Genomic DNA, 57671 nt, shown 5'->3' with positions numbered 1-57671 from the left:
CCATCGTGGCACGCGGCCCTACCGATCGCGCCGCACGGCGGCGACCGTCGCCCGTAATTCATCGGCGCCGAGCGCTTCGAGGACCACGAGATACACGACGATGCCGGCGATCCCGGCCCCGATCATCGCCGCGAGCGCGTTGTGGATCGCGTGCGCGAGCAACGCGGTCGCGATCGCGAGCGCGATGGCCGCGACGACGGCCTTGACCGCAGTGCGCATGGTGCGGGCACCGTCGAAATGCTCGATCCGCGGCCGGAGCGCGACGAGCGCGACGACCGCCGCCACCGCGTACGCGAGGGAGAACGCGTACGCGAGGCCGCTGATCCCGAAATGGGGATAGAGGAGCGCGGCGAGCACGACGTTGAGCGCGTTCTCGAGGCAGTTCACGTAGAACGGCGTGCGCGTGTCGCGCAATGCGTAGAAGCCGCGCAGCGCGTAGAGGTAGACGGAGAACGGCACGAGACCGACGGAGAACGCGCGCAGCGCGTTCGCGGTGAGCGCGACCGAGCTCGGACCGAAGTCGCCGTGCTGGAGCAGCCCCGCCACGAGCTGGTGCGCGAGCACGGCGCAGCCGACCGACGCGGGCACCATGACGATGAGCAAGCTGCGCAGACCGAGGCAGAAGCGGGCGCGCAACGCGGCGATCTCGTCCCGGCGGGCCAGTGACGCGAGCTCCGGGCCGAGCGTCGTCATGAGGCTCACCGCGAGGAGTCCGTGCGGGAGCTGGAAGAACGCGTACGCGTACGTGTAGGCGGAGACGACGCCGTCGCGGCTGCGCGCGATCACGAGCACGTAGATGAGCGCGACCTGGTTGGCGATCACGTAGCCGACCGTCCAACCCGACAGCCGGACCATCGCGCGCACCGCGGGATGGCGGAACGACACGACGTAGCGCAGGCGGATCCCCGCGAGCTTGACCGCGGGCAGCAGCACGAGCCCCATGAGCACGATGCCGGCCGTCGTGCCGATGCCGAGCAACAGCACGAGCGCGGGGCTGCTCGCCGCGTGGGAGAGGGTCAGACCGTTCTTCGTGACGAGGTGCGGCAGCGCGAGGAACAGCGCGATGACGATGACGTTGTTGAGCACCGGCGCGAACGCGGCGGCGACGAAGCGCCGACGCGCGTTCAACATCGCGCTGAGCAGCGCGGTGAGCCCGTAGAACACCATCTGCGGGATGAAGAGCAGGATGAGATCGGTCGCAACGTGCTGCGCGTGCGCGCGGTCGTGCCCGTGGGCCTTGTAGCTGAACAGATGCGCGATGAGCGGCGACGCGAGCAGCGCGACCGCGGTGAGCACGATCAGCAGCGTCATCGCCGTGCCGAAGATCGCCGAGGTCGCGCCGTCGTCCTGGCGCTCGTCGGCGTCGACGAAGAGCGGGACGAGCGTGGCGGTGAGGACGCCGCCGAGGATCAACTCGAACACGATGTTCGGTGTGTTGTTCGCGACGTTGTACGTGTCGGCCAGCAGCGTGGTGCCGATCGCGTAGGCCATTGCCTGGACGCGGATCAGCCCGGTGACGCGCGAGAGCGCGGTGCCCATCGCGACGACCGCGCTCGAGCGGACGAGCGCGCGCTCGTCGGAGACCGCCTCCTCGGGCGGTGGCAGCGTCATGCGCGCGCGCTCACGCGGTGGCCGGACCGGTGACCATCGCGGCGCGCTTGGCGCGGCGCGAACGCAAGATGTGGTTGCCCCACCAGAACGCGAGGAACAGCAGCGCGCCGACGGTGAGCAGTACGCCGATGCTGCTGAAGACGGTCGACCGCACGATCACCTGCGTCGTCGAGATCGTGAACTGGTCGTCGGCGGTCGTGAGCGTGACCTGCATCGGGAACGTGCCCGACGTGCGCGCGGTGACCGGGAACCGGATCGTCGTGTTGCGCGGCGGAAGCTTCAGCAGCTCCTCGGCACCGTCGGGGAACGTCAGCTTCGTGCTGGACAGATGCAACTTCACGCGCACGGTCTGGCCGGTCTTGTTGCTGAACGAGATCGGGATGCGCGCGGTGCGCGAGGTCAACGTGATCGTGTGACCGGTCGTCTTGATCGAGCTGAGGAACGCCTGCGCGTCGCGGTCGATGGTGTCGAGCGCGTCGACGGCCTCCGCGGGATCGAGCGCCGACGACGGCGCGATGAGGATCGCGTGCGCGCCCGCGAGGACGCGCGGGTCGTCGTCGCCGACGAGCGATTTGAACGACGCGAGCGCCCGCCGCGCCGCGCCGAGCTGACCCGCCGTGACCGTCGGCGGCTTCGGCTTCGTGTCGACGAGCGAGGTGACGATCGGCTCGTCGTCGTCGTTCGTGTCCTCCGGTACGGACGAGAAGTAGCCATCGAGTGTCGTCGCGCGGATGAACGGGTTGCTGCGCAATCCCGTGAGCACCTGCTCGACGAGGCCGAGGTTCGGGCTCCAGTCCGAGGGCGTCGCCAGCACGATGCCGCGCGCACGCGACGGCGCCTCGAGCGCGATCAACGACATGCCCGCGAGGAAGCGCTGCGCGCGCTCGGCCGCCGAACCGCTGCCGTCGAGCAGACCGTCGGCGAAGTCGCTGCTCGCGGTCGCGGTGTACACGTGGTCGGCACTGCGGATGCCGAACCAACGCGCGGGCGTGAGCACGTGCGGCACGGGCACGACCGACGGCTCGCGCACGACGAAGCGCTGCGCGAAGGCCTGATCGTGCGCGATCGACAACGCGCCTGCATCGACGGGATCGAGCAAGACCGTTCGCGGGTCGGGAACCACGCCGACCACCGACTGCACCGCGTCGGTGCCGAGGCGTAGGTCGTCGACGAAGCTGCTGTCGAGCCCGGCGGCTTCGAGCGACGGCACGTTCAGGGGGACGTACGGCGTCGCGAGCACCTGGCGGCGATCTTCGTCGGCCACCGCTTCGCGCACGCGCGTGAGGCCGGCCGACGCGCCCTTGTCGTGGCGCGCGAGGTTCGCCCACGACTCGAGTGTCTCGGGACCGAGCACGAGGCTGAGCGGCACCGTGCGCGCCGCCGCGAGCGCCTGCGCGGCGCGACCGAGCCGGCCGTCCGGACCGATCATGTGCTGCACCGCGGCGCGGTTCGCCGTCGTGAGTGGCGGACCCTGCAACTGCCACACCCACGCGAACGCGAGCCGTTCCGTGAGCGGCTGCTCCGCGACGACGAGCCACGTCGAGGCCGTCGCGATGGGATCGCCACCCGCGGGGCTCAGCGACAGCGTCAGCGGATAGACGCCCGTGTGCCGCACCGACAAACGCGAGGAATCACGCGCGAGCTGCGGATCCTGGAGGCCGAGGGGAAGCACGCGATCACCGTTGTGTGCGCGCGGCACATACGAAGCGGCGACCGAGACGTCGTCGACGACGCTCGGATCACCCTTGCCGTCGAGCGTGTCGGAGAAGGCGGTGCGCGACGTCACTGCGGGATGGACCGACACGCGGAGCAGGAGCGACGACACGTCGGCGCCGGTGATGCGGAAGTGCACCGCGAACGACGAGCCCGGCGCGACCCAGGCTGGGATCGAGGTGACCACGAGCTGCGGCGCGTTCGACGCCGGGGTCGTGGTGGGCGCGGGCGCGCTCGTCGGGGCCGCGGCGAGCGCGCGGGAAGGCGCGCCGCCGAGGAGGGTCGTCGCGGTGATGACCGCGAGTGCGGCCGCGCCGGCCGCCCACCGGCGCGGGCGGGCGCGGGAAGACGTCGTCACCAGGGAGTCGAGCGTACCGTCGGGCCCTCGCCGCACCCGGGCGCAGCCGTTGCCGCGCCTACCCTCGGGTCGATGGTGCTCGTCGCGTCGGACCCTCTGTTCGCCGAGCACGACGCCGGGCGCACGCACCCCGAGCGGCCCGCGCGGCTCGATGCCGTGCACGCGGGGCTGCAGCTCGCGGGCATCGACCCGAGCGGTCACACGGTGCTCGAGCGCCGGCGCGCGACGCGCGAGGAGCTCGAACGCGTCCATCCGGCCGCTCATCTCGACCGGCTCGAGCGGATCTCGCAGGCGGGCGGCGGTCACATCGACGCCGACACTGCGATGAGCGAACGGTCCTACGACGCCGCCGTTACCGCCGCGGGCGCGGGCCTCGCGGCGATCGACGCGCTGCGTGCCGGTCGTGCCGACGCCGCGTTCCTCGCGGTGCGGCCGCCCGGCCACCACGCGGTGCCCGACCGCGCGATGGGCTTCTGCCTCGTCAACAACATCGCGGTCGCGGCGGCGGAGCTCGTGGCACGGGGCGAGCGGGTGGTGGTCGTCGACTGGGACGCGCACCACGGCAACGGCACGCAGACGATCTTCGAGGCTTCGCCCGCCGTCCTCTACGTGTCGCTCCACGAGTGGCCGCTGTATCCGGGTACCGGTCGCGCCGACGAGATCGGTACCGGCGAGGGCGCGGGCACGACGCTCAACGTGCCGGTCCCGTCGGGTACGACCGGCGACGTCTACCTCGAGGCGCTCGACACGGTCGTTGCGCCCGCGGTCGAGCGGTTTGCACCGACGTGGGTGCTGGTATCGGCGGGCTTCGACGCCCACCGGGCCGATCCGCTGACCGGCCTCGGTCTGTCGAGCGGCGACTTCGCCGATCTCACCGCACGCGTCGCGGCCTTCGCGCCGGTTCCGGGCCGGCTCGTCGTGTTCCTCGAGGGCGGCTACGACCTTCAGGCCCTGCGGGATTCGGTGGCGGCCACCGTCTCGACACTGGAAGGCCGGCCGATCCGCCCGGAGCCGGCGACCGCGGGCGGACCCGGCGGCACCGCCGTCGCAGCCGTCCGCCGCTACCGCGAAGAGGTTCTGGGCGTCGACTGACTCCACTCGGGCGTCGTCCGTGCCGATGCATGGGGACCCCGGGAGGTACGACGGTTTGCTGAATCTCGACGACATCCTTCGGTACGCGGTCGGACGCGAGGCGTCGGACGTCCACATCAAGGTGGGTTCCGCGCCCGTTGTACGCGTAGACGGCCGGCTCGAGCGCAGCGACTTCGAGCACGCGACGCCGTCGGAGACGGAGCGGGTCGCCTTCGCGATCATGCCGAAGAACCGCGCCGAGGAGTTCCTCGAGACCGGTGAGGCCGACTTCGCGCACTCGGTCGCGGGACTCGGGCGCTTCCGTGTGAACGTGCACCGTCAGCGCGGGTGCGTGGGCCTCGTGCTGCGGCGCGTGCAGTCATCGATCCCGAGCTTCGACTCGCTCGGTCTGCCGAACTCGGTGCGCAAGCTCGCGGAGAACCCGCGCGGGCTCGTGCTCGTCACCGGTCCGACGGGATCGGGCAAGACCACGACGCTCGCTGCGATGATCGACCACATCAACACGACGATGAGCAAGCACATCGTGACGGTCGAGGACCCGATCGAGGTGCTGCACGCCGACAAGCAGTCGATCGTCGTGCAGCGCGAGGTGGGGACCGACACCGCGGACTTCAACGCCGCGCTGAAGCGAGTGCTGCGGCAGGACCCCGACGTCATCCTCATCGGTGAGATGCGCGACTCGGAGACGGTCGCGACCGCGCTGTCGGCCGCCGAGACCGGTCACCTCGTGTTCTCGACGTTGCACACGATCAACGCGACCGAGTCGATCAACCGGATCATCGACTTCTTCCCACCGCACCAGCAGCGGCAGACGCGCATGGCGCTCGCGGGCGCGCTGCGCGGCATCGTGAGCCAGCGCCTCGTCGAGGTCCGCAACGGCGGTGGGCGAGCCGCGGCGATCGAGGTGCTCGTGGCGACCGGGCGGGTCTTCGACAAGATCGTCAATGCCGAGGAGACGCACGAGATCGAGGAGATCATCGCCGACGGCGAGTACTACGGCATGCAGACGTTCGACCAGAGCCTGCTGTCGCTGTACCAGCGCGGGCTGATCGAGCTGCGGGAGGCGCTCGCGGCGTCGAGCCGTCCGCACGACCTGCGCTTGATGATCGAGCAGCACACGCTTTCGCAGGCCGAGACGATGCCTGCCGGTCAGCCCCGCTGACGTTCGGCCTCGACGAAGCGGGAGGGAGCGCGCGAGGTCGCGTGCTCGCTTCGCTCACCGCCTGCCGGCTGAAGCCGCGCCTCTGAGCTCGTAGCGGCGAGACTCGCGGCGTGAGCTCGCCGCTGCCTCCGCGCCTCGCGCCGTACCTCGAGGAGTCGACGCCGCTCATGGAGCTGGCCCGGCGCTTCACCGCGGCCGGGCATTCGCTCTACCTCGTCGGCGGTTGGCTGCGCGACGCGATCTCGGGTCGCGACCTCGACGGCAACGACACCGATCTCGCGACCAGCGCACGTCCCGACGACATCACCGCGGTGCTCGACGGCTGGGCCGATCATCTCTGGCTCCAGGGCAAGCGCTTCGGCACGGTCGGCGCGCAGCACGGTGACCTCAGCATCGAGATCACGACCTTCCGCTCGGACGTGTACCACTCCGAGAGTCGCAAGCCCGAGGTCCAGTTCGGCGACGACATCGAGACCGACCTGTCGCGCCGCGACTTCACCGTGAACGCGATGGCGCTCGCGCTGCCGCAGCTCGACTTCACCGACCCCTTCGACGGTCTCGCCGACCTCGCGGCGCGCCGACTGCGCACGCCGCTCTCGGTCGACGTCTCGTTCCTCGACGACCCATTGCGCATGCTCCGGGCGGCGCGCTTCACCGCGTCGCTCGGCTTCGAGCCCGACGCCGACGTGGTCGCCGCGATGGAGCAGCACCGCGAGCGGTTGGAGATCGTCAGCGCCGAGCGCATCCGCGACGAGCTCGACAAGCTGCTGGTCGTGCCCGATCCGCAGCCCGGGCTCTGGCTGCTCGCGCGCACGGGGCTGTCGGACCAGTTCCTGCCCGAGCTCAACGCGATGCAGCTCGAACAGGATCCGATCCACCGCCACAAGGACGTCCTCGCGCACACGATCGCCGTCGTCGCCAACACGCGGCCCGAGCTGCGCGTGCGCCTCGCGGCGCTGCTGCACGACATCGGCAAGCCCCGCACGCGCGGTTTCGCGGCGGGTGGCGTGACGTTTCATCATCACGAGGTCGTCGGCGCGCGCATGGCCCGCGAGCGACTCACCGCGCTGCGCTATCCGAACGAGATGATCGACGACGTCGTCGCACTGGTCGCGCTGCACCTGCGTTTCCACACGTATCGCATGGGTTGGACCGACAGCGCGGTGCGTCGGTACGTGCGCGACGCGGGCCCCCTGCTCGACGACCTCAACCACCTCACGCGCTGCGATTGCACGACGCGCAACCAGAAGAAGGCCGCCACGCTGTCGCGGCGCATGGACGAGCTCGAGGCGCGCATCGCGGAGCTGCGGGGCCAAGAGGAGCTCGCGAGGATCAAGCCGCCGCTCGACGGCCGCGAGGTGATGGAGCTGCTCGCGATCCCGCCGAGCGCGATCGTCGGCAAGGCGCTTGCGTTCCTGCTCGAGGAGCGACTCGAGCGCGGACCGATCGCGGAGGACGACGCGCGCAAGCTCCTGTTCGCCTGGGCGCGCGAGCAGGGGATTGTTGTACCCCACGACTGATCGACGTGCGCGCCGGAGCGGGCGGTTCGCTTTGCGGGCCGTCCGAGGCTGCGGTTGAGGCGTCAGGAGCGGCGAGCGGAGCGAGCGCGGTTTGGAAGCTGCGTGCGCGCCGGAGCGGGCGGTTCGCTTTGCGGGCCGTCCGAGGCTGCGGTTGAGGCGTCAGGAGCGGCGAGCGGAGCGAGCGCGACCAGAAACTCAGAGCCCCTCTTTGCGCGCGCGCCAGATGATCGTGGTCGGGATCGCGGGGCCCGGGTCGGCGCTGCGCAGCGGCTCGGGCTCGACGATGACGTCGATGCGAAAGCCCGCGCGTCCCGCGGCCATGAACACCTCGGCGATCGTGCGCGGATGGAGCGACACCTTCTCCCCGTCGCGCTCGACGACGAACGGCGTGCGATCGAAGTACGAACGCCGTACCTCGCGCCGGCCGAGGGGGAGCGAGCCTTGCGGCGCGTCGTCGCGGGCCGCGCACAGCGCGAGCGGGTGCTCGTACGAGAACACGAACGCGCCACCCGGGCGCACGACCCGGTGGACCTGTCGGAGCACGCGGTCGAGGTCGTCGACCTGACCGACCGCGCCGAAGCTCACGGCGAGGTCGATCGAGTCGGCGCGCAGGAACGCGAGATCGGCGACGTCGCTCTCGTGCCACTCGATGCGCACCTCCTCGGCGTGGGCATTGCGGCGGCCCTCGGCGAGGCGCGCGCCGGACGCGTCGATCGCGATCGCGTGCGCGCCCTGGCGCGCAAGGGCGATCGACGCCTGCCCCGTGCCGCAGCCCAAATCGAGGACCCGCTTTCCCTTGACGTCGCCGAGGAGTCGCAGCTCGCGCTCCGCGGGCAGGTCGGCGCCGTAGCGCACGGTGTCGTACCCGCCGCCGGCCGCGGCCCCCGTCCCCGTCATCGCCGTGAGTCTGCCGCGACGGCGCGGCTCGCGCGCGGAAGACGACGCCCGCGGCCTCTCCTACACTTTTCGGCGTGAGCCGAGAGATCGACTACGCCCTCGCCCGCCGGCTCACCGTCCGCGATTTTCGCTCGGGCGCGCTCGCCCGCGTCGACGTGTGTGACGCGCACCCCGAGCTGCTGCGGGCGGCGCGCAATCTCGGCGAAGAATCGGGCGACGACTGCCCGGTCTGTTCGACACCGGGGCTGCGACGCGTGCGCTACGTCTACGGCGACACGCTCAAGGCCGCGAACGGCCGGTGCGTCGAGACCAAGAAGGAGCTCACGCGCCTGTCCCGATCGGTCGACGAGTTCGTCTGCTACGTCGTCGAGGTCTGCGTCGACTGTGGCTGGAACTACATGATCCGCTCGTCGATCCTCGGCCGCGCCCAGGCGGGGTAGCGGGCGCGCCCGGAAAGCACTTACGCTGTTCTGACCGCCGGGAGCCGAACGGCCCTGGACGGTCGGAGGTCAACATGACGCAAACGCATCACGGTCCGGTCACCGCACCGCGGATCCGGAACGCGAAGGGTTCGGGCACGCCGCTCGTGATGGTGACGGCGTACGACGCACCGTCGGCGCGGGTCGTCGACGGCTCCGGCGCCGACATGATCCTCGTCGGCGACTCGCTGGCGATGGTCGTGCTCGGCTACGACGACACGCTGCAGGTGACGACCGACGACATGGTCCACCACGTGGGTGCCGTCGCGCGCAGCCGCCCGCGACCACTGATCGTCGGTGACCTTCCCTGGCTCAGCTATCACGTGAGCCGGGACGAGACCGTGCACAACGCGGCGAAGCTCGTGCGCGCGGGCGCGGGTGCGGTGAAGCTCGAGGGCGGGCGCAAGCGGCTCGACTCGGTCGCCGCGATCCTCGACGCGGAGATCCCGGTGATGGGCCACATCGGCCTCACGCCGCAGTCGATCCACGCGCTCGGCGGCTTCAAGGTGCAGGGCAAGCAGATGGACGCGGCGCAGGTGATCGTCGACGACGCGGTCGCGCTCGCCGAGGCCGGCTGCTTCGCGATCGTGCTCGAGTGCGTTCCCGACGGCGTCGCGCGCATGGTCACCGACTCCGTCGACGTGCCGACCATCGGCATCGGCGCGGGCCGTCACTGCGACGGGCAGGTACTCGTGTTCCACGATCTGCTCGGCTTCACGAGCCCCGACCGCAACGCGCCGAAGTTCGTGCGCCGCTACGCGGAGCTCGAGATGGACGCCACGCTCGCGGTGAGTCACTTCGTCGAGGACGTACGCGACGGCCGCTACCCGTCGAGCGACGAGACGTACCACATGACCGACCAGATGGCCGAGGGTCTCGGCCTGTACGGCGGCCGCGTCGAGCGGGCCGACGCGCCCGCCCCCGAGATCCCTGTCACACCCCCTGTGTAGGGTCGCCGTCGATAGGACGTGACGAGGACGCACTGGTAACGTCTCCAGGTTCTTCCGCTCCCCCCCTTTCGGGGTGCGGCGGAGGCGACACCAACCGATTCCTGCTCCCCCGGGAGCCCGCGCAGTGCGCGGTCCACAGGAGGTACGGGCCTTTGAGGCCTTACGAGGTCATGGTCATCCTCTCCACGGATCTGGAAGAGGAGACGATCCGACCCACCGTCGAGCGGTGGATGCAGCTGCTGGAGTCGAACGGCGCCGAGCGGGGCCACGTCGACTACTGGGGCAAGCGCCGCTTCGCCTACGAGATCGGTCACCGCTGGGAGGGCTACTACGTGGTCCTCCAGGCGAGGGCCGAGCCCGCGGCGATGGACGAGCTGGGTCGGATGCTCTCTCTTGCTGACGACGTCATCCGCCACAAGGTGCTGCGCGTTCCCGAGGCCGTCTACGGACCGCCGAAGACCGCGGGCACCCCGGCGGACGCATAAGGAGGGAAACACCACCATGGCTGACAACACGATCACGATCGTCGGGAACGTCACCCGCGAGCCGGAGCTGCGGTTCACGGCCAACGGGCGCTCCCAGCTCACCATCGGGCTCGCGGTGAACCGCCGCTACCCCGACCGCGGCCGCCCGGGCGAGTGGGTGGAAGAGGTCTCGTTCTTCAACGTCGTCTGCTGGGCCGACCTCGCGGAGAACGTGAGCGCGTCGGTGCAGAAGGGTTCACGGATCATCGTGAGCGGCCGCCTGCGCCAGCGCAGCTGGGAGACGGAGAACCAAGAGAAGCGCTCCGTCGTCGAGGTGATCGCCGAGGAGGTCGGGCCCAGCCTCCGTTGGGCGACCGCCCAGATCAGCCGGACCGAGCGGAAGGGTCCGGGCGACGGCCCGGGCCCCGGCCCCCGCCCCGACAACACCGCGTCGGTGCCGGCCGGCGGCGGCTACGACGACTTCGGCGAGGAACCCTTCTGATGCCCTTCGAGAACGAGAGCTAGATGGCACACGACCGCGAACGACGGAAGGGCAAGGGCGCGGCAGCCGATCGGCGCCGCGTGCCCAAGAAGAAGACGTCGATCCTCATCACCGAGCGCGTCGACTGGATCGACTACAAGGACGTGAACCTGCTCCGCCGGTTCATGTCGGAGCGGGCCAAGATCCGCGCCCGCCGGGTCACCGGCAACACCCAACAGCAGCAGGTCGCGGTGGCGAAGGCGATTCGTATCGCCCGCGAGATGGCGTTGCTGCCCTACAGCGTGCGCCAGGTGACGCAACGCAGCAAGGGCGGGCGGCGTGACCGTGGCGACCGCGGTGATCGTGGCGACCGCGGTGAGCTGCGCGCACCGACCGAGCCGCCCCCGTCGCCGCCGGTCGAGGCGACCGCAGCGCCGTCCGAGGACGGTGCGATCGAGGCGACCGCCGACACCAACGGCGCCGGCGCGCTCGACACGGCCGTGAACGAGCATGGCGCGGCGGGCGAAGGCGGCGACGAATGAAGGTCGTGCTGCGCGACGACGTCGACAAGCTCGGTCTGAAGGGCGACCTCGTCGATGTCGCCGATGGGTACGCGCGCAACTTCCTCGTGCCGCGTGGGCTCGCGATCCGCGCCGAGTCCGGTGTCGTGCGTCAGGCCGAGGCGATGCGTCGCAACCGGTCGGCGCGCGAGCAGCGCGACCGCGAGGCCGCGCAGGCGGTCGCCGACCGACTGTCGGGGCGCACGCTCGCCATCACCGCGCGCGCGGGAGAGGGCGGCAAGCTCTTCGGCTCGATCACCGCGGGCGACATCGTCGCCGCGGTGCAGGAGCAGCTCGGCGTCGAGATCGATCGTCGCCGGCTGACGCTCGACGAGCCGCTGAAGGAGCTGGGCCCGGTCGAGTTGCCGGTGCGGTTGCACACCGACGTCGTCGCCACGTTGTCGGTCGACGTCGTCGCGCAGTAGCCCCGCCCCGGCGTTCGCAGGGTGCGCGTACGGTCGGCGGTCGCGCGCGCTCCGAAACTGTCACACCTCGAGACGACGATGACGCGCGTTCGTCCCCAGCCCTGTGGACGAACTGCCGAGTTTGGCCACAGGTCAACCACAGAGCCGGGGCACTTGTCCACAAGTTTCGGATCTACCACCCCACAGGCCGCGTCCGTCATCCTTCACGGCGGGCACAACCTGCGGGGCGACAGGCATACGAGAGGGGTGGCGTGGTCCAACCGGTCGAGGACATTCGGTCGCGCAGCAGCGCGAGGATCCCGCCGCACAACATCGAGGCCGAGGAGTCGTTGCTGGGGGCCATGCTGCTGTCCCGCGACGCGATGCTCGCCGCGATCGAGGCCCACGTCGAGACGCCGGACTTCTACAAGCCCGCGCACGGTCAGATCTTCGACGCGATGTACATGCTGCACGGGCGGGGTGAGCCGGTCGACGTCGTCACCGTCGCCGAGGAGCTGCGCCACCGCGGCCTGCTCGACGCGCTCGGCGGGCGCGGCGCGCTGCTGCGCATCCAGGCCGCGACTCCGGCGTCGGCGAACGCCGAGCACTACGCGGGCATCGTCTCGGAGCTGTCGCTGCTGCGTCGGCTGATCGGTGTCGCGCACGACATCTCGGAGATGGGCTACGCGCCCGACGACGATGTCGCCGACACCCTCGATCGCGCCGAGGCGATGGTGTTCGAGGTCGCCGAGCGCCGCGTCGCGGACTCGATGACGCAGCTCTATCCCGCGCTCGAGGCGACGATGGAGGAGCTCGAGCACCTGTACGAGCGCGACTCGCAGCTCACGGGTGTGCCGACCGGCTACACCGACATCGACTCCTTGCTGCTGGGGCTCCAGCCGTCGAGCCTCGTGGTCGTCGCGGCACGACCGGGTCAGGGCAAGACGAGCTTCGTGATGGGCGCGGCCGCGCACGTCGCGCTCGAGACGAACAAGCCGGTGCTGTTCTTCTCGCTCGAGATGGGCCACCTCGAGCTCACGCGCCGGCTGCTCGCGTCGGAGGCCCACGTCGACATGCAGGGTCTGCAGACCGGCCGCCTGTCCGATCATGAGTGGACGAAGCTCAACCACGCGGTCGGTCGGCTCGCGGAGGCGCCGATCTTCATCGACGACAACCCGCACTGCACGGTGATGGAGATGCGGGCCAAGGCGCGACGCATCAAGGCGCGCTACGGCGAGGTCGGCCTCATCGTCATCGACTACCTGCAGCTGATGACGTCGGGCAAGCGCGTGGAATCACGTCAGGTCGAGGTGTCGGAGCTGTCGCGCGGGCTGAAGATCCTCGCCCGCGAGCTCGACACGCCGGTCGTGTGCTGCGCGCAGCTCAACCGTCAGCTCGAGTACCGCCAGGACAAACGGCCGATGCTCGCCGACCTGCGAGAGAGCGGCTCGATCGAGCAGGACGCCGACGTCGTGATGTTCATCTACCGCGACGAGTACTACAACCCCGACTCGGAACGCATGGGCAGCGCGGAGATCATCATCGCGAAGCACCGGAACGGTCCGACCGGCAACGCGCACCTCGCGTTCATCGCGCGCAGCACCAAGTTCGCCAACATGGCGGTGTCCTAGTACCCGGGTCGCGCTCGCTGCGCTCGCCGCTCCGTGACGCGGGATGGGAGTCGGCGAGGTCGCGTGCTCGCTTCGCTCGCCGCTACCGGGCGTAGGAGGCTTGGGCGGCGTCGACGCGGTTGAGCTCGGGAGTGACGGACGCGACGCGACGGGCGTGGCGGCGCACGACGAGGATGCCGAAGAGCGCGGCGCCGAGCGCGGCGACGCCCCCGACGACGAGACCGGCACGCGCGCCGTAGACGTCGCAGATCACGCCGAGGAGCGGACCGCCGATCGGTGTGCTCCCGAGGAACACGATCGCCTGGAGCGCGAGCACGCGCCCGCGCATCTCGGGCGCCGACCGCAGATTCACGATCGCGGTCGACGCGGTCATGAAGGAGATGCTCGTCCAGCCGAGCGCGATGCCGAGCGGGAACGCGATGGCGAGATCGGGTGACGCGGCGAGGACGAACATCGCGATCCCGAACGCCAGCGCGGCGACGATCACATCGCGCGTCTCGATCGTCTTACGACGCGCCGTGGACAGCGCGCCCATCAGCGATCCGACCGCGGTCGTCGAGAACAGGAGCGTGAACATGCCGGTGCCGCCGTGGAACGTCTTCTCGACGAACAACGAGAGCACGACCTGGAAGTTGAACGAGAGCGTGCCGACGACGGCCATCATCAGCAGCGGGATCCACAGGTCGGGCACGGTGCGCACGTAGCTCAGACCGGCGCGGATCTGCTTGCGAGCGCGTTCGGTGACCGGCGGCATCCGCAGCTCGGCCGGGTTCATCTTGAGGAACGCGACGATGACGGCGATGTAGGAGAGCGCGTCGAGCGTGAAGCACCAGCCGTAGCCGGCGACGATCACGAGCAGTCCGGCGAACGCGGGGCCGATGATGCGGGCGCTCGTCATGAGCGCGCTGTTGAGGCTGACCGCGTTGCTGACGTCCTCGCCTTCGACCATCTCGACGACGAAGGCGCGCCGGGCGGGGTTGTCGAACGCCACGGTGCAGCCGCCGACGACGGCGACGAGGTCGATCGACCACACCGGCGGGTGGCCGCTGAACGCGAGCGCGGCGAGGACGAACGACTGCGCCATCGCGATGAACTGGACGACGACGAGGAGCTTGCGCTTGTCGGATCGGTCGGCGACGAGGCCGGCCCACGCCCCGAGGACGAGCACCGGCGCGAACTGGCACGCGGAGAGCACGCCGACCGCGACGCCGCTCTTGTTCGTGAGGTGGAGGACGAGCAGCGTCTGCGCGATGAGGGTCAGCCAATTGCCGACCTGCGAGATCAGCTGGCCGAAGAAGAACTTCCGGAAGTTCGGAACGTGCAGCGACCGGAAGGTGGCATCGGTGAAGCCGTGGATCCTGCTCTTCACGGGCGACACCTCGTTGGCATGCCGTCATTGTGCCAGATAGTTAGTTAGCCTGGCAAACTAAATTCTGACCCCTCGGGAAAGTCCTGGTCCGAGGCGTGAAGGCCGTTCGGCCGGTGGGTCAGAAGAGGCGGAGTGTGCTCGAGGGCAGCCCCCGGAGCTCGTCGAGGTCGACCTCGACACATTCCACGCCCCGAGACTCCGCCAGGGTCCGTGCCTGCTTGGCGATCGTCTGGCCGACGAGCATGCCCCGGACCGGCCGGTCCAGGCGCGGCCCGAGGAACTCGAGGTACCGGCACACCTGCTCGACGGCGTCGATGTTCGCGTGGCGCTTGATCTCGACCGCGACGTAGGCGTCGACCAGATCGACGGCGAGCCCGTCCGTGCAGAGGAGGTCGACCGGACCGATGTCGGTCGGGTACTCACGCCGGACGAGCTGGTAGGTGTGCTTCAGCGCCTCGACGCGCGCCGCGATGAGCTCCTGCAGCTCCGCCTCGACGCCGTCCTTCTCGAGACCGGGATCGGTGCCGAGCTCGACGGTCACGTCCGACAGCACCTCGTGCAGCTCGATACGGAGCTCCTCGCCCTTCGGGTTCGTCGCCGTGAACCCGGTCTCCGTCGTCTCGATGCGACAGGGCGGGCTCATCCAGTTCAGCGGCTTGTAGGCGCGGCTGTCGGAGTGGATCGCGAGCGAGCCGTCGGCCTTCATGACGATGAGCCGGCGCGCCGGCGCGAGGCGCGCGCCGAGCCGGCCGCGGTATTCGACGGTGCAGTTGGCGACGAGCAGGCGCACGGCCGGAGTCTCGCACGGCGGTGTCACGCGGCTCCGACCTCCGGCGCTCGATCCCTGATGGTTCAGGGCCACAGCACGTTGACCGCGACTTCCGTATGGGTCTGGCCCGCGTGCGAGGCGACCGGGCCTGCCGCGTCCGGCGGCCGCGGCCGCCGTACCGTGGCCCGTCATGTCGAGGCACGGTCGGCGGGTCGGCGCGGCGCTCGCCGGCGCGGCCCTGATCCTCACGATGACGAGCTGCGGATCGTCGGGTTCGACGGCGTCGCCGTCGAAGTCGGAGGCGTTGGCGCAGGAGCTCGCGGCGCTCGCCAACCGCGGATCGCGCTCGACGTGGCTCGTGACGTACGCGTTCACCCGCACGACGAATGCCGGCGCGAAGTTGAACGAGTCGCTCGTCGCCGCGCACGTCACCGCGCGCGCGGGTCGGGCTGCGCTCGACATCAGCGGCGGCCTCGGCTCGCTCGTCGTCACCGCGGGCGCGCAGACGGCGTCCTGCACGATCGTCGGTTCGAAGCCCGAGTGCCTGCGGTCGAAGGCGTCCGGCACGAACCAGCCGGGCGCGGTGTACGGCGGCGCAGTGGTGAGCGGCCGGTACTCGATCACGCGCGGCGACGACAGCACGCTCGCCGGTGTCGGCGCGCGCTGCTTCTTCCTCGCCCTGCGCCACGGCGCCCCGCTCGCGGGGCTCGGCTTCTCGTCGGAGCAGTGTTACTCGAGCGCGGGCATCCCACTGCGCTCGCGCATTCAGCGCAGCGGCTCGCTGGACGAACGCACGGCATCCAACGTGCAGACGGCGGTGGGCCGCGCCGAGCTCCTCCCGATCCTCACCCCCTACGGACTCCAAAGCCTCGCGCCGGCATGAACGGCCGGGCCGCTCGGCGGCTCGCCCGACTTGGAGACCGCGGCGTCAGGCGCGCCGAGCGACGCGAGTGCGACCTGAGATGAGAACGCGATCGGGCCGGTCGATCGTGTGCTCGGTACGCTTCGGTCCGCCGTGAACTTCTACGACGAGGTGCTCAAGGAGCTGGTGGTCGCGCTGGGCGCGGCCCTCTTCGTCGCCAACGCACGCGCGCTCGTCCGCCGCCCCGTCGATGCGGACAATGCGAACCGCCGCACGGTCTCGCGCTCGCGGGCCGGCAGCCCGGTGAAGGGCTACAAGCATCGCGGCGAGCAGACCGACCTCGTGCAGGCACCGGTGATGCGATCCGTGCTCTACCTGGCGATCGGTCTCGTCGTGATGATCTGGGGCATCGCGTCGCTCGTGAGTCACTGACCGCCCGGCGGTACCCTGACCGCCGATGGCCGAGATGCACGACACGACCGAGGAGTACCTCGAGACGATCTTCGAGATCGAGGAAGAGGGCATCGTGCCGATCCGCGCTCGCCTCGTCGAGCGCCTGCGGCTCTCGGCACCGGCGGTCTCGGAGACCGTGAACCGGCTCGTCGAGCAGGGCAACGTCGAGCTCCTCGACGACCGCCGCCTGCGGCTCACGCCGAAGGGCCGCGCGATCGCGCGTTCGATCGTGCGCCGCCACCGGCTCGCGGAACGACTCCTTGTCGACGTGATCGGGCTCGAGTGGGAGAAGGCACATCGCGAAGCCGACCGCTGGGAACACGCGATCTCGGCCGACGTCGAGGAGAAGCTCGTCGCGTTGCTCGGTGACCCCGCGACCTGCCCGCACGGCAACCCGATTCCGGGCTCGGCGCGCACGATCGACCGGACGGGCTCGGTCGTGCTGTCCGAGGCGGCCGAAGGTGCGGTGGTCGTCTCGCGCATCAGCGAACGGCTCGAGCTCGACGACGACGCGCTCCGACTGATCGCGTCCGCCCGGCTCACGCCGGGGTCGCCGGCGACGATCACCGAGCGCGACGCGGCCGGTGCGGTCACCCTGCGCACCGACGCGGGAGACCACGTGGTGCCGCTCGCGGTCGCGCGGTTGATGGAGGTCATGCCCGGCGGTGGTGCGCCGGACGTGGCCGCAGTCGCGGCCGGCGCCCGCGCGTCCTAGCGCGCGACCGCGCGGCGGATCTGCGTCAGCAACGAGCGTTGCCCGCGCGCCGTGGTGCAACGGAAGCGCTCGAAGTCGTCGGTGACGCGGACGTCCGCGTCGATGCCCGTCGGATCGTCGTGGAAGTGCAGGAACGCGCGTGAGCCGCGCGAGAACGCGCCGGGACGCTTCTCGATCAATCCGTCGACGTCCCGCAGCTCGGCGATGAAGCCCGCGAGGGTTGCGAGCGTCTCGGGCGTTGCGTGCCGCATCAAGTCGTCCCCTCGACGTGCAGCACCGCGGCGCCTGCGACCTGGTGGGTCGCGAGCGCGCGCAGCGCTTCGTCGGCGCGATCGAGCGGAAACGGCGTCGTCGTCACCTGGATCGGAATCTGCGCGGCGAGCGCGAGGAACTCCTCGCCGTCGCGACGCGTGTTCGCGGTGACACTGCGCAGCTCGCGCTCGCGGAACAGGTCGCGTTCGTAGGACAGCGACGGGATGTCACTGAGGTGGATGCCCGCGATCGCGGCGACACCGCCCGCGTCGAGCGCGTCGAGCGCGCGCGGCACCGACGTGCCCACGGGCGTGAAGACGATCGCCGATTGCAACGGCTCGGGACTCGGAGCCGACTCGTCCTGCGCCGACGCGCAGCCGAGCTCGAGGGCGCGCCGTTGCGCGGCGCGTGAGCGCGTGAAGACGTGCACGGTCGCGCCCTCGTGGAGCGCGACCTGCGCCGCGAGGTGCGCGGAGCCGCCGAACCCGTAGACGCCGAGCGCGCCGCCGGGTGGGAGCGCGCTGCGCCGCAACGCGCGGTAGCCGATGATGCCCGCGCAGAGGAGCGGCGCCGCGTGCTCGTCGTCGAAGACGGAGGGGATCGCGTACGCGTACTGCTCGTCGACGACCGCGGCCTCCGCGTAGCCGCCGTGCGCGTCCCAGCCGGTGAAGCGCGGATCGACGCACAGGTTCTCGTCACCGCGCGCGCAGAAGCGGCACACGCCGCATGTGTGCCGTAGCCACGCGATGCCGACGCGATCGCCGATCGCGAACCGCGGCGCGCCGTCGCCGCACGCGTCGACGACTCCGACGACCTCGTGTCCGGGCGTGATGCGTGCGTGGTGCGGCGCGAGGTCGCCCTCGGCGAGATGGAGGTCGGTGCGGCACACGCCGCAGGTCGAGACGCGCACGCGGATCTCGCCCGGGCCGGGTTCCGGTTCGTCGCGGTCGAGCCGCACGAGCGGAGCCGTGCTCGTCACGGGACCGGGGTGGTCGACGACCCAGCTGCGCATCGGTGCCAGCTTGCCCGGCGACTACGTTCGCTTCCAGGCGGCGAGGCGGGAGCGTGTGGCGTGCTGATCAGGCGGGCCGTCCTCGACGGCATCGTGGAGGGCCGGATCGACCTGGCGTTTCGCCGCCAGCGCCGGCCGACGGTGAAGACGGGCGGCGCGCTGAGGACGGTCGTCGGACAGCTCGCGATCGGACGGGTCGACGCGGTGAACGCGCGTCAGATCACGGCCGACGACGCGCGCCGCGCCGGGTATTCGTCGCGCGCGGAGCTGCTGCGCGAGCTCGCGCGCAAGGAAGACGGTCGGATCTACCGCGTCGAGCTCTCGCTCGCGGGACCCGATCCGCGGGCGGTGTTGCGCGAGTCGTCCGAGCTCGCCGACGCCGATGTCGCCGAGATCGATCGCCGCCTGACGCGTCTCGACGCCGCGAGCACGCACGGGCCGTGGACGATGGAGACGCTGCGGCTCATCGAACGACATCCCGCGACGCTCTCGACCGACATCGCCGCACTGGTCGGCCGTGAGCGCAAGCCGTTCAAGACCGACGTGCGCAAGCTGAAGGAGCTCGGCCTCACCGAGAGTCTGGAAGTCGGTTACCGAGTGTCGCCGCGCGGGCGCGCGTACCTTGCGCGCACCCATCGCTGACGCGCGTCAGCCGCCGGTCTTCGAGAAGTGTTGGTAGTCGGGTGAATGGAACCGACCGCCCCAATACCAACCGATCGCCGCGAACGCGTCGTTGAGCGCGGTGCCGGGCGCGGCCATGCCCGGGCGCACGTTCGTGCGGTCGACGAAGGCCGACGCCGCGGGCGGCTCGACCCGACCGTCGACGAGATACGGGTTCTCGACCGTGTTGACGTCGATGGCCTCGCCGTAGGCGTGCACGGACCACTTCGTCGTGTCCGCGACGAAGCGACAGTTGAAGCCGGATGTGTTGTCGGCCGCCATCGACACGTCGTCGCTCCCACCGAAGTCGGCGACGGGTCGCATCTGCCGAATGGGAAAGCGGGCGCGGAACAGTTGCGCGAACGCGTCGACGACGGGCGGCGCGACCGCGGCGTTCACGACCATCGTTCCGACGTGCGGCGCGCCGTCGAAGCCGATGTAGCTCAGGTGCAGCAGCCGCAACCCGTCGGGACCGACCGGGCAGCCCGCGTGGTAGGTGCTGCCGAGCTGCGCGGCGGTGACCGTGCTGATCGTGCCGGTGAAGGGCGCCGCGACGGTGGTCGACGGCGCGGCGCTGGTCGTGGTCGTGGCGGGCGTCGTCGTCGTGGTGCTCGGTGCGACGGTCGTCGCGGTCGTCGTTCGTGACCTCGACGCCGCGTGCGGTGCGCTCGACGAGTGAGCACAGCCGGCGAGCGTGAGCGTGAGCGCGGTCGCGAACACCGCGCGGAGTGGCGGTCGCCGCACCCGGCCTACGCTACCGAGCGGATGCCAGCTCGAACTCCCGCGTACTTCGGCGCGCTCGCGCTCGCCGTCGCGCTCACCGCGTGCGGCGGTTCCTCGAAGCACGCCGAGACGGCGTCGACCGCGAAGCCGCGCACGACCACGACCGCGTCGACCACCACGACGTCGGCGACGACCACGTTGCCGCCGACCACGTTGCCGCCGACCACGATGGCTCCGCCGGCGACCGCGCCGCCGACCGCGCCGGCGACCACGACGCCGCCACCGACGAGCCCCCCGACGACCGCAGCACCCCCGCGTCCGTTGATCGACCAGCTCGTCGGTGTGGGGAACGCGCAACAGATCGTTGCGGTCGACGCGTCCGGATACGGAACGTCGTACGCAACGCTCACCGCGTGGCAGCGCGGCGCGAGCGGATGGCAGGAGGTCTTCGGCCCGTGGACCGCGCGCGTCGGTCGCAACGGCTTCGCGCCGATCGGTGCGAAGCGCGAGGGCGACGGCCGGACGCCGTCGGGCGCGTACGGGTTCTCGTTCTTCTTCGGCCGGCTCGCCAACCCCGGCGTGCACTACGAGTACCGGTCGATCCCCGGCTCGTGGATCGTGTGGGACGACGACTCCGCGAGCCCCAACTACAACCTCTGGATCGACACCCACGCACAGTCGGCCGGCGCGAATCCTGAGCCGATGTACGTGTCGGCGTACGACTACGGCGCCGTGATCGCGTACAACACCGCGCGCACGCCGGGGCTCGGCAGCGCGATCTTCTTCCACGTGTCCGACGGCTCGTCGACCGCGGGCTGCGTCGCGCTCCCGGTGTCGGAGCTCGTGTCGGTGTTGCGGTGGCTCGATCCCGCGCGGTCGCCGCGCATCATCATGGGGACGACCGCGACGATCACGTCCTAGCGACGCGCCGCGTCGCGCTGTGTCATCACGCGTCCGAGCATCGCTTCGAGCCGCGCGCCGTCGCGCGTGTCGAGATGTCGTCCGAAGTGCTCGTGCACCGCGGCTTCGTACACGCGGTTCGCGCGCTCGTACGCGCGCCGCCCGCGCGCGGTCGTGACGAGGATCGCGGCGCGCCCGTCGTCGGGATCGGCGCGGCGTTCGACGATGCCGTCGGTCTCCATCCGCTGCACGAGCCGGCTCAGGCCCGGCTGGCTGTAGCGCGGGTGCATGAGCCGTTGCAGCTCGGAAAGCCGGATCCGGTGTGCCGGTTCCGAGCGCTCGAGATAGGCCAGCGCGGAGAACACCCCGGAGTCGATGCCCGCCTCGTCGCCGAGCCGGCCCACGACGTCGTGCAGCACGCTCTGATACACCGCGACCAGCGCGCTCCAGGCGCCGATCGGGTCGGCGTCGGTCACCCGGTGACGGTGCGGGGATCGTCGAGCAGCAGCTCGAACTCGCCCGCGACGCGGCGGTGCAGCGACTGCTCGATCGTGTCGAACAGCATCGGGGGTGGCAGCACGCAGTCCTCGCACGACACCGAGTCGAGCACCAACGCGAGCCTCACCCGCGCGGTGCGCGGGTCGGCGTCGACGATCGTGAGGTCGGCGCCGTCGGCGCGCAGGATGCGCGCGACCTCGTCGACCGCGCTCGTGACCTCGGCCTCGAAGCGTGCGTGCGCGGCGGTCGTCATCGCACGACGGCGCGCGACTGCATGAAGCTCTCGCCGAAGCTCGGCAGTGCGATCGCGTGCAGGCTGCCGAGGCCGCCGCACACCATCGGCACGATCTGGTCCGGTCGCTCCACGAGGTGCACGCGGCCCTGCGCGTCGACGCGCCCGCGGTCGCGCAGCATCTTCGCGTTCCCTTCGGGCCACAGGTCGACGGGCTGGCACGCGTGCTCGCGCAGGTACGCCTGCAGGTCGTCGACATCGGGGAACGCAGCGCCGAAGCGCTCCGCCCACATGGGGTTGAACGCGACCACGACCTCGCCGTTCTGGGGGTTGCCGAGGTACATGTTGGCGAGCGGATAGGCGATGCTCTTGGCGATGAGGTAGAGCAGGTCGCGCGGGTCGTCGTTGTGGATGTCGGCCATCGGGAACGTGCCCTTGCCGCCGTGCACCGTGACGACGTCCTGCTCGGCGCGAAAGCCACGCCGCACCGCGAGTGACGGCCACGGCGAGCGCTCTTCCCACTCCCCGATGCAGAAGCCGAGCCGCGCGGGCTGGCCGAACACCGATTTCGTGGTCTCGCCCGCGCGCTGCCCGCCGATGTTGCGCAGGCAGAGCGCGACCGCGCGCCCGATGGTCATCGACCCGCGACCTGCGGCACCGCCCATGCAGCTCGCGCGGTAGTCGATCGCGAGCTCGTCGCGGCACGGGCCGTTCACGATGAGCATCGGGAACACGCTCGAGGTCGTGGTGGTGAGACCGAAGGCGTTCCACTCCGGTTCCGACAGCGCTTCGAGCGCGGCGAGGACGACCGCGAACGCCGCGGGCTCGACACCGGCCATCGCGGCGTTGATCGCGACGAGCTCGACGGTCGCGACGCCGTTGACGGGCGGGAGCACGCACAGCACGTGATCCGCCGGGTACGGCGACGCCGCGAGCAACGCGTCGACCGCGTCGTCGGTCGCGGGGAGCAGAGGAACGCCGTCGCCCCAGTGCTCGTCGAGCGCACGCGTGTACTGCGCGCGCGGATCGGCCGCGATCTCGACCCGTTCGCTCGTGAGCGTCACACCGACACCCCGAGCAGCTCGAGCACCTTCGGGTAGTACTCGTCGGCGATCGCGCGCAGCTCGTCCTCCGGTCGTGCCTCGAGCGGATACGGCAGTACGAGGATCTTCAGGTCGCGATGACCGAGGTGCGTCGCGACGTTGCGCCCGTGCACGAGGAACTCCTCGCAGACGATCGCGACGACGGGTTTCGAGTGCGCTTCGACGACGACCGCGTCCTTGATCGTGAACGTCGTGCAGGAGCCGCACGTGCCGAGGCCGATGATCGCGGCGTCGGTCGTGTTCGCGAGCTCTTCGATCTCCTTGCGGTCCTCGGCGCCGGGCTGCCCCATCTGCGCGCCGGTCTCGACCTCGATCGTCGATGCGCCCTCGCCCTGCAATCGCTCGGACCAGATGCTCGAGATGAGCTGCCACGAGCGCCAGGCGCGGTCGGCGCGCACTCCGATCGTCAGCCCCCCGACGGGGCGGTCGAGCGTGAAGGCCGGTGCGCTCTCGTCTCCGGCCGGTTCGGCCGTCGGTCGACGCACCCAGATCGTGTCGGTGTCGGTCATGCCGGGAGGATACCGGTTGTATGCGGCCGCATACAACGTGCCAGCCGGAGAAAGCGAAGGAGCCCCGGCCATGGCGACCGGGGCTCCTCGCAGGATCGGGTGCTGATCTACTTGCAGAGACCCGGGGTGGTCCCGCAGTGGTTGAGCCGCACGCTCGTGCCGACGTCGGTCCCGTCCGAGGCCACGTCGCTCGAGTTGTTGTTGAACGTGTTCTTGCTGATCACGTCGTTCGTCGGCGGGGTCGGCCCGAAGCTGACGAGCACCACACCACCGGTGAACGCGGTGTCGCCGCCGGGCTGGTTGCCGCTGATCACGTTCGACTGGATGTTCGTGTCGTTCGCACCCGCGAGCGCGACGCCGATCCCCGACAGCGCCGGCCCCTCGTCGGCCGGGCACGCCCGAGTGTTCGACAGGATCGTGTTGTGACGGGCGGTCACGTTGCCGGCCGGCCCCGGGTTGTCGGCGAGCACCAAGATCCCGGCGCAGTTGCCGCGGATGTCGTTGTCCTGCACGGTCACGCCTTCGGAGTCACGCACGAAGACGCCGAAGCCGCCGTTGTGCGCGACGTTGGCGCGGATCAGGCCGTTCGCGTTCGGCGAGTCGCCGAGGTAGAAGTCGGCCTCGCCGCCACCGGTCGACGTGTTGTGCAGCATGCGCGTGTTCACCGTCTGGAACGCGGCCATGCCGTACTCGTCGTTGTCGCGCGCGGTGTTGCGCAGGTACGTGAGGTTGGTCTGGTTGATCGCGAAGATGCCCGTGTCGGGGAACCCGACGACGGTCATTCCTTGCACGGTCACTCCGTCGAGCACCGGAGCTTCGGGATCGCCGGGGTCACCACCGAAGATGCAGATGCCGTCGCCGACCGCTCCACCTTCCCTGCAGTCCATCCCCTTCGCGTCGGCCGGCGGCACGAGCTTCGCGCCCTGACCGACGAGCTTGATTCCCGACACGTGGATGCCGACGCTCTGCGCGTACGTGCCGGCCGCGACCACCACGGTGTCGCCCGGTGCGGACGCGTTCACCGCGGCCTGGATCGACTCACCGGGATGCACCACGCGCGTCGTCGCGGCTTGCGCGCCGGTCGCGAACGCGACGGGAGCGAGCAGTCCGACGACGAACATTGCCGAAAGAGAACCCACCATTTTTCGCATCATTGCGTATCCCCCTCCGTAGGCTGGTCCTACCGGGGCGGACACTTATCACGCGCTTCGTCACCCGCTCGTCGCGCGACGCGTGTGACGTGAGTGCGATCGCGATGATCGCGATGTTCAGGATGCGGCGGGCATGTCCTGCGCGTCGGTGTGCGCGCCGACTGCGGACGGGACCGCGCGCAGCTGGCGACCTTTCGTGCGCAGGTAGTCGTGCACCTGTGTCACCGCGAGCGGCCGGCAGAAGTAGTAGCCCTGCGCGAGGCGGCAACCCGCGCCGGTGAGGAAGCCCGCCTGCTCGGGCGTCTCGATGCCTTCCGCGATCGTCGTGAGCTGCAGACGCTGACCGAGATCGATGATCGCGCGCACGAGATCCGCGCCCGCGAGCTCCGCGTCGAGCCCCTCGATGAACGAGCGGTCGATCTTGAGGAAGTCGACCGGCAGCTGCCGCAGATAGCTGAGCGACGAGTAGCCCGTGCCGAAGTCGTCGATGGCGAGGCGCACACCGAGTCGCTTCAGCGCCTGCAATTGCTCGGTCGACGTGTCGATGTCGTCGAGCAGCATGCTCTCGGTGAGCTCGAGCGTGAGCCGCGCCGGCTCGACGCCGGTCTCGCGCAACACGCGCTCGACCGTCGCGACGAGGTCGGGCGCGATGAGCTGCCGCCCCGACACGTTGACGCTCACGGTGAGTCCCTCGCCCGCGATGCCCATGTCGTCCCACTCGACGAGCTGCCGGCACGACTCCTCGAGCACGTACTCGCCGATCGCGACGATCAGGCCGGTCTGCTCGGCGAGGTTGATGAACTCGATCGGGTCGATCGTCCCCCGTTCGGGGTGGTTCCATCGCACGAGGGCCTCGAACCCGTGCGCGTCGAGCGACGCGAGCTCGATGATCGGCTGGAAGCACACGTCCATCTCGCGGCGTTCGAGGGCGTGGCGCAGGTCGGCGATCAACGCGCTGCGCTCGACGACACGGCTGTGCATCGACGACTCGAACAACTTGTAGCGCGCCTTGCCGTCGGTCTTCGCGCTGTACATCGCGATGTCGGCGTTGCGCATGAGCTCGCTGCTCTCGCCGACGATCTCGTCGGTCGCGGCGACGCCGACGCTTGCCGACACGACGATCTCCGAACCCTGCACCATGATCGGGCGGTTGAGCCGGTGCTGGATACGGTCGGCGGCCTCGAGCGCCTCGGCGACGCTCGCGTCCTCCATGAGCACCGCGAACTCGTCACCGCCGAGCCGCGCGACGGTGTCCGAGAGCCGCACGCACATCGCGAGGTCTGCCGCGACGTGCCGCAGGAGCTCGTCGCCTTCGCGATGCCCGAGCGTGTCGTTCACGGCCTTGAAATCGTCGAGGTCGATGAAGAGCACCGCGAGCGGGTTGCCGATGCGCGTCGCACGCGACACCGCGTGCTCGAGCCGGTCGCCGAAGAGCGCACGGTTGGGAAGCCCGGTGAGCGAGTCGTGGAACGCCTGGTCGGTGAGCTGCTCCTCGAGCTGGCGGCGCTGCGTGACGTCGCGCGTCGTGAGGACGATGCCCTGGAGCACGCGGTCCTCGGTGAGGTCGGCGCCCGCGGTCTCGGTGTAGCGCCACGTGCCGCTGCGATGGCGCATGCGCACCTCGAGGTGCGCGGTCGGCTTCGTCGCGGTGGCCATGTCGACGAGGAACGTCTCGATGAGTGCGATCTCGTCGGGATGCACGAAGCTCAGGATGTTCACGCCACTCAGCTCGTCGGGTCGGTAGCCGAGCACTTCGCGCACGGACGAGCTCACGGACAGGATCTCGCCCGACCGGTTCACGACGCTGATCACGTCGGACACGTGCTGGATCACGGTCTGCAGTCGTTCCTCGCTGCTGCGGAGCTCCGCGGTGCGCCGTTCGACCGTCTCCTCGAGGCCGCGGGTGAGGCTGTGGTTCTCGCGCAGCACGACGAGCTGACGCACGGTGATCGCGAGGAACAGCACGATCGCGGTCCACAACAGCAGACCGCGCAGCGCGATGCCCCCGATGGCGTCGGCGAGGATGAACGTGCCGCACAGGAGGACCGCCGGGTACGGCAGCCAGCCCCGCCACCACGGGGCGTCCTCGAACTCCTCTTCGGCGGGTGCCTCGGACTCCGCCGCGGGACTGAAGGCAGCGAGTGCGAGGAGCAAGAAGCCGAGCACCCAACCGGTGTCGATGAGGTTGCCCGACGCGTGGTGCTCCTGATTCATGAAGTACGCGTAGGTGCCGTCGGAGACGGCGATCGCGACGAGCGCGATTCCGACGAGGCCGAACGGCACACGCCGGGTCGCGAAGTGACTCGCGGCGATGATGACGAGCGCGAGGATCGCGAAATCGCCCATCGGGAACGCGACCCCGACGACCTGTTGCAGCGCGGAGTGCCCGTGACCCGCGGCGTAGAGGCGGTCGCGCAGCAGGAACCAGCCGACGAACAGCATCGACGAGGCGACGATCACCGAATCGACCGCGATGCGGGCCTGCGCGACCGGCCGGACGTCCTGCGGGACGAGCGACACGATCGCGCACGCGATCGCCGGTACCGCGAGGAAGAACCCGAGGTCGGCGAACGACGGGAACGGCGCGCGGTGGCCGAGCAGCTCGTAACCCGACCAGACGAGCTCGCCGCCGGCCCACACGAACGCGGACGCGCTGAGCCACCACCAGAAGTAGCGGACGCGGTCGGTGATCCGCCGCGAGCGGTAGCGGCCGGCGAAGCCCGCGAGCAGCGCGGCGCCGGCCTGGCCGAGGTCGTCGAAGAGCCGCGTGCCGTGGCTGACGGGACCCGCGACGAGCATCACGAAGAAGGCCGTCACCGTCACCGCGGCGAGCACGCCGAGCGCACAGAACCGGCGCGAGGTCTTCCAGGTCGCGCGGGTTCGATCCCACACGCCGTGACCGTCGAGTTGCACGTACACCCATCGGTCCGCGGGCCCGGGGGCTTGATGCGAACGGGTGGGCCCGCCGGCTCAGGCGAGCGTGCCCGAGGCTGCGAGCCGGGAGAAGGCCAGGGCGGCGGCCACGGCCAGGTTGAGGGAGTCGACGCCGGGGGCCATCGGGATCCGGATCCGCTCGTCGGCCGCGGAGAGGGCCTCGCTGCTGAGGCCGGGTCCTTCGGCGCCGATGAGCACCGCGATCCGGTCGCCCGTGCCGGCCTCGACGGCGTCGAGGGGGCGCGCCGGTGGCTGCGGCGTGAGCGCCAGGCGGCGGAAGCCGAGGGTGCGCAGCCGGTCGAGCGCGCCCGGCCACGGGGTCGCGCGGGTCCACGGCACGTGCAGCACGTGCCCGATCGAGACCCGCACCGTGCGCCGGTAGAGCGGGTCGCTGCACTGCGGGCAGAGGAGCACCGCGTCGAAGCCGAAGGCGGCCGCGTTGCGGAACAGCGCGCCGAGGTTCTCGTGGTCGTTCACGCGTTCGAGCACGGCGACGCGGCTCGCGCCCGCGAGCACGGTCTCGAGGTCGGGGAGCGGCGCGCGGTCGGCGGACGCGAGCGCGCCGCGGTGCAGGTCGAAGCCGACGGTCTCGCGCATCACCGCGGGCGTCACGACGTGCACCGGCGCGTCGAGCCCATCGAGGACGTCGGCGAGCGCATCGTGTTGCGCGGGGGTCACGAGAACCGAACGCACGCGATACGAGGAGGCGAGCAACGCGCGCACCGCGAGCGGTCCCTCGGCGACGAAGAAGCCGACGTCGGCTTCGACGCGCTTGCGCAGCTCGGGATCGTTGAGGAGAACGAAGTCGGCGAGGTGCTCGCCGGTCACCCGGGGAGCTGGCCGTACGCGCTCGTCGCGCGGAGGCGGACGACGAGCCGACGTTCCGCGACCATCGCGGCGCGGTACTCGTCCCAGTTCGGGTGCTCGCCCGACAGCGCGCGGTAGACGTCGACCAGCTCGTCGGCCGTCGCGTCGTCGGGCCGCTCGGCGACCGGCGACAGCTCGGCTTCGCCGTCGAGCACGGCGTAGATCCAGTGGCTCTCGCCGTGCACGTAGAGCAGCGCGCGCGGGTCGCGGCGCAGGTTCTTGGTCTTGGCGCGCCCGTCGGTGACGGAGATGCGTGCGACGCCGTCGGTACCGATGGCGTACACGATGTTCGAGATCTGCGCGCGGCCGTCGCGCCGCAGGGTCGTCAACGCGCCTTGGTGACGGGCGCGGGCGAAGTCGAGGGCGGCGGCGAGCTCCATGCCGCCGACACTACGCCCGGGCGTCGACGCGATCGGCGGGCGCGTTCGTGCTTCGTTGGGTCGCGAGCACACCCGCCGTCGCGACCACGACGGCGGTGCCGAGACCGATCGCCCAGCCCGCGAGCACGTCGGTCGGCCAGTGCACCCCGAGCACGAGCCGGCCCACGCCCGCGGCGATCGAGACCGCGACCGCGGCCGCGCCGACGACCACGCGTTGCGCGGGCCGGTGCACGAGCACCGCGCCCACGACGATCGCAACACCCACCGCGAGCGCGGTCGCGTCCGCGGCGTGGCCCGACGGGAACGACGAACCGATCCCGCGCTCCACACCCCAGCGGAAGTACGTGTTCGGACTCGCACGCGGGATCGCGAGCTTCGTCATCTCGACCAGCGCGCCCGTGAGCAGGAGCGAGGCGAGCGGCACCGCGCAGAGGACGGGATGCACTCGCAGGATCCGCAGTGCCACCGCGGCGAGGAGCGCCAGGACGACGAGCACTTGCAGCGTGCCGAGGTCGGCGAGCGCGCGTGACGCGTCGACGAGCATCGGCGTGTCGTGCGTGCGCACGAGGTGCAGGCCGCGACGGTCGAAGCGCACGAAGCCGACGCCGTGGTGCACGAGGAGCGCAAGGACCGCGGCGACGATCACCGACGCGGCGACGACGAGCGCGGCCGCGACGAGGGGTGCGGCGGGCTCGCCCGGCGGGCCCGGGGCGTGGTCGGTCGCGGTGCTCACGTGCCGACCCGGCGCACGCTCAGGACCGAGCACTTCAGGCGCGTCGGCGGCGTGTGATTCGGCGCGAGGCCGAATCCGCCCATGCGCAGTGAGTGATAACCGGGAACCCGCTTCGAGTGCAGCACCGTCTCCGAGAACTTCTTCGCCCCGCTCACCCATTGCACGTCGACGTAATACGTCCACGCGATCGGGGAGTGGTTCAGCACGCTCAGCGTGACGCCGCCCGCATAGAGGCTCTTCCAGTAGTTGCAGCCGGTGATCTTCACGTCCTGCATCGGCGGGTACCTGGCGTCGACTGAGCCCGGTGCCGCGCTGCTGGTGGGCGATCCCTTCCCGCCGCCCCCGCCGTGTGCGCGCTGCAGGCCGAAGACGATCGCGACGATGGCCAACGCGATCAGCGCGACGTCACCGGCGCGCCGGAGGACCCGGCGCAGTCGGCTACGCCGCTTGCGCCATCTCCGCGCGGTCTCTTCGCGCGCGCGGTTGGGACCCAGAGTTGGGACGGGCGTTTCGGACATGCTCGGGAGATTCCGTCCTCCGGCCGTCGGGCCGACCGTGAGGGAAGGGACGGTAGTGGAAGCGACGACCATGGTTCCCGCGCGCGCGTGCATCCGCAATCCGGCGCCGGGGCGGCGATACCGTCACCGCGAGCGGCGCGACCGCCTTCGCGACCCGGTCGACCCGCCCGCCCGTGACCCGTTCTGCCCCGCACGCTCCCGACGCTTCTCGGCTCCGGATGCTGTGGGCGCGCGTGCGCGGACGCTCCGGCGACGACGGTCGTGACGCCTGCGGCGAGCCGTGGATGCTCGGCTTCGACGTCGTGGGCTCCGAGGTCTTCGGGTCGTCCGGCGGTCGGTCCGGGTCCGAGACGTTCGAGCGTCCCGAGGTCCACGACCCGGAGCGGGCCCACGTGCTCGTGGGTCGCGACGTCGACGACCATGCCGCCCCGGCGCTCCATCCCGAACCCGAGCCGTCCCTCGACGCGGTCGAGCCGGCCCCGCCGCCGCCCGTCGAACCGGTCGACGACGACCGGGCGCTCGTCGACGCGCTCCATCGCGTTGCCGACTCGTTCGAGCGGGTGGCCGAGAGCCTCGACGCGGACCGCCGCGCCCGCCGCGAGACGCTCGACGACGTCGACACAGTCCTCCGGGCGCTCGTCGGCGAGCTGCGCTCACCCGCGGCGGTGCCGCCCGTCGTCCTCGCGGGCACGATCGACGCGACCGACGCGGCGCGCCCGCTGGAGCCGGGCGCCGACACCATCGATCTCACGGCCGACGCCGACCGCCGCCCGTTCGAGCGCGCCCGCCGCCGCTGACGAGCGCGGTCGCTCGCGTCTGAGCGCGCGACCGGAGCGAGCGGCACGACCTTGCTGGTCGGCGGAGGCGTTGGTCGCGGCGGGCGCAGCGGGCGCAGCGGGCGCGACGAAGACGATCCCGCGCGAGGGTGGCGGCGTGGCGGAGCCCGGACTGCTCGACGAGCTGCGTGCGCTCGGCATCGAGCGGGGCGATCTCGTCGCGCTCGCGGTCGCGCCCGGTGTCGGGTACGCGTGCGCGACCGAGACCGCGTCGGCGGCGCGCGCGGGGGAGGCGGCCGACGACGTGGCGCGCATCGAAGCGGAGCTGCGGCCGCGCTGGGTGATGTGGTCGAACGGGACCGCGCGCGTCCTCGTCGAGGCGGGCGTGCGGGTCGCGACCGCGTGGGACCTCGCGGCAGTGCATCGCATCCTGCGCGGCGGGTGGAACGCCGAGCCCGATCGCATCTGGGTCGACGCGCACCGGCTCGCACCGGACGGCATCCCGACCGACCGGCCTCCGGATCTGTTCAGCGAGCTCGACACCGACGCCGGCGACCCCGAGGAGCCGGTCCGACGCGACGGCTACCTGCGCGCCGACTGGGCGCGCGGCGAGTGGGCCGTGTCCCTCGCGCGGGTCGCGCGCTGGGCGCAGCTCGCGGCGCGCCTCGCCGAGCACCAGCAGCGCGACCTCGCGACGATCGATCGACCCGCGGCCGCGTCGCTCGCGCGGTCGGAGTCGGCGGCCGAGCTGCTCTGCGCGGAGCTCTCGGTCGACGGGCTGCCGGTCGACCTCGCGGTCGCGCAGGAGCTCATCGCCGGCGCGGTGGGTCCGCGCCCGCGTTCGGAAGCCGATGCGCAGCGCACCCGGGACGCGCGCGACGCCGCGGTGCTGCGCCATCTGCCCGCGGGCGCGGCGTTCGACCTCCGAAGTCCCGGTCAGGTGAAGTCGATGCTCGGTGCGGTCGGCATCGAGGTTCCCGACACGCGCGCCGCGCGATTGGAGAGCGTGCGCGCCGCGCATCCCGTCGTCGACGCGCTGCTCACGTGGCGCAAGGGCGAACGGATCGCGACGACCTACGGCTATGCCTGGCTCGACGAGAACGTGCACGACGGCCGCTTGCGCGGCGCGTGGACGGGATGCGACGGCGCCGCGGGCCGGATGACGGCATCGGCCGGGCTCCACAACCTGCCGGCCGACATGCGCGCCGCCGTCGTCGCCGAGGCCGGGCACGTGTTCGTGCGCGCCGACCTCGGACAGATCGAGCCGCGCGTACTCGCCGCGGTCTCCGGTGACGCCGCGTTGGCACGCGCGACGCAGGCCGACGACCTCTACGCGCCGGTCGCGGCGGCGCTCGACGTCGACCGCGCGACGGCGAAGGTCGCGGTCCTCGGCGCGATGTACGGGCAGACGACCGGCCACGGCGCGCGGGCGCTGCGCCGGCTCGACGACGCGTATCCGGTCGCGATGGCGTACCTGCAGGAGGCGGACCGCGCCGCGCAGGCCGCGCAGGCGTTGCGGACCTACGGCGGCCGGCTCATCCCGATGGGTTCGCTCGCGGCCGACGCCGAGCTCGATCCCCACGACGCGCGTGCGCGCGTGAGCGCGCGTGGTCGCTACGGACGCAACGCAATGGTGCAGGGCGCGGCCGCGGAGCTGTTCAAAGCGTGGGCGGCGACCGTGCGGGCGCGTGGCGCGGAGCTCGACGCGCGCATCGTGCTCTGCCTGCACGACGAGCTGCTCGTACACGTCCCGGCCACGAACGGCGCCGACGCGGCGCAGCTCGTCACGGATTGTCTCCAGGAGGCCGCGAGCCGGTGGGCCCCGGACGGCTCGGTGCGCTTCATCGCCGAGGTATCCGTGATCGCGCGCTGGTCCGACGCCAAGGGTTGAGGAGCAACGCTCACGGTGTCGCCGGGAGCGCGAAGCGTTCGAAGAAGCGCCACATCACTTCGTTCGCGTCGAGCAGCGTCGTGCCGCGACCGACGCCGTCGAGCAGCCAGGTGTTCCGCGGTCCGGTGTTGAAGGGTGCGCCCGGCCACACGTGTCCCGAGCCGCGCAGCTTCCAGAGCGCGACCTCGCTGCCGCCGCGGCAACCCGAATAGGTCACGAGCGTCGCGCCGAGGCCGGCCGACGCGCCGGTGCCGACGATGGGCGTCCCGACGCGCGGGGTCGCGTCGCAGTGGTCGGCGCGCACCCACGCGTGGATCCCGTCCATCACCGAGTAGCGGTCGGGCGGCGTTGCGCCCGATGCTCCCTCGAACCGTGCGATCGGGTCGTCGACGCTGTGGAACTCGAGCGTGGGGACCGGGCGCTGCGGATGGATGGTCGGGAGCTCGAGCTGTCCCGCGACCGACGCGATCGCCGCGATCCGCGTCGACGCCTGCGCGGCCATCGCGTACGCCATCATCCCGCCGTTCGACATGCCGGTGACGTACACGCGTCGCAGGTCGACGGGTGTGTGCGCGGCGACATCGGAGATCACACTGAGCAGGAAGTCGACGTCGTCGAGGTGGTTCGTGCTCGGATCGCCGCAGCACGCGCCCGCGTCGAACCCGTACTGCGCGTCGCCGGCGACCGGATCCGGCGTGAGCTGCTTCGCGATGCGGGTGCCGTCGGGATAGGCGACGAGATACCCGTCGCGATCCGACGACGCGTCCATGCCGGTCTGCAGCTCCTGGATCGTCGCGTTCTGCGTCGCGCCGTGCAGGTTCAGCACGAGCGGGAGCGGCGATCCCCGGCGCGCCGCGGGCGGGACGTGGAGCCGGTAGTCGCGCGTCCGGCCCCCGACCGTGATCCGGTAGACGGACGCACCGGCGCGCGACGCGAGCGGGCGGGTGGCGCGCGGCAGCGTGGTGGTGGGTGCGGCGGTCGACGGAGCCGACGACGTCGCCTTCGTCGCGGGCTTCGATCCGCTCGAGCACGCCGCGAGCGCGGTGACGACGATGACGACGATGACGACGACGAGCGCGATTCGCTTCACGGCTGGGCATCCTGCCCGCTCGACGGACCGCGCGCGGGCGACTCGGCCGCGGCGCCTTCAGATCGGGCGGCTCCGGCCGACGGGTCGAAGGTGCGACTCGTGAACCTTCGAGCCAACGTGAGCTGCGCCCGCTGCCGGCGACGCCTCTACGCGGGCGACTGCGTGGCGTGGGATCGGGCGTCGCGGACGGCATGGTGCGAGGTGTGCGCGCCGTACCTCGACGCGATGATGGAGCGGTGGCCCGTACCGACCCGCCGGCTTCGCTCGATGCAGTCCGCGCCCTCGCGCTGACGCTGCCCCGCTCGTACGAGGCAGTCGTGCGCGGTCGCGTGAAGTTCCGCGTCGGCCGCATCGTCTACCTCGCGTTCTCGCACGACGAGACGCTCATGGGCTTCGCGTTCCCGAAGGAGGAGCGAGAGGCGCTCGTCGCGTCGGAGCCCGCCAAGTTCCTCATGCCGAGCGCGTCCGATCTCCGGTATCAGTGGTGCGTCGTCCGGCTCGCGGCGATCGACGCGGTCGAGATGCGCGAGATCGTGCTCGACGCGTGGCGCATGGTCGTACCCAAGAAGGTCGCGGCCGCGCATCGGACCGACTAACCGACCGCGGCCCGCTTGCGCGCGAGCAGGTCGCGTTCGGCCGCGTTCGTCGCCAGCGCGATGGCACGGTCGTAGGCAGCATGCGCGTCGTCGACGCGCGCGAGACGCGCGAGCAGATCGGCGCGCGCGGCATGGAAGAGGTGGTACTGCTCGAGCTCCTCGAGCGCGTCCACCGCCGCGAGCGCGACTCCCGGCCCGTCGAGCTCTGCGAGCGCGACCGCGCGGTTGAGCGCGACGACCGGACTCGGCGCGAGCACCATCAGCTGGTCGTAGAGCGCGACGATCTGTGACCAGTCGGTGGTGTCCGCGGTCGCGGCGTCGCTGTGCACCGCGTTGATCGCGGCCTGGATCTGGTACGGGCCGGGCTGGTTGCGGCGCAGGCACCGACGCACGATGTCCTGACCCTCGACGACGAGCGCGCGGTCCCACGCACCGCGATCCTGATCGGCGAGCAGCACCATCGTCCCGTCGTCGGCAGTACGCGTCGCGCGCCGTGACTCGGTGAGCAGCAGCAGCGCGAGCAGACCGAAGACCTCGGGCTCGTCGGGCATCAGCTCCGCGAGCAGGCGTGCGAGGCGCACGGCTTCCGCACAGAGGTCGGCCCGGGTGAGCTGTTCGCCCGTGGTCGCGGTGTAGCCCTCGTTGAACACGAGGTAGATCACCGCCAGCACCGAGCGCAGGCGTGCCGGCAGCTCCGCGTCGCGCGGGACGCGATACGGGATCTTCGCGTCGCGGATCTTGCGCTTCGCGCGCACGAGGCGCTTCGCCATGGTCGCCTCCGGGACGAGGAACGCCCGCGCGATCTCGGGCGTCTCGAGACCGCCGAGCAACCGCAGCGTCAGCGCGATCTGCGCCGCGGGCGCGAGCGACGGGTGACAGCAGGTGAAGACGAGTCGGAGGCGGTCGTCGCTCATCTCGCCCTCCGGTTGATTCGGCTCGGCTTCCTCGTGGAGGAGCGCGGCCTGCGCGTGACGATCGTGCCGGGACGCTTCGCGGCGGAGGCGGTCGATCGCACGGTTGCGGGCGGTCGTGGTGAGCCAGCCGCCGGGATTGGGCGGCAGCCCGTCGACCGGCCAGCGCTCGGCCGCCACGACGAACGCCTCCTGGGCCGTCTCTTCGGCGATGTCGATGCTGCCGAAGAGACGGACCAGGGTGGCGACGACCCGACCCGACTCTTCACGGAAGATCCGGTCGAGGTCGATGGCGGCGAGCGGCACGGCCGGTTCAGTCCGTCGCGGGCTCGGCCTCGAACGGGCGAACCTCGACCGGGCCCTCGCACGCGGTCGCGGCCTTGACGGCCCATTCGAGCGCGGCGTCGAGGTCGGGGAGCTCGAGGATCCAGAAGCCGCCCATGAGCTCCTTCGTCTCCGCGAACGGTCCGTCGGTGATGACGGGGTCCGCGTCCTTGGTCGCGCGCACGACGGTGGCGGATTCGGGGCTCACGAGGCCGCCGCCGAACACCCACACGCCGGTCGATTGCATCTCGGCGTTCACGGCGTCGACCTGGCCGAACATGCGCTGCATGTCTTCGGGACTCTCGGGGATCGGATAACGGTCGGTGTGCCAGACGGAGAGCATGTACTGGGTCATGGTGCGGGTCCTTTCGGGCGTGCGGGCGAAGTCTCGCCTGCGGGCGTGTGGGTGTCAGTCGGAGAGACGGGACGCGAGCGCCGGGATGACGATCGCGGCGGCGAGCACGTGCGAGAGCACGAGCGCGACCTTCGTGGAGACGTGCGCGTCGGCGGTGAGGTCCGGGCCGAACGACGCGAGGGTGAGTGCGACCGTCGTGACGAGGAACGTGCGGAGCGGGCGCGTGGCGCGCCGGGCGAGGATCGCCGCGATCGCGGTGCCGATCAGCGCGGCGACGAACGTCACCTCGCCGAAGCCCGGCGTCGGGATGGCCTTGCCGGAGATCGCGAACGACACACCGGCCGCGTGCACCGCGGCCGCGTAGGCGGTCGTCGCGACTGCGGCGGTGGCGCCGGCGACGAGTCCGGTGCGGGCGACGGGGTGGCGCACCGACTCGGTGGTGGTCGTCGGCGCCGTGAAGGTGGTGACGGTCATGGGGTGCTCCCTTCGGTGGGGCCGACCCGGTGCCGGCTCTCACCCGGAGCTACGAACGACCTCGCCGCCAGAGGACAGGCCCCTCGAAGAACGTTCCAAGAATTACGCGCGGGCCGCCTTGCGGGCCGCGGACCAGCCCCATGCGGCCGCCGCGATCGACGCCACGCCGCCCATCACGAGCGGCGCCCGGGCTCCGGCGAGGTCGGCGATGATGCCCACGAGGGGGCCGCCGATCGGTGCCGAGCCGACGAGCAACACGGCCTGAAGGGCGAGGATCCGGCCGTGCATCGACGGGTCCGCCTCGACCTGCACGATCGCGGTCGTCGCGGTCATGTACATGATGCTCGTGACGCCCACGAGCAGCACCGCGGGGATCGCGAGCGCGATGTTCGGCGCCGGCGCGAGCAACAGGTTCGCGATGCCGAACGCGGCCGCGCCGATGAGGATGTGACGCAGACGCACCAGGCTGCGACCCGCGACGACGAGCGCGCTGACGAGCGCGCCGGTGCTGAAGAGCGAGTACAGCAACGTGAACGCAGCGTCGCCGCGATGCAACGAGTGCTCGACGAACAGCGGGAGCCCGACGTTCAAGTTGTAACCGAGCACGCCGACGACCGCGAGCATGATGAACGAGATACGCAGGTTCGGCTGGCTCGCGACGTAGCGCAGCCCCGCGCGGATCTCGCCCTTCGTGCGCTCGGGCGGTGGTGCCCGTCGTAGTTCGGCGGTCCGCATCATCGCGAGCGCGGCGATCACGAACACGTACGACGCCGAGTCGACCGTGAAGCCCCAACCGAACCCGAACGCGACCACGAGCACACCCGCGAGCGCGGGGCCGAAGATGCGCGACGCGTTCACCATCGCGCTGTAGAGCGCGACCGCGTTCGTCATCTCTTCGCGCGGGACCATCTCGGTCACGAAGGAGCGGCGCAGCGGGTTGTCGAACGACAGGAAGATGCCGCCCGCGAACGCGGTCGCGAACAGCGCGCCGAGCGGCGCGTGCGGCAGGAACGCGAGCACCGCGAGCGCGGCCGACTGCAACATCTCGAGGCTCTGCGTCAAGAAGAGGAGCCGGCGCTTGTCGTGGCGGTCGGCGATCGCGCCGGCCCACGCGGAGAGCAGGAGGATCGGTCCGAACTGGCAGGCGCTCAGCGCACCGACCGCGACACCACTGTTGGTGCGGTGGAGCACGAGCAGCGTGAGGGCGACGATCGTGAGCCAGTTGCCGGTGTTCGAGACGAGCTGACCGAAGAAGAACAGCCGGTAGTTGCGGCTGCCGAGTGACGAGAACGTGCGGTGCCGCGCCCGCCCGAGCCGGGTCCGGATCGGCACGGGGACCGGGACCGCGGGATCGGCGTCGAGGCTCACCGTCCCATCCTGAGTCCGCCGACGGGGGCGCCGTCGACTCGCGTACCGCTTTCGCCTGAGAATCGGCCGCCGATTCGCGGTTTATCCCGGAGGATCGCCGGTTATGTAAGGCCCGTGGGTCAACGGGGCGGGCGGCTGGGTCGGTCGGTGCATGCTCGAATGCGCGCGACCGCGCGGGCGGGCCCAAACGCGATCGCGATCGTCGACGCGCGCGGCCCCATCACCTTCGCAGCCCTCGACGGGCGCGCGAACGGCCTCGCGCAGCGGCTCCGCGCCGCGGGTGTCGGTCCGGGTGTGCCCGTCGCGCTGTGCGAGGAGCGCTCCGCGGCCGCGGTCGTCGCCGCGCTCGCGGTGTGGAAGGCGGGCGGCGCGTACGTTGCGCTCGACCCGGCGCATCCCGACGCGCGTCTCGTCGCCATGATCCGCGACGCGCGCGCTCGCGTCGTGATCGGCAGCGCGTCGATCGGGGCGCGGCTCGGAGCCGCGGGCGCCATGTTCGTCGACATCGCGCGCGCGGTCGACGTGTGCACGAGCGCGCTCGACGATGTCGTCGACGGCGACGACGTCGCGTACGTCGTCTACACGTCCGGTTCGACCGGCGTGCCGAAGGGCGTGCAGGTGACGCACGCGAATCTCGCGCACCTCGTCGACTGGCACGGGCGCGCGTTCGCCGTCGGACCCGACGACCGCGCGTCGTGGATCGCGAGCCCTGCGTTCGACGCGTCGATGTGGGAGACGTGGCCCGCGCTGGTCGCGGGCGCGAGCGTGCACGTCCCCGATGCGAACGTCGTCGCGTCACCCGACCGGCTTCGGGACTGGCTCGTCGCGCGGGCGATCACGGTCGCGTTCGTACCCACCCCGCTCGCGGAGATGCTGCTGACGCTCGCGTGGCCCGACGACGTCGCGCTGCGCGTGATGCTGACGGGCGGCGATCGCCTCCACCTCCGGCCGCGTTCCGGCACTCCGTTCACGGTCGTCAACAACTACGGCGTCACCGAGGCGACGGTCGTGTCGACCTCGGGCGCGGTCGATCCCGACGGCGTCGGCCTCCCAACGATCGGCCGCGCGATCGCGGAGACTCGTACCTACGTGGTCGACGCCGACGGCTTCCCGGTGCACGCCGGCGAGTGCGGCGAGCTCTGGATCGGCGGCCCCGGCGTCGCGCTCGGCTATCTCGGTCGCCCCGACCTCACCGCCGAGCGCTTCGGTCCCGATCCGTTCGCTCCCGCCCCGGGCGCGCGCGTGTACCGCACCGGCGACCTCGTGCGCGCGACGGCCGGTGGCGAGCTCGAGTTCGTCGGTCGCGTCGACGAGCAGGTGCAGATTCGCGGCCAGCGCGTCGAGCTCGACGAGATCGCGTCGGTGCTCAGCGCCCATCCCGATGTTGCGCGCTGCTGCGTCGTCGCACGCGATCGCGCGCCGGGCGGTGCACAGGTCGTCGCCTACCTCGTTCCCGCGGCCGGCTCGAGCGTCGACCGGCGCGAAATGCGCGCGCACGTTGCACGCCGGCTACCGGCGGCGATGGTCCCGAGCGCGTTCGTCGCGCTCGACGCGTTCCCGCTCACGAGCAGCGGCAAGGTCGACCGCGACGCGCTGCCGGCGCCCGTGGTCGCGGTCCGTCCGGAACAGGTCGGGCGCACGGCGACGGAGTGCGCGGTCGGCGCCATCCTCGAGGAGCTCTTCGCGTTGCCGGCGGTCGGTCGCGACGACAACTTCTTCGAGCTCGGCGGGCACTCGCTCATGGCGGCGCAGCTCGTCGCGCGCCTCGAAGAGGAGTTCGACGTCGAGGTCGAGCTGCTCGAGGTGTTCGACAACCCGACGGCCGCGGGCATCGCGGCGATCATCGAGCGCGACGCCCGAGCGTTGCACTCCGCTGCGGAGTGACGACATGGCGAGGGGAGCCGCCGCGCCGGCGGGCACAGTGGGCGATGCGGGGCTGAGCCTCTACCGGCTGCTCGCGCCGGAGCTGCGGGAGGATCCGTATCCGCTGTACCACCGTCTGCGCGCCGAAGACCCGGTGCACTGGGATCCGTTCCTGCACACGTGGGTGGTCACCGCGCACGAGCCCGTGATGAGCGTGCTCCAGGATTTCTCCGCGGCGCGCACGCCGTCACCCGAGCTGCTCGCGTCGCTCGGCCTGGAAGCGCTCACGCCGATCGCCCGGGTGATGGTCCGCCAGATGCTCTACATGGACCCGCCCGAGCACACACGCGTCCGCATGATCGTGGCCAAGGGCTTCACGCCGCCGCGCGTCGACGCGCTGCGCGAGCGGATCGCGGCCGTCGTCGACGAGCTGCTGACGCACGCCGCGCGCGCCGGCGGGTTCGACGTGATCGCCGACTTCGCGCGCCCGCTGCCCGCGATCGTGTCCTGCGAGATGCTCGGGTTGCCGACCGTCGACTGGCCGCGGCTCAGCGAGTGGACGCGCGCGTTCGCCGAGCTGCTCGGCAACTTCCAGCACGGCCCGGTGCGCGCGGCGCGCCTGCGCGGCGCGGTCGCGTCGATCACCGAGTACTTCGAGGGCGCGCTGCGCGATCGTGCCCGGCGACCGGTAGGTCTGCTCGACGCGCTCGTCGGCGACGGTCTGTCGGACGACGAGGCGGTCGCGAACGCGATCATCACGCTCGTGGGCGGGCTCGAGACGACGACGAACCTGATCGGCAACGGCCTGCTCGCGCTGCTGCGTCACTCCGACCAATGGGCGCGCGTGCGCGACGAGCCCGCGTGCATCCCCGCCGCGGTCGAAGAGCTGCTCCGCTACGACAGCCCGATCCAGCACACCGCGCGCGTCGCGGTGGAGACCGTGACCCTCGCCGGGCGACGCATCGAGCGTCAGCAGGCCGTGATCGCGGTGCTCGCGGCCGCAAACCGCGACCCGGCGGTCTTCCCCGATCCCGACCGGCTCGACATCGAGCGCGCGGCCAACCGTCACCTCGCGTTCGGGTTCTCGACGCACCACTGCTTCGGCGCTCCGCTCGCGCGTCTCGAAGCGCAGCTCGCATTCACCGCGTTGGCCGATCGCCTCGGTCCGGTCGCGGCACCGGCCACCGTGACGTGGCGCGCCGACGCGGGCGCATTCCGCGGTCTCGAATCCCTCCCGTTGCCGCTCCGATGACCCGCGACCCACGCCCGATCGTCCCGGTGGCGCGCGGCGGTGAGCTCCCGCTGTCGTTCGCGCAGCAGCGCATCTGGCTGCTCGACCAGCTCGAGCCGATCTCGTGGACGTACAACGTGTCGGTGGTGCGGCGACTGCACGGCCGGCTGCGCGTCGACGCGCTGCGGCACGCGCTCGACGAGCTCGTCGCGCGCCACGAGGTGCTGCGTACGGGCTTCCCGACTGTTGACGGTCGGCCGGTCCAGCTGATCGGACCCGAACGTCCGTGTGACCTGCGCGTCGTCGACCTGAGCCGGCGCGCGCACGCCGACACCGAGGCGCGTCGCCGGGTGCGCATCGAGTGCCGCCGGCGCTTCGACCTCGCGACCGGACGGGTGTTCCGCGCCCTCGTCGTGCGCGTGCGCGAGGAGGAGTGGATCCTCGCGCTCACGATGCACCACATCGCGACCGACGCGTGGTCCGAGTCGTTGATGCTCGACGAGATCAGCATGCAGTACGACGCGTTCGTGCGCGACGAGCCCCGCTCCGAGCGCGCGGCGCCGGAGATCCAGTACGCCGACTACGCGGTCTGGCAGCGACAGGCCGACGCGACGACCGCGCGCCACGTCGACTACTGGGTGCACGCGCTCGACGGCATGCCGCCGCTACTCGAAGTGCCCGGCGACCGGCCGCGTCCGCACCGGCGCTCCGGGCGCGGTGCGCAGGTCGGGGTGGAGCTCTCGCCGGAGCTCACCACCGGTGTGCGGCGCGTCGCTCGAGCCGGGCGGGCGACGCCGTTCATGGTGCTGCTCGCCGCGTACCAGCTGCTGCTCGGGCGGTACACGGGCCAGGACGACATCGTGGTCGGCACACCGATCGCGAACCGCACCCGGCGCGAGACGAACGACCTCCTCGGCTTCTTCGCCAACACTGTGGCGCTGCGGGCCGATCTCTCCGGCGAGCCCGCGTTCGTCGACGTGCTCGCACGCGTGCGTGCGACCGCGCTGGTGGCCTACTCGCATCAGGACGCGCCGTTCGAGCAGGTCGTGCAGGCGCTCGCGCCGATGCGGTCCCTCGGACACACCGCGCTGTTCCAGCAGCTGTTCGTGTTCCAGAACGCGCCCGCGCGCGACCTTCGGTTCGAGGGCGTCACGAGCGAGGTCCTCGACATCGAGACGGGCACGTCGATGTTCGACCTCTCGATGGAGCTGCAGGAGTCGGGCGCCACGATCGCCGGCACGCTCGAATACGCGACCGACCTGTACGACCGCGGTACCGCGGAGCGGATCGTGCGCCACTTCCTCGTGCTGCTCGCCGCGATCGTGGCCGACCCGGCCGCGCCGGTGCACTCGTACGACCTGCTCGAGCGCCAGGAACGCCACCGCATGCTCGTCTCGTGGAACGAGACGCGCGCTCCGTTTCCGGCGCGCACCATTCACGAGCAGTTCGCGACGGCCGCCGCGGCGCATGCAGACGCGATCGCGCTCACCGCGCTCGACGAATCGGTGACCTATGGAGAGCTCGACGCGCGCGCTAACCAGCTCGCGCACCACCTTGTCGTGCACGGTGTCGGCCCCGAGTCGCGAGTCGGCATCCATCTGCCCCGTTCGGTCGACGCGATCGTCACGCTGCTCGCGACGCTCAAGGCCGGCGGCGCGTACGTGCCGCTCGACCCGGCCTATCCCGAGCCGCGGCTGCGCCTCATGATCGAGGACGCCGACGTCGACCTCGTCGTCACGCGCTCGGGCGCCGAGCTGCCGAGCGGCGGCGCTCACGTCGTTCGGCTGGAACACGACGCCGCGAGCATCGAGAAGGAGCCCGCGTCCGCGCCGGCCGTCACGACGGCACCGGACGCGCTCGCGTTCGTCATCTACACGTCCGGATCGACCGGATCGCCCAAGGGCGTGATGATCGAGCACCGCAACGTGCTCGCCCGTCTCTTCGGCGTCGACTACGTCGACTTCGGCGCGATCGACGCGATGCTCCACCTCGCTCCGCTCGCGTTCGATGCGGCGACGTTCGAGATCTGGGGCGCGCTCCTGCACGGCAGCCGCCTCGTGATCGCCCCCGACGAGCCGTTCTCGCTCGCGCGCTTCGGATCGCTCGTGCGCGGCGAGCGGGTCGACGCCGTCTGCCTCACGCCCGCGCTGTTCCACCTCGTCGTCGACGAGTCGTGGCGCGACCTCGTCGGCGTGCGCCAGCTCGCGGTCGGCGGTGACGTGCTCTCGCCCGCGCACGCGAAGGAGGCGCTGCGACTGCTGCCCGACCTGCGGCTGGTGAACGGCTACGGCCCGACCGAGGCGACGACCGACGCCGTCTGCCACGACGTCCGCCCCTTCGACGCGGAGGGCGCGACGATCCCGATCGGCCGTCCGATCGCGAACACCGACGTCTACATCGTCGACGCGCACGACCAGCCGGTTCCGGTCGGTGTCGTCGGCGAGCTGCTGATCGGCGGCGCCGGCCTCGCGCGCGGCTATCTGCACCGGCCCGAGCTCACCGCCGAACGCTTCGTGCCGCATCCGTTCCGCGCGGACCCAGGGGCGCGCGTGTACCGCACCGGTGACCGCGCCCGTTTCCGCGTCGACGGCACGATCGAGTTCGTCGGCCGGGTCGACGCACAGGTGAAGATCCGCGGCTTCCGTGTCGAGCCCGGCGAGGTCGAAGCGCTGCTGCTCGAGCACCCCGCCGTCTCCGCCGCCGCGGTCGTCGCGACCGACGGCGCCGAGGCGCGCGGCCGTCGTCTGATCGCGTACGTCGTCGCCGACGGCACGTCGGCACGCGAGCTGCGTGACCACTTGCGCGAGCGCGTTCCCGCACATCTCGTGCCCGCCACGGTCGTGCCCGTCGACGGGTTGCCGATGACGAGTACCGGCAAGCTCGATCGCGGCGCGCTCCCCGCGGTGATCGATCTCACCGACGGTGTGACGGACGACGACTCGATGACACCGGTGGAGCGCGCCCAGGCCGCGATCTGGTGCGAGGTCCTCGGTCTCGAACGCGTCGGCATCGACGACAACTTCTTCGCGCTCGGCGGCGACTCGCTGCTCGCGGCGGTCCTGTTCGCGCGCACCGCCCGGCAGACCGGGCGCGACATCCCGCTCGCGTTGATGTTCGCGTCACCGACGATTCGCGAGATCTCGCGCGCGATCGAACGTCACGCGGTCGACGACACGACGATCGTTCCGATGCAACCGCTGGGTGGGCGGCGGCCGCTCGTGGTGGGGCACACGGTCGGTGGCCTCCTCTTCCGGTACACCGGGCTCGTGCGGCACCTGGCCTCCGACCAGCCGGTGTTCGGTCTCCGCCCGACGGCCGAGGTGCTCGGCGGTCGCCGCCGCCTGCGCCTCGAAGAGCTGGCGCGCCGCTATCGCGACGACGTGCTTCGGCTCCAACCCGAGGGTCCGTACCAGCTCGCGGGCTTCTGCTTCGGTGGCATCGTGATGATCGAGGTCGCGCACCAGCTCGAGGCGCTCGGTCACACGGTCGCCGCGCTCGCGCTGTTCGACGCCGACCCGACCGACCTCGTGAAGGACTCGCGCCCGCGCCGTGAGGCCGCGCAGCTCGCGGCCCTGATGCGTGGCGAGGAGACCACCGGCACGTACCTGCGCCGGCGGCTCACGAACGCGCGCACGCGTGTCGACGCGCGCCCGCGACTCGGTGACTACGTACGCGTGCGCCGCCCCGGTGATGCCGAACCCGAATGGCCACTCGAGCGCGCGCTCGGACGCGCGTTGAAGTCGTACGTCGTGCCCGTGATCGGCTGCCCGCTCACGTTCTTCCGTGCCGGGGATCCGAGCGCGTCGACGAGCGCGGTGCGGTTCGTCGACGGTGCCGAGCGGACGTACCTCGTCGACGGACCCGGCGTGAGCCACGACACGCTGATGGACGAGCCCCACGTGGGCGTCCTCGCGAGCGCGCTCACCGATGTGCTCGACCGCTCAGACCTCGTGCACGACGACGGTCGCGGGAGCGTCGGCGACCGCAAGCGCGGCGGCGTGGTCGATATCGAGATCGAGGCCGTGCAGGTACCACCGCGTTGACGGGCGCGCGGGATCGTGCACGAACCCGTCGCCGAGCGGTACCTCGAAGTCGTCGCTCACGTCGGTGAAGCCGAGGCCGAGGCCCTTCAGGTAGGCCTCCTTGCGGACCCAGATCGCGAGGAACGCGTCGAGCCGCTCGCCGGCGGCGAGGCCGTCGATCGCGGCGCGTTCGGCGGGCGCGAAGAAGCGTTCGGCGACCTCCGCCCATGCGAAGTCGCGCCGCGGCTCGATGTCGATGCCGAGCTCGGTCGCGCCGGTCGCGACGACCGCGACGACCGCGAGCGCACGCGAGTGCGACACGCTGAACCGAGGCACGGCCGGGTCGGCGAGCACGGGCTTGCCGTCGGCGGTCGCGATGATCTCGACCACGCGCGGATCACGATCCAACGCGCGCCCGAGCACCGTCCGGAGCAGCGCGCGCGTACGGATCCGGGCGGCGCGGTCGGCAGGATCGCGGTAGCGATCGGCCGTACGCTGCTCGTCGGGCGTGAGCACGCTCCACGCGTCGCGCTCCGCCCGCGCATCCGGCCCGAGTCGGAGGCTCCACACGTCGACGCTCGTCATTGCCGCGAGGCGTGCGCGAGGCACTGCGCGTAGAGCGTCTCGCAGTCACGGATGAGGGCCTCGTGCCCGGGCTCCAGGAGGAGGGCTCGCACGTCGGCACTGAGCGCGCGCCGTTCCGCCGTGGGTGTCGCTTGCAGTTGGGTCGCGCGCTCGCCTGCGACCCCGCGCGTGTACGCCTCGAGCGTCGCGAACACGGCGTCGCGCGCGGCGGGATCGTCGTGTGGGAACGCGACGAGTCGGGTGTCGAAGCGCGCGTCGACCTCGTCGACGATCGCGCCGAACGCCTGCGTGACCCGATCGAACGGTGCCACGACGACGCGATCGAGCACGGGCAGGACGCGCCGGTGAAGCCGTGCGTACGCGCGCAGCGCGTCGTCGAGCTCGTCCCGATAGCCCCGCGCGAGGTAGGAGCTGATCGCGTCGACCGGGTCGCGGATCGTGAGCACCGTGGGCTTGCCGAGCCGCAGCGCCTCGAGGATGTGTGCGGCGGAGTGGATGTGGCTCGCGACCTGCGCGTCGGGGTTGGAGTAGAGCAGCGCCTCGCGAGCGAAGCTGTTCGCCGAGCCCGGTGAGCCGTCGATCACGATCGTCGTGCGCGCGTCGACGACGGTCCCGACACCGCGCTCCCGGAGGTACGCGCAGTACAACCGTGGCGCGCGCTCGAGCGTCGAGTACCACCGTGCGCGGGTCGCCGCCCACGCCGGCCACTCCCTCAGGCCCGGCACGTCCGTCCCCTCAGGTCCGTGGCGCGCCGAGCACGTCGAGGTCGCGCTTCGCGTAGCGGTTGTGCGCCCACTCTTCGTTCAGCACGACGCCGATGCATCCCGCGACCGTCGTCTGCCCGCCGTTCGGTGACGCGACTTCGCGCGCGACGTCGGCATCGGTCGCGTCGGCGAGAAGTTGCACGATCGAGTCCATGCGCGCGCGGCGGATCGCGAACACCTCGTCGAGCGATGGTGACGCGTCGATGTCGAGCCGCTCGCGCCACGGCTCGGGGTCGTCCATCGGCATGCCGAGCGAGTGGAACGGCTCGGGGTCGTCGAGCACCGGTCCGGTGATCCAGCGGTCGGTCGCGAACACGAGGTGGCGCAGCGTGTCGACGTACGACCATTCGCCGTCGACCGACTCGTGCCGCGCGGTCTCCGGGAGCGCGCGGGCGCGCGCCAGCGTCGCCGCGGCCTGGTCCTCGATCACCCGCCACGCGGCGCGTAACCCGTCGGGGTCGCGCGCCGCGAGCGCGCGGAGCTCCGGGTGGCGGCGCGCGAGCTCGGCGCGCACGTAATCGCTCACGTCGACCTCGTTCACGACGAGCGACCCGAGGTACGCCGAGATCTCCAGGTTGTCGACGAACGCGTCGGTGATCTTCACGTTGCGGAACCCGCAGCCGTGGAAGCGGCTGCCGTTCAGGTTGACGCGCAAGAACCGTGAGTTCTGCAGGTCGTCGTCGACGAGCTCCGCCATGCGCGCGTGTCTAGGCGCGGCCGGCGGCGTCGGCAACCGCCCCGGCGTCGGGGCAGAATGCAGGGACGATGACGACGCAGGCCGCGATCTACTACGACCCGTACGACTACGCGATCGACGTCGACCCGCACCCGGTCTGGCGGCGGATGCGGGAGGAGCAGCCGCTCTACTGGAACGAGCGCTACGGGTTCTGGGCGCTGAGCCGGTTCGAGGACGTCTGGACCGCGTATCACGACACCACGACGTTCAGCTCGGCGCACGGTGTGCAGCTCGAGACGCTCGACGCGCCGATCGAGCACCCGACGATGATCTTCATGGATCCACCCGAGCACGATCAGCTGCGCACGCTCGTGAGCCGCGCGTTCACGCCCCGGCGCATCCGGGATCTCGAGGCGTCGGTCGCCGCGCTCGTCGACGACTACCTCGCACCGTTCGCGGACGCGGATCAGTTCGACTACGTCGACCAGTTCGGCGCGCTGCTGCCGCCGATGGTGATCGGCGAGCTGCTCGGTGTGCCCGCGGAGGATCGCGAGCAGATGCGGCATTGGTTCGACGACATCCTCCATCGCGACGAAGCGTCGAACGGTCCGAGCGAGCGCGCGATGACCGCGGGCTACGCGACGTTCGAGTACGTCAACGCGATGATCATCGAGCGTCGCACGGCGCCGCGCGACGACCTCATCACCGCGCTGATCGAGGCCGAGATCGAAGAGAACGGTGCGACCCGCCGGCTCGACGAGCTCGAGGTGGTGTCGTTCGTCATCCTGCTCGCGGGCGCGGGCGTCGAGACCGTGGCGCGCTTGTTGAGCTGGGCCGCGGTCGTGCTCGCGCGCAATCCGGATCAGCGCGCCGCGCTCGTCGAGGATCCGTCGCTCGTGCCCAACGGTGTCGAAGAGCTCCTGCGATTCGAGGCGCCGTCACCCGTGAACGGGCGCTGGGTCACGCAGCCGTTCGAGGTGCACGGCACGGTCGTGCCCGCGGACTCGAAGATCCTGTTGCTCAACGGCAGCGCGAACCGCGACCCGCGTGAGTTCGACGATCCCGATCGCTTCGACGTGCGCCGCGCGATCAAGCGCCACATCACGTTCGGCTACGGCGCGCACTTCTGTCTCGGCGCCGCGCTCGCGCGCCTCGAAGGCCGCATCGCGCTGGCCCGGACGCTGGCGCACTTCCCGACGTGGGAGATCGACGAGTCCGAGCTCGTCCCCGTGCACACGAGCACCGTGCGCGGCTTCGCGTCGGTCCCCATCCACCTCCGCTGACGCGGCGAAGCCGGACCGATCTGCGTTTTCTGGTCGGGCTCGCAAGCGTCGCCCTCCTCGACGCCTCGGCCGCCGGGTCGGGCGGGCCGCCAAGCGACCCGCCCGTTCCTGGGGGACCGCACGGTCAGTCGCCGGTCGACGGGTCGATCACGGTCGCGATGCGGGTCACGCGATCGGCGGGGAAGCCGCCGCAGCGCGCGTGCTCGAAGATGATGTCCTCGCTGGGCGCGACGTAGACGCAGTACAGCTTGTCGTCGGTGACGTAGCTCTGGAGCCAGCGGATCTCGGGCCCGAGGTCGGCGAGGACCTTGTTCGACTTCTGGCTGATGTCACGCAGCTCGGACTCGCTGAGCTTGCCCGCACCCGGGATGTCTCGCTCGATCACGAACTTCGGCATTGGTAGCACCCCCGTACTACTGGTATCGTACTCGGAGTATCTCCCCGACATACCAGTGGTACGTGAGTATGCATACCAAGAGTACGGAAGTCAAGAGGACGTCCGCGAAGGACAAGCGCGTGGCCCAGGGCGACGCCACCCGGGCCGCCCTGGTCGGCGCGGCGCGCCAGCTGTTCGGCGAGTCGGGCTACGGCGACACCTCGACCGACGAGATCGTCGTCGCCGCCGGCGTGACCAAGGGCGCGCTGTACCACCACTTCGGCGGCAAGGAGGACGTGTTCAAGGCGGTGGTCGAGCAGGTCCAGCACGAGGTGTCCGACCACGCGGTCGCGGAGTTCCTCGCACCCGATTCGTGGGAGGCGCTCGTGTCCGGCTGCACGCTGTGGATCGACGCGCACCTCGACCCCGCGGTGCGGCGCATCGTCCTCCAGGACGCGCGCGCGGTGCTCCCGTGGGAGGACGTGCGCGCGATCGAGAACCGCTACGGCGCGGTCGCGCTGCGCGGCGCGCTCCGCAAGGCCGTGCACGCGGGTGTCATCGAAGACCGTCCGTTGCGCCCGCTCGCGCTGCTGTTGCTCGGCGCGCTCAGTGAGGCGTGCCTCTACATCGCCGACGCCGACGACCCCGAGGCCGCGCGCAAGGAATGCCTCGAGCTCATCACCGACATGCTCGGCGCCTTCCGCGTGCCTGCTTCCGACTCGCGCGGCTGACGCGGCGACTTCGTTCGCGGTGAAGCCTCTGGAACGGACTGCGACGGCTACGGCCGATAGGTGAACCGAACGTCGGCGACAGCCTTCGAGACCTTCCCCGAGGTGTTGATCACATAGACGGTGAAGGTGCCGGCCTTGGCCCCACCTCCGGTGACCGCGGTGATCTCGGTCGGCGAGACGATGGTGACCTGCGTCGCGGCGATGGTGTCCGTGCGCGCACCGCGGCCCTGTCCGATGACGACCTGGTCTCCGGCCGCGAACCCGGTGCCGATGATGTCGATCGGCGTTCCACCCGCGACCGGGCCCGAGTTCGGTGTCGCCGAAGTGATCTGCAGCGGCACGGGTTTCGCGACGGCGATCGTCTGGGAAGCCGTCACGCGCGCCGAGCCACCGGACGCCTTGACCGAACCGTCGATCTGGCACGAGCCCGCGTGCGTGAACGTCACGGTGCCCGCGCCGAGGGAGCAGGCGCGTCGTGTCGTCGCGTCGACCTTCAACGCGACGGGGGCACCGGAGCTGGCGGTGGCCGACACCGCGTACGTCCCGCCCACCGCCGCGTCGTCCGGCGGTGCCGAGAACGTGATCGTCGGTTGCGCCTTCCCGACCGTGATCGTTTCCGACGCGGTTCCCGCCGCGTAGTTCCCCGACGACGCAACCGCCCCGTCGACCACGCACGATCCGACCCGCGCATAGGTGACGGTGTTCCCGGTGATCGTGCACACGCGTGCGGATGCCGGATCCACGCTCAGGCTCACCGTTTGACTCGAGTCCGACGTGGCCCACACCGGATACGAACCGCCGACCACCGCGGGTGGCGACGCGATGAACGTGATGCCTTGAGGATCGAGATTGATGTTGATGTAGTAGTACTTGTAGGTCCCGCCGAAGTACTTCGACGTCGTCGGCGTGGTGAAGTCGACGTAACACACGCCGACCGAGTTGAACATGAGCGTGCCGTTGTACACGCTGCACCCGCCCGTCGAGGACGGATCGATCGACAGGGTCGCGGGCAGTCCGGAGACCGACGTCACCTTGGGTGTGAACGTGCTGCCCACCGCCACGTTGCTGCCCGGCCACGACTGGACCTCGTAGACGTTCTCGGCCGGGCCGATCGGAACGCGCAGCTGCACCGGGGTCGCGGCGTACCCGTCGGCTGCCGGGAACGTCGCGTCGAGCAAGCAGGTGCCGACGTCGAAGAACTTGAGCGTGAAGCCGTCCCAGGTGCAGCCGGTCGAGGCCGGGTCCAGACCGCTGTAGAGCACGTCGTTGAAGATGCTCAGCGAGAATGGTTCGCTCGGAGACCAGGTCCGGCCGACGACGAAGTTCTGCAAGGGATTCGGCAGGACGACCGACTGCGGGAGCCCGCCCGGCTCGATGTCGGAGCTGTTCCCGAAATTGCCGCCCATGTCGCGGTACGTGCCGAGGATCGAATACGTACCGCTCAGAAGGCCGGCCGGGACGGGCAGCACGGTCGCAGCGGTCCCGTTGGCAACGGGCGCGCTCGCGGTGACCGCGGCCTGGTTGCCATCTTCGAGGGTGAACGTCACGGTGCCTTCGTCGACCGTCGCCACTGACGACGACACCTGCGCGGTGACCGGGATGTCCTGGGTGTCGCCGCTGTACACCGTCGATACCGCGCCGGTCGTCGTGGTCGGCGCCTGGGCCACGACGACGTTCGGCACCCCGTCGCCGCTGATCTCGTTCAGTCCCCCGGGGTCGCTGTAGTTGGCCTGCACGCGGTAGGTCCCGGCAGCGAGGCCGGCCGGAAGCGCGTAGAGGGTCGACGCCGTGCCCTCACCGATCGGTGCGGTGACCGGCGTGGCCACCGTCTGGTTCGAGCCGTTGTACAGAGTGAAGATGACGTTGCCCTCGGCGACGGGCCCGGCCGAGTTCACGACGTGGGCGGTCAGGCTGACGTTCTGAGCCGCGGTTGAGTAGGTGGTCGTGGCCCCGCTCGCCGTCGTCGCGGTGCCGAGGTCGGAGCGGGCGACGAAGTGGGCGTACAGCGTGGTCGACGAAGGTCCGGTGGGCAGCAGTGCCGAGAGGTCGGTGTCGTTCGCCACCGCGGTTCCGCCCTCGGCCGCGGTGTACCAGCCGGTGAAGACCTTGGCGGATCCCGGGTCGGACGGCGTGGGGAGCGACTGCTGCGATGCGGTCACCGTCGGAGCGAACACATGCATTGCCGAGGGGGGGTTGCCCGGGCCGGCCAGGTCGAAGTTGAGCGTGTAGTTGTTGGCGGTGATCAACAGACCACCGCCACCTTGGCCGTTGTTGGGGATCGTGCCGTTGTTGACGATCGTGCCGTGGTTGACGATCGTCCCGGCACCGTTGCTGGACGAGCTGGCGTCCTGGATCGTCCCGTTGTTGTTCAACACGCCATCGTTTTCGAGGGTGCCTCCGGTTCCGATCTGGAGGTCGCCGGTCGGTCCGATCGAGGTCGTCTCGTAGTTGGCGAGCAAACCACCCGACACGGTGCCCAACACGAGACCGATTCCGGCGAGCGGGCCCAGAACCTCGAGGGATGCCGCCGCGATGCCGGTCAAACCGATGAGGGACGTTTGGATGATGTTGACGGGAACGAACGTCGTGGCGAATATCGCCGCGACTGACGCGATCTGGTTGAGCAACACGGGCAGCACGACGAGGCCTCCGGTCACGATGGCGGCGAAGCCCATCGCGAACGGTGCCGCGATCTTCTCCAGGGCGACGAGATTGCAGTTCCCGCCGTCGGTGAAGATGTCGAGGAACGAGCCCGGCGCGTTGGGGTCTTGCGGCTTGCAGCCCGAGGCGTATCTCTGGGGGACGATCTCGATGCCGCCGTTGTCGGGCGGTGTCGGCGCGGGCGCCGGTGCGCCGGGAATCAGCCCGTAGTCACTCGAGCTCCCGTAGGTGACCGAGCTCTGCGTTCCGCCCTGGTACGCCGCCGACCACGCGCTGAGTACGTAGTACTGCTTGATGTAGGGGCCGCCGACGGTCTGCTGGAGCATGAAATACGGCGCTTCGGCCGAGCACCCGGCCATTCCACCGGCATTGGTTGTCTGGTTGCACAGCGGATACCAGATGCCGTTCTGTGCCTCGACCGAGAAGTACACCGACTGGTACGGCAAGGGCGCCACCGCGGTGGTCGAATCGTCGCTCCCGTGGCTCGTCCCGTCGCTGGTCGTCGGCGCCGTGGCGATCAGGCCCGCGACCATCGTGACCTGGTTGATGCCGCTGGTCGTGGTCACCTCCTCGATCGAACCGAACGTGCCGGTCTTCGAGGTCTGCACGGTCTGCGCGGGATCCGCCGCGCCGGCCGGAGTGATGTCGACCCGCACGAGGGTCAGTGCCGAGACCAGGCCCGCGATCGCGGCCATGGCCACCGCGCGCCGCCACGGCCGGGATGCGCGCCGGGACGCACCCTTTGGCCCTCGCGTTTGCTGCTCGCCGGTGCTGTCCACGCTGCCCCCTCGGTCCGATCCTGCGAGGGGACGCTAACTAATCATATGTATACTGTCAACTGTAAACTTTAATGAGAAAGCATACGAGGGGTAGGTGAGTCGGCGTAAAAATGGTCGCGGTGGAAGCGCACGAGAAGGGGAGCCGGGCATCGGCCCGGCAACGCAATGCCCGTGGCCAGGGACACCTGCTGCGGGCGGAGATCGTCGCCGGCGCGACGGCGATCCTCGAGCGCTCCGGATCCGAGGACGCGGTCACGCTGCGCGCCGTGGCGCGCGAGATCGGGATCACCGCGCCGTCGATCTCGGCCCACTTCCCGGATCGCGCCGCGATCATCGACGCGGTCGTTGCCGAGGAGCTCGGCACCCTCGCGACGCAGCTCACCGCGGCGGCGCGCGCCGCCGATCCGGTGGCCGCGCTCTTCGCCGCGTGGCGCGCGTACGTCGAGTTCGGACGGGCGCATCCGACGCAGTACCGCGTCATCTTCGAGCGCCGGTTCCTCTCGTTGTGGGACGACGACGAGCGACCGATGGTCGAGACGCTGCCGATCTTCGCGGGCACCGTCGCGATGATGATCGGCCTGCTCCAGACGTGCATCGACGCGGGTCGCTCCACGAGCACCGACGCCACGACCGACAGCGTCGCGATCTGGTACTTCGTGCACGGGATGGTGGCGCTGCCGTCGACCATCACGTCGTTCGCGTGGCCCGACCCCGCCGCGCACCTCACCGCGGGCATCACGAACCTCGCGCACCTGGTGCCGCCGGCGTGATGTCGCGATGTCGAGAGCAGGTTCGGAGGCCGCCACTGTGCGAGACGAACTGCGACGGCAGCCGACATGTCCCTTCGTGTACCTCATGCCCGCGCTCCCGCGAGCCGTTGTAGGGCCTTCGGAAACAGGTCGACAGAGCAACCCGAGCGTCGAGGTGAGTCACGCGCGAGCGATCAAGGCTGTTTGATTGACCATAGCGACCGTGGTGGCAATCGCCGAAGCCTCGCTCTTCGAGAGACCTGTCGTCCTACTCGTGACGGTGTTCCCGAGCACCGTCAGGTACCGGCTTGGAGAATTCGTTCCGAATCGACCGTTCTGGAAGCGTGTCTTCGAGGACGTGCAGATCACGGCGGCCCGCGCACGTGTGAGCGATACGTAGAGCGTGCGGGCACCTTCGAGCACGAGGCCCGCAGCCAAACCTCGCTTCGGACCGGGAAACACTTGGTCCTCTAGGCCCGGGATGAACACGACGTTCGCCGACAGCCCCTTCGCTCCGTGCATGGTCATGATCCGTATGCGATCGGAACCCGCCTCGGGCGGGGGAACAAGGCCGAGCCTCTCGTGCATCGCAACGGTGACACTGTGCATCTCGTCGTCGTTCTCGGCGAACAGAAGGCCGCGAAGTTCAGACAGCAGCACGTCGTCGGATAGCCCTTGCGTAAAGGTCTCCCAATCGGCCCTATCCGCCGCGCCGCGCGCATGCTCGATGAGTTGAGCAAGAGCTACGCGCCGCTGCCCGAGAGTGTCATCAGTCGTCCAGCCGTTCACAGCCGCGATTACCTGCCGCACCCTGTCGACCACCCCTTGAAGGCTGGCACTCAGCACGCCGGTGGGAACCATTCACGTCCTGACGTTCGGCCGCGCTGCGTCTGGACAGGTAGTCGGCGATCCCGGCGCGCGTCGCGTCCATGATCGGGTTCAGAACTGCGTGTCCCATCTCGGCGATCGAGATGTCCTTCCCATGCTGCTCGAAGCCCGGCCACGCGAGGTACGCCGTGATCTTGCGCGTCTGAGGAACACGGTCGATGATCTCGTCGATCGCTACGCCTTCACCGTCGCACACGATGATCGAGCTTCGGTGGTCGATGATCTCGGGCTTCCACTCCATCACGTGCAACCGAACCGAGCCGAGGTCACCGCCCAGAGTCGGATCAAGCTCGACGTCTTCCTCGTGTTCGAGGATCGAAGCCGGGTCGAGATGAGTCCCGTCGTAACTCACGACGACGTTCGTGTAGCGAGCCAGATACGCCGCGAAGCGAACGACGAGCCAGTTCGACGCTGAATCCCTGAGAAGCGGGCCGGTTGTCTCGCGTGCTCCCGTGACACTTACGGTCGTGCCTGACCGGCCTGTTGCGAGAGCCTCGGGATCACTGACGGTGAACTCCGAAGCGTCCAACGAACCGAAGACAGCCGTGCGTTCGAGGCCCCCACCGAACGCGTCGGCGACCGTCGTCCACTCGGCCTCGTTCCCAAGGGCGAACGCGCGGAAGCGGCCCTGACCCTTCTTACCGTGCAACGGGCGCGCGCCGTTCTTCGAGAGCTTCTGGCCCTTCTTCCATGAGCCTCCGAGGGTGCTGAAGTCTCGGATCGCTCGGCGTGCGCCATGCCGTGGCCGTTGTCGATCACCTTGACGCTTCGCACCGCGTCCATCTCCGTACGGCCGATCACGACATCCACCGTTGTCGCTTCGGCGTCGAGCGCGTTCCAGACCAACTCGGCCACGGCCGCGAGCGGCTGCGTCGGCTTGCACAGTTCGTCGAACTGGTCCGCAGCCACCGTGACCGGAAGACTCGTCGGCATCTGTGAAAGCTGCGGCGCGGGTCGGACACTCACCTCCCAACCGCTGCTGATGGCCGCCGCGAGCCGCGGCAGGCGCCCGAGGTAGCTCCGCCGATCTCGCGCCTCGCCCGTCTGTCCCCGTGGTGAACGAGGCATGGTGCCGCGCGCGTTGGTGCACACGCTTCCACCCGCGCACTGAGGCCGCGGCCAGGCCGCGAGACGCCGCGAGAGGCCGCCGAACGCTGGAAGACGTCGCGATCCATCATTCGAGAATCATGGCCGTATGACCAGGACAAACGCCTCTGACCAGCAGAGAGGACTTCACCGTTAGCTGTGACCAGGACCGCAATGGTCGATGTCGATCCTCTGTTACAGGCTAACGAGGCCAGAATTACACGGCAGATCGCGTTATCGGTATGCGCGGTCGCCTAACTGAGCGCGCTGCTCGTCTGGCCCGGCCGCTAGCTCCCCAGAGCGCGGGCCTGATTCCACCAGTCCTCATGCGCCGTCCAAGCCTCGCCGCGAACGCGCCCTGTCGCGACGCGCACGAAGGGAATGAGAGCGACTGAGCGCCCGCCGGTATGCGGAAGGACCGAAGCCAACATCGGAACGAGTTCCATCCGAAAGCTCGCCGAGTCGTGCGACGCCAAGCGGTACGGAACTGAAGGCGATAGGTAGCCGCCAAACGGGTCGACCACCTGAGAACCTCCGGCGCGCTCGATCTCGAACCCCCAGCCCTGAATCGTTGTTGCCAAGGCCCCGACGTTCGCGGCTTCGATTCCGGCCAGGGGTGGTCCGTCCGGAACTGGCACGCCCATGTGTGCCGAGACGCTTACGTCTGGGCCCGCCGGAACTGATTTGCGCTCGGCTTCGATCGAGCGGGGTTTCGCGGACCGTCGCGTGTACATAAGCGTCGGTACCGCGATCGCGAGCAATGCGACCGCGATAACGAGGCTCCACGCTCCGACTCCCAGCGCAAGCATCTCGCCGTTCTACTCCGTTGATACGACGAAAGCGTCTGGTGCGTCTCCTTCCTTTCGCTACGAGCCGCGCGTGAACGCGCGCGGTGAGCGCGACGCCACCCTCCGTTGACAGCGGTGTAATTCCCGCGCTGTAATACGGGTCGCGAAGTAGGGCCCAAAGGCCAGGAGGACTACGAATGTCGTCAGATGCGGCGAAGCAAGCGGCTCGATCCGGTTGGGAGATCTTCATCGACTCCGACCCGGCTCCGAGCCGCGAAGAGATCAACGAAGCGCTCGCGAGCCTCGGCTCACCGGGCATCTCGACTCGGATGTATCGGCACTATGAAGCACTCGTGCGCCACGGCTACGGCGAGTACGTGCCGATCAACCAACTCGACGTGACAGTGAAGGCGCGGCTCGCACAAGCCAACTAGCGGCGACCGTCGTTCTGGACTCGGAGCCAGGTTCTGTGTCGCAATCGCCGCCCATACTGGTGATGGTGGGTCAGGGCGCAGAGGTCCGGACCCACCACACCCAGCCGAACCGAGACCTGTAGTGGTCCTCCAGCTCGTGGCCTTAGCAACCGGGAGTATGTGCCACTGCCAGGCCGGTCGGCAAACACCGAAAGGGGGTGGAGGCCATGGGAAAGAACACCCGACAGACCGGCCCGAAGGCAGCTTCGGCGGCTGGCAAGGTGCTGGCGAGCCCGAAGTCGAGCGCTGCTGACAAGGCAGCGGCGGCTAGCGCGCTCGCGCAGACCCCGAGCAAGAAGAAGTAGTCGGAGACGATGCGGCTGACCTCGGACATGCGGAGGTCGAGGTCGCCGCGCGACGCCGACGGTTGCTCGCATAACGAGCACAGAGCGGGCAATATGCGCTCTCGGGGGTCGGGACGACGGACGGCGGCGGGAGGCAGGTGCTCGTTCATCCGGCTTTGGCCGAAGTGGTGGCAGCGTTGGAAGGCGGCGGTTTCTGGGCCAACGCATACGACGTTCAGTGGCGCCTGGTGGCAGTGACAGCTGAGATGGCGGCGACCGTTGATCGGTCTCTTGTCAGCGACCTGTTCGGGTTCAGTCCCGAGGCGCTGGTCGTGGAGGGTCCTATGGATCCCTCGCTCGACGTGTACCGAGCGTCGCTGCGGCATAAGGGTGAATGGATCCTCGCCGATCTCGGTGTCGATCGCGAGGAGCTGCGTCAGATGCTCCATCCCGCGCTTCGTGACGTGGTGGACGATCTGGCGCCCTGCGGTTCCGTCGCGACATGGTGGGCCACGCCGAGTATGTACATGGGAGACGAGATCGGGCTGGTCACGGTCGCACTGCGCGTGCGCGATGCCGACGATCATGTGATCGGAACGGTAGAGGTCACCAAGCCGGGCGTCGGGATGAACACGCTGGCGATGTTGACCGCCTTCGGTGATCGCAATCACTTCTCACAGATGGT

General features: G+C 70.5%; 55 protein-coding genes and 1 pseudogene. 26 read left to right on the top strand and 30 right to left on the bottom strand.

Annotated features, from left to right (window positions below; genetic code table 11):
• Positions 1-18: 18 nt before the first annotated feature.
• Positions 19-1611 (bottom strand): murein biosynthesis integral membrane protein MurJ, encoded by a 1593-nt coding sequence (gene murJ, locus VH914_01475; protein ID HEX4489850.1) that lies wholly within the window; start codon positions 1609-1611, stop codon positions 19-21.
• A 10-nt stretch (positions 1612-1621) separates the two neighbouring features.
• Complete coding sequence (locus VH914_01470; protein ID HEX4489849.1) at positions 1622-3682, bottom strand: DUF6049 family protein; 2061 nt, start codon at positions 3680-3682, stop codon at positions 1622-1624.
• Between the two features lie 72 nt (positions 3683-3754).
• Between VH914_01470 and VH914_01465 the strand changes: the two genes are divergently transcribed.
• The 3 genes from VH914_01465 (at position 3755) to VH914_01455 (ending at position 7456) form a co-directional block, all read left to right on the top strand.
• On the top strand, positions 3755-4774 hold the full coding sequence (locus tag VH914_01465; protein ID HEX4489848.1) for a histone deacetylase: 1020 nt from the start codon (positions 3755-3757) through the stop codon (positions 4772-4774).
• Between the two features lie 55 nt (positions 4775-4829).
• Complete coding sequence (locus VH914_01460; GenBank protein ID HEX4489847.1) at positions 4830-5936, top strand: type IV pilus twitching motility protein PilT; 1107 nt, start codon at positions 4830-4832, stop codon at positions 5934-5936.
• A gap of 110 nt (positions 5937-6046) precedes the next feature.
• Positions 6047-7456, top strand: coding sequence for a CCA tRNA nucleotidyltransferase (locus tag VH914_01455; protein HEX4489846.1), 1410 nt, complete (start codon positions 6047-6049; stop codon positions 7454-7456).
• Positions 7457-7651: 195 nt separating this feature from the next.
• On the opposite strand, the gene VH914_01450 is transcribed toward VH914_01455, so the two are convergent.
• A complete protein-coding gene (locus VH914_01450) occupies positions 7652-8353 on the bottom strand; it encodes a class I SAM-dependent methyltransferase (protein ID HEX4489845.1) in 702 nt (233 codons plus the stop codon).
• A gap of 74 nt (positions 8354-8427) precedes the next feature.
• Between VH914_01450 and VH914_01445 the strand changes: the two genes are divergently transcribed.
• The 7 genes and pseudogenes from VH914_01445 to dnaB all read left to right on the top strand — a co-directional run bounded on the left by VH914_01445 (position 8428) and on the right by dnaB (position 13322).
• Positions 8428-8793, top strand: coding sequence for a DUF5318 family protein (locus VH914_01445; protein HEX4489844.1), 366 nt, complete (start codon positions 8428-8430; stop codon positions 8791-8793).
• A gap of 74 nt (positions 8794-8867) precedes the next feature.
• Entirely contained in the window at positions 8868-9782 is a 915-nt protein-coding gene (gene panB / locus VH914_01440; protein ID HEX4489843.1) for a 3-methyl-2-oxobutanoate hydroxymethyltransferase, read from the top strand.
• A 152-nt stretch (positions 9783-9934) separates the two neighbouring features.
• Positions 9935-10267, top strand: coding sequence for a 30S ribosomal protein S6 (gene rpsF, locus VH914_01435; protein ID HEX4489842.1), 333 nt, complete (start codon positions 9935-9937; stop codon positions 10265-10267).
• A 16-nt stretch (positions 10268-10283) separates the two neighbouring features.
• Complete coding sequence (gene ssb / locus VH914_01430; protein HEX4489841.1) at positions 10284-10748, top strand: single-stranded DNA-binding protein; 465 nt, start codon at positions 10284-10286, stop codon at positions 10746-10748.
• A gap of 23 nt (positions 10749-10771) precedes the next feature.
• Positions 10772-11029 (top strand): annotated as a pseudogene (gene rpsR, locus VH914_01425) (30S ribosomal protein S18).
• A 236-nt stretch (positions 11030-11265) separates the two neighbouring features.
• On the top strand, positions 11266-11712 hold the full coding sequence (gene rplI / locus VH914_01420; protein ID HEX4489840.1) for a 50S ribosomal protein L9: 447 nt from the start codon (positions 11266-11268) through the stop codon (positions 11710-11712).
• A gap of 251 nt (positions 11713-11963) precedes the next feature.
• Complete coding sequence (gene dnaB / locus VH914_01415; GenBank protein HEX4489839.1) at positions 11964-13322, top strand: replicative DNA helicase; 1359 nt, start codon at positions 11964-11966, stop codon at positions 13320-13322.
• Positions 13323-13404: 82 nt separating this feature from the next.
• Here the strand turns inward: dnaB and VH914_01410 are convergent, their stop codons facing one another.
• Positions 13405-14691: an MFS transporter gene (locus VH914_01410; protein ID HEX4489838.1), complete on the bottom strand. Its 1287-nt coding sequence runs from the start codon at positions 14689-14691 to the stop codon at positions 13405-13407.
• Positions 14692-14809: 118 nt separating this feature from the next.
• The gene (nucS, locus tag VH914_01405) at positions 14810-15481 is read right to left on the bottom strand and encodes an endonuclease NucS (GenBank protein HEX4489837.1); all 672 of its coding nucleotides are present in this window, start codon (positions 15479-15481) and stop codon (positions 14810-14812) included.
• Positions 15482-15650: 169 nt separating this feature from the next.
• On the opposite strand from nucS, the gene VH914_01400 reads away from it, so the two are divergent.
• From VH914_01400 to VH914_01390, 3 genes are all read left to right on the top strand, one after another.
• Positions 15651-16343 carry a hypothetical protein gene (locus VH914_01400; protein ID HEX4489836.1) on the top strand — a complete coding sequence of 231 codons (693 nt, stop codon included), beginning with the start codon at positions 15651-15653 and terminating at the stop codon, positions 16341-16343.
• A gap of 132 nt (positions 16344-16475) precedes the next feature.
• A complete protein-coding gene (locus VH914_01395; GenBank protein ID HEX4489835.1) occupies positions 16476-16754 on the top strand; it encodes a hypothetical protein in 279 nt (92 codons plus the stop codon).
• Positions 16755-16779: 25 nt separating this feature from the next.
• A complete protein-coding gene (locus VH914_01390; protein HEX4489834.1) occupies positions 16780-17490 on the top strand; it encodes a metal-dependent transcriptional regulator in 711 nt (236 codons plus the stop codon).
• On the opposite strand, the gene VH914_01385 is transcribed toward VH914_01390, so the two are convergent.
• Both VH914_01385 and VH914_01380 read right to left on the bottom strand, forming a co-directional pair.
• Positions 17487-17741 carry a hypothetical protein gene (locus VH914_01385; GenBank protein ID HEX4489833.1) on the bottom strand — a complete coding sequence of 85 codons (255 nt, stop codon included), beginning with the start codon at positions 17739-17741 and terminating at the stop codon, positions 17487-17489. The two genes, VH914_01390 and VH914_01385, sit on opposite strands and share 4 nt — an antisense overlap.
• Complete coding sequence (locus tag VH914_01380) at positions 17741-18754, bottom strand: zinc-dependent alcohol dehydrogenase family protein (protein HEX4489832.1); 1014 nt, start codon at positions 18752-18754, stop codon at positions 17741-17743. Before VH914_01380 ends, VH914_01385 begins: the two co-directional genes overlap by 1 nt.
• A gap of 60 nt (positions 18755-18814) precedes the next feature.
• On the opposite strand from VH914_01380, the gene VH914_01375 reads away from it, so the two are divergent.
• Positions 18815-19396, top strand: a complete 582-nt coding sequence (locus VH914_01375) for a hypothetical protein (protein HEX4489831.1) — start codon at positions 18815-18817, stop codon at positions 19394-19396.
• A gap of 6 nt (positions 19397-19402) precedes the next feature.
• Here the strand turns inward: VH914_01375 and VH914_01370 are convergent, their stop codons facing one another.
• The gene (locus VH914_01370) at positions 19403-20158 is read right to left on the bottom strand and encodes a M15 family metallopeptidase (protein ID HEX4489830.1); all 756 of its coding nucleotides are present in this window, start codon (positions 20156-20158) and stop codon (positions 19403-19405) included.
• A 21-nt stretch (positions 20159-20179) separates the two neighbouring features.
• On the opposite strand from VH914_01370, the gene VH914_01365 reads away from it, so the two are divergent.
• Positions 20180-21058: a L,D-transpeptidase family protein gene (locus VH914_01365; protein ID HEX4489829.1), complete on the top strand. Its 879-nt coding sequence runs from the start codon at positions 20180-20182 to the stop codon at positions 21056-21058.
• On the opposite strand, the gene VH914_01360 is transcribed toward VH914_01365, so the two are convergent.
• The 10 genes from VH914_01360 to VH914_01315 all read right to left on the bottom strand — a co-directional run bounded on the left by VH914_01360 (position 21055) and on the right by VH914_01315 (position 29719).
• Complete coding sequence (locus VH914_01360; GenBank protein ID HEX4489828.1) at positions 21055-21513, bottom strand: MarR family transcriptional regulator; 459 nt, start codon at positions 21511-21513, stop codon at positions 21055-21057. The two genes, VH914_01365 and VH914_01360, sit on opposite strands and share 4 nt — an antisense overlap.
• Positions 21510-21788, bottom strand: coding sequence for a hypothetical protein (locus VH914_01355; GenBank protein HEX4489827.1), 279 nt, complete (start codon positions 21786-21788; stop codon positions 21510-21512). Before VH914_01355 ends, VH914_01360 begins: the two co-directional genes overlap by 4 nt.
• Positions 21785-22831, bottom strand: a complete 1047-nt coding sequence (locus tag VH914_01350; GenBank protein ID HEX4489826.1) for a hypothetical protein — start codon at positions 22829-22831, stop codon at positions 21785-21787. The genes VH914_01355 and VH914_01350 overlap by 4 nt, the downstream gene beginning before the upstream one ends.
• Positions 22828-23379, bottom strand: coding sequence for a hypothetical protein (locus VH914_01345; GenBank protein HEX4489825.1), 552 nt, complete (start codon positions 23377-23379; stop codon positions 22828-22830). The genes VH914_01350 and VH914_01345 overlap by 4 nt, the downstream gene beginning before the upstream one ends.
• Positions 23380-23486: 107 nt before the next feature.
• Positions 23487-24521 carry a right-handed parallel beta-helix repeat-containing protein gene (locus VH914_01340; protein HEX4489824.1) on the bottom strand — a complete coding sequence of 345 codons (1035 nt, stop codon included), beginning with the start codon at positions 24519-24521 and terminating at the stop codon, positions 23487-23489.
• A 126-nt stretch (positions 24522-24647) separates the two neighbouring features.
• Positions 24648-27422 carry an EAL domain-containing protein gene (locus tag VH914_01335; GenBank protein ID HEX4489823.1) on the bottom strand — a complete coding sequence of 925 codons (2775 nt, stop codon included), beginning with the start codon at positions 27420-27422 and terminating at the stop codon, positions 24648-24650.
• Between the two features lie 78 nt (positions 27423-27500).
• Positions 27501-28292, bottom strand: a complete 792-nt coding sequence (locus VH914_01330) for an RNA methyltransferase (protein ID HEX4489822.1) — start codon at positions 28290-28292, stop codon at positions 27501-27503.
• On the bottom strand, positions 28289-28711 hold the full coding sequence (locus tag VH914_01325; GenBank protein HEX4489821.1) for a PPOX class F420-dependent oxidoreductase: 423 nt from the start codon (positions 28709-28711) through the stop codon (positions 28289-28291). The genes VH914_01330 and VH914_01325 overlap by 4 nt, the downstream gene beginning before the upstream one ends.
• Positions 28712-28721: 10 nt before the next feature.
• A complete protein-coding gene (locus VH914_01320) occupies positions 28722-29444 on the bottom strand; it encodes a phosphatase PAP2 family protein (GenBank protein HEX4489820.1) in 723 nt (240 codons plus the stop codon).
• Positions 29441-29719 (bottom strand): hypothetical protein, encoded by a 279-nt coding sequence (locus VH914_01315; GenBank protein HEX4489819.1) that lies wholly within the window; start codon positions 29717-29719, stop codon positions 29441-29443. Before VH914_01315 ends, VH914_01320 begins: the two co-directional genes overlap by 4 nt.
• 476 nt (positions 29720-30195) lie before the next feature.
• On the opposite strand from VH914_01315, the gene VH914_01310 reads away from it, so the two are divergent.
• A complete protein-coding gene (locus VH914_01310) occupies positions 30196-30759 on the top strand; it encodes a hypothetical protein (protein ID HEX4489818.1) in 564 nt (187 codons plus the stop codon).
• A gap of 136 nt (positions 30760-30895) precedes the next feature.
• The gene (locus tag VH914_01305) at positions 30896-32629 is read left to right on the top strand and encodes a DNA polymerase (GenBank protein ID HEX4489817.1); all 1734 of its coding nucleotides are present in this window, start codon (positions 30896-30898) and stop codon (positions 32627-32629) included.
• Between the two features lie 10 nt (positions 32630-32639).
• Here the strand turns inward: VH914_01305 and VH914_01300 are convergent, their stop codons facing one another.
• On the bottom strand, positions 32640-33719 hold the full coding sequence (locus tag VH914_01300; GenBank protein HEX4489816.1) for a PHB depolymerase family esterase: 1080 nt from the start codon (positions 33717-33719) through the stop codon (positions 32640-32642).
• Between the two features lie 236 nt (positions 33720-33955).
• Here VH914_01300 and VH914_01295 point away from each other — a divergent pair, with 236 nt between their 5' ends.
• A complete protein-coding gene (locus VH914_01295; GenBank protein HEX4489815.1) occupies positions 33956-34315 on the top strand; it encodes an MmcQ/YjbR family DNA-binding protein in 360 nt (119 codons plus the stop codon).
• Here VH914_01295 and VH914_01290 read toward each other — a convergent pair.
• The 4 genes from VH914_01290 to VH914_01275 all read right to left on the bottom strand — a co-directional run bounded on the left by VH914_01290 (position 34312) and on the right by VH914_01275 (position 37747).
• On the bottom strand, positions 34312-35532 hold the full coding sequence (locus VH914_01290) for an RNA polymerase sigma factor (protein ID HEX4489814.1): 1221 nt from the start codon (positions 35530-35532) through the stop codon (positions 34312-34314). The two genes, VH914_01295 and VH914_01290, sit on opposite strands and share 4 nt — an antisense overlap.
• A gap of 7 nt (positions 35533-35539) precedes the next feature.
• On the bottom strand, positions 35540-35905 hold the full coding sequence (locus VH914_01285; GenBank protein ID HEX4489813.1) for a YciI family protein: 366 nt from the start codon (positions 35903-35905) through the stop codon (positions 35540-35542).
• A 54-nt stretch (positions 35906-35959) separates the two neighbouring features.
• Positions 35960-36379 (bottom strand): DUF6069 family protein, encoded by a 420-nt coding sequence (locus tag VH914_01280; protein ID HEX4489812.1) that lies wholly within the window; start codon positions 36377-36379, stop codon positions 35960-35962.
• 102 nt (positions 36380-36481) lie between these two features.
• Positions 36482-37747, bottom strand: coding sequence for an MFS transporter (locus VH914_01275; GenBank protein HEX4489811.1), 1266 nt, complete (start codon positions 37745-37747; stop codon positions 36482-36484).
• Positions 37748-37906: 159 nt separating this feature from the next.
• On the opposite strand from VH914_01275, the gene VH914_01270 reads away from it, so the two are divergent.
• The 3 genes from VH914_01270 to VH914_01260 are packed head-to-tail and all read left to right on the top strand — an operon-like array spanning position 37907 to position 44884.
• Positions 37907-39631 (top strand): non-ribosomal peptide synthetase, encoded by a 1725-nt coding sequence (locus VH914_01270; GenBank protein HEX4489810.1) that lies wholly within the window; start codon positions 37907-37909, stop codon positions 39629-39631.
• Positions 39632-39635: 4 nt separating this feature from the next.
• Positions 39636-40862 (top strand): cytochrome P450, encoded by a 1227-nt coding sequence (locus VH914_01265; GenBank protein ID HEX4489809.1) that lies wholly within the window; start codon positions 39636-39638, stop codon positions 40860-40862.
• Positions 40859-44884: an amino acid adenylation domain-containing protein gene (locus VH914_01260; GenBank protein HEX4489808.1), complete on the top strand. Its 4026-nt coding sequence runs from the start codon at positions 40859-40861 to the stop codon at positions 44882-44884. Before VH914_01265 ends, VH914_01260 begins: the two co-directional genes overlap by 4 nt.
• On the opposite strand, the gene VH914_01255 is transcribed toward VH914_01260, so the two are convergent.
• From VH914_01255 to VH914_01245, 3 genes are read right to left on the bottom strand one after another with little or no spacing between them, the layout of a single operon-like run.
• Positions 44783-45448 carry a 4'-phosphopantetheinyl transferase superfamily protein gene (locus VH914_01255; protein ID HEX4489807.1) on the bottom strand — a complete coding sequence of 222 codons (666 nt, stop codon included), beginning with the start codon at positions 45446-45448 and terminating at the stop codon, positions 44783-44785. The two genes, VH914_01260 and VH914_01255, sit on opposite strands and share 102 nt — an antisense overlap.
• Entirely contained in the window at positions 45445-46173 is a 729-nt protein-coding gene (locus tag VH914_01250; protein ID HEX4489806.1) for a hypothetical protein, read from the bottom strand. Before VH914_01250 ends, VH914_01255 begins: the two co-directional genes overlap by 4 nt.
• A gap of 10 nt (positions 46174-46183) precedes the next feature.
• Positions 46184-46909 carry a DinB family protein gene (locus tag VH914_01245; protein HEX4489805.1) on the bottom strand — a complete coding sequence of 242 codons (726 nt, stop codon included), beginning with the start codon at positions 46907-46909 and terminating at the stop codon, positions 46184-46186.
• Positions 46910-46977: 68 nt separating this feature from the next.
• Between VH914_01245 and VH914_01240 the strand changes: the two genes are divergently transcribed.
• Complete coding sequence (locus VH914_01240) at positions 46978-48171, top strand: cytochrome P450 (protein HEX4489804.1); 1194 nt, start codon at positions 46978-46980, stop codon at positions 48169-48171.
• 124 nt (positions 48172-48295) lie between these two features.
• Here VH914_01240 and VH914_01235 read toward each other — a convergent pair whose 3' ends face one another.
• Complete coding sequence (locus VH914_01235; GenBank protein HEX4489803.1) at positions 48296-48568, bottom strand: DUF4242 domain-containing protein; 273 nt, start codon at positions 48566-48568, stop codon at positions 48296-48298.
• 119 nt (positions 48569-48687) lie between these two features.
• On the opposite strand from VH914_01235, the gene VH914_01230 reads away from it, so the two are divergent.
• Positions 48688-49278, top strand: a complete 591-nt coding sequence (locus tag VH914_01230; GenBank protein HEX4489802.1) for a TetR/AcrR family transcriptional regulator — start codon at positions 48688-48690, stop codon at positions 49276-49278.
• 47 nt (positions 49279-49325) lie between these two features.
• Here the strand turns inward: VH914_01230 and VH914_01225 are convergent, their stop codons facing one another.
• Positions 49326-52634, bottom strand: a complete 3309-nt coding sequence (locus VH914_01225) for an IPT/TIG domain-containing protein (protein HEX4489801.1) — start codon at positions 52632-52634, stop codon at positions 49326-49328.
• 203 nt (positions 52635-52837) lie between these two features.
• On the opposite strand from VH914_01225, the gene VH914_01220 reads away from it, so the two are divergent.
• Entirely contained in the window at positions 52838-53488 is a 651-nt protein-coding gene (locus VH914_01220; protein HEX4489800.1) for a TetR/AcrR family transcriptional regulator, read from the top strand.
• A gap of 159 nt (positions 53489-53647) precedes the next feature.
• On the opposite strand, the gene VH914_01215 is transcribed toward VH914_01220, so the two are convergent.
• Positions 53648-54289 (bottom strand): 3'-5' exonuclease, encoded by a 642-nt coding sequence (locus tag VH914_01215; GenBank protein ID HEX4489799.1) that lies wholly within the window; start codon positions 54287-54289, stop codon positions 53648-53650.
• Entirely contained in the window at positions 54237-55004 is a 768-nt protein-coding gene (locus VH914_01210) for a hypothetical protein (protein ID HEX4489798.1), read from the bottom strand. Before VH914_01210 ends, VH914_01215 begins: the two co-directional genes overlap by 53 nt.
• A 1422-nt stretch (positions 55005-56426) precedes the next feature.
• On the opposite strand from VH914_01210, the gene VH914_01205 reads away from it, so the two are divergent.
• A complete protein-coding gene (locus VH914_01205; GenBank protein HEX4489797.1) occupies positions 56427-56663 on the top strand; it encodes a hypothetical protein in 237 nt (78 codons plus the stop codon).
• A gap of 481 nt (positions 56664-57144) precedes the next feature.
• Positions 57145-57671 (top strand): hypothetical protein (locus VH914_01200; protein HEX4489796.1); only part of this gene is annotated, 527 nt, incomplete at its 3' end.

Source organism: Acidimicrobiia bacterium, from assembly GCA_036271555.1.
Classification (GTDB): domain Bacteria; phylum Actinomycetota; class Acidimicrobiia; order IMCC26256; family PALSA-610; genus DATBAK01.
This window is presented reverse-complemented; position numbering and strand designations above follow the sequence as displayed.

Excerpts from the sequence above, each read along its gene's own strand:
- murJ (HEX4489850.1), bottom strand. The coding sequence starts at position 1,611 with ATGACGCTGCCACCGCCCGAGGAGGCGGTCTCCGACGAGCGCGCGCTC.
- VH914_01465 (HEX4489848.1), top strand. The coding sequence starts at position 3,755 with ATGGTGCTCGTCGCGTCGGACCCTCTGTTCGCCGAGCACGACGCCGGG.
- VH914_01450 (HEX4489845.1), bottom strand. The coding sequence starts at position 8,353 with ATGACGGGGACGGGGGCCGCGGCCGGCGGCGGGTACGACACCGTGCGC.
- panB (HEX4489843.1), top strand. The coding sequence starts at position 8,868 with ATGACGCAAACGCATCACGGTCCGGTCACCGCACCGCGGATCCGGAAC.
- ssb (HEX4489841.1), top strand. The coding sequence starts at position 10,284 with ATGGCTGACAACACGATCACGATCGTCGGGAACGTCACCCGCGAGCCG.
- rplI (HEX4489840.1), top strand. The coding sequence starts at position 11,266 with ATGAAGGTCGTGCTGCGCGACGACGTCGACAAGCTCGGTCTGAAGGGC.
- VH914_01400 (HEX4489836.1), top strand. The coding sequence starts at position 15,651 with ATGTCGAGGCACGGTCGGCGGGTCGGCGCGGCGCTCGCCGGCGCGGCC.
- VH914_01390 (HEX4489834.1), top strand. The coding sequence starts at position 16,780 with ATGGCCGAGATGCACGACACGACCGAGGAGTACCTCGAGACGATCTTC.
- VH914_01385 (HEX4489833.1), bottom strand. The coding sequence starts at position 17,741 with ATGCGGCACGCAACGCCCGAGACGCTCGCAACCCTCGCGGGCTTCATC.
- VH914_01380 (HEX4489832.1), bottom strand. The coding sequence starts at position 18,754 with ATGCGCAGCTGGGTCGTCGACCACCCCGGTCCCGTGACGAGCACGGCT.
- VH914_01365 (HEX4489829.1), top strand. The coding sequence starts at position 20,180 with ATGCCAGCTCGAACTCCCGCGTACTTCGGCGCGCTCGCGCTCGCCGTC.
- VH914_01355 (HEX4489827.1), bottom strand. The coding sequence starts at position 21,788 with ATGACGACCGCCGCGCACGCACGCTTCGAGGCCGAGGTCACGAGCGCG.
- VH914_01345 (HEX4489825.1), bottom strand. The coding sequence starts at position 23,379 with ATGACCGACACCGACACGATCTGGGTGCGTCGACCGACGGCCGAACCG.
- VH914_01340 (HEX4489824.1), bottom strand. The coding sequence starts at position 24,521 with ATGGTGGGTTCTCTTTCGGCAATGTTCGTCGTCGGACTGCTCGCTCCC.
- VH914_01325 (HEX4489821.1), bottom strand. The coding sequence starts at position 28,711 with ATGGAGCTCGCCGCCGCCCTCGACTTCGCCCGCGCCCGTCACCAAGGC.
- VH914_01315 (HEX4489819.1), bottom strand. The coding sequence starts at position 29,719 with ATGCAGGACGTGAAGATCACCGGCTGCAACTACTGGAAGAGCCTCTAT.
- VH914_01285 (HEX4489813.1), bottom strand. The coding sequence starts at position 35,905 with ATGACCCAGTACATGCTCTCCGTCTGGCACACCGACCGTTATCCGATC.
- VH914_01280 (HEX4489812.1), bottom strand. The coding sequence starts at position 36,379 with ATGACCGTCACCACCTTCACGGCGCCGACGACCACCACCGAGTCGGTG.
- VH914_01270 (HEX4489810.1), top strand. The coding sequence starts at position 37,907 with ATGCGCGCGACCGCGCGGGCGGGCCCAAACGCGATCGCGATCGTCGAC.
- VH914_01265 (HEX4489809.1), top strand. The coding sequence starts at position 39,636 with ATGGCGAGGGGAGCCGCCGCGCCGGCGGGCACAGTGGGCGATGCGGGG.
- VH914_01260 (HEX4489808.1), top strand. The coding sequence starts at position 40,859 with ATGACCCGCGACCCACGCCCGATCGTCCCGGTGGCGCGCGGCGGTGAG.
- VH914_01255 (HEX4489807.1), bottom strand. The coding sequence starts at position 45,448 with ATGACGAGCGTCGACGTGTGGAGCCTCCGACTCGGGCCGGATGCGCGG.
- VH914_01245 (HEX4489805.1), bottom strand. The coding sequence starts at position 46,909 with ATGGCGGAGCTCGTCGACGACGACCTGCAGAACTCACGGTTCTTGCGC.
- VH914_01240 (HEX4489804.1), top strand. The coding sequence starts at position 46,978 with ATGACGACGCAGGCCGCGATCTACTACGACCCGTACGACTACGCGATC.
- VH914_01235 (HEX4489803.1), bottom strand. The coding sequence starts at position 48,568 with ATGCCGAAGTTCGTGATCGAGCGAGACATCCCGGGTGCGGGCAAGCTC.
- VH914_01225 (HEX4489801.1), bottom strand. The coding sequence starts at position 52,634 with ATGGCCGCGATCGCGGGCCTGGTCTCGGCACTGACCCTCGTGCGGGTC.
- VH914_01205 (HEX4489797.1), top strand. The coding sequence starts at position 56,427 with ATGTCGTCAGATGCGGCGAAGCAAGCGGCTCGATCCGGTTGGGAGATC.